We start from the raw sequence: 57,671 nt of genomic DNA, 5'->3' as shown, positions 1-57,671 counted from the left end.
GGCTGACAGCTGGACGATATCTCCCGGTACGACTTCTTCCATCGGACGCTCTCTCACTTCATCGTCGCGCTTGACAGCACAGGTATGTTTAATCATGTCCTGCAGGGCAAAAGCTTCACGCTGGGCTTTGTAGTCCTGTACAAAGCGCAGTATCGCACTTGCCAAAATCATGATAATCATGACCGTGGCTGTTTCATAGTCGGCTGTCAGTACAGATACGGCAAACAACAGCAGCAGTACGTAAATAAACGGGTCAAGAAATGAGTGAAACAGCAACTTGTACCATGGCGTCGGTTTTTGAATGTCGACTTTGTTTTCTCCATATTCCAGCAGCCGGTTCCGCGCATCTTCAGAGGTCAGGCCTTTCGGGGATGTCCGGAACGCCATCATCAAATCGCGTGTACTCATTTTTGCCAAATTTTTCAAATCGGTATTTTTTGTCACATTGGTCAATTCTTTTTTCATCTTCAACACTCTCCTTTTTTATAGGATGAGCTTCTTCTTGCTGACTAGGCGGAAAAAGCCCTCCTTCCGCAACCAACCGTCTGCATCGTCTGCATCTTCCCTCATAATCATTGCCACTTTTTCCACCGTCCTTTCAGTACTTACACACAAAAAAAGCACCCTCAAAAAAGAGAGTGCATAAACACTTGAGATAATTGCCGCACACGGCAGTTTCGTTATGACCTCTTCGTTGAGCTTTAGCACTACATGGCGTAGATACACGTATCAGCTACATTAAGAAAAGCCTTAAGTCGACCATTCCTGTTAACCCGTTGAACCATTCGTCCAAACTTTTTCAAACATCTTTGGATATTTGCAGGGCAGTAGCGTGTGTCCATATAGGAGCCTCACCTAACAGATGTTATTGTGATGTATTACATCTATAACAGTATACCTCAATTGCTCTTTTGTCAAATCATTCCCAGTAATGATTTGACAAAGCCGCTAATTTATCAGCAATTTCTAATGAATTATCCGGTGAAATCCGCGCAAAGTTCAGCCGGAGCGCCGGTTTTTTTATTCCGAACAAAAAACTGGGTGCTGCCAACAGGCCGGCATCAAATAAAGCGTGCATGTTTTTCATCGTCACATTGTGCTGTTTTAATTCCAGCCACAAATAAAAGCCGCCTTCGGGCAGACGGTAATCGAATAAACCGGGAGCACGCCTTTCCAAATCAGCGGTAAACAACTGCAAGCGGTCTGACAACTGCCTGCCAAGACGGCTCAGCTTTTGTGCGTACTGCTGATTGTTCATTGCATTTAACGCCAGGACCTGCGGAAAAATACTGACGTCTGCATCCATTTCCTGACGCGCATCCGACAATTTACCAATGACTGCCGGCGGTGCAGACAGCCAGCCGATTTTGGTACTGGAACCCAGAATTTTTGAGAGAGAACCGATGTAAAGCACATTGTCAAAATCAAGTTCCTTCAAGCTGGGAATATACGGTGTCTCCGGAAAATACAAATCAGCGAACACATCATCTTCTACTATTGGTACCTGATATTGATTGCACAAAGCTACCAGCTCTTGTCGGCGCTTCAAACTCATCTGCACGCCGGTCGGATTTTGAAACGTCGGATTGACGAAAACCATCCGGATTTTATTTTTCAAAATGCTTTTCTCAAGCGCATCAATCCGCATGCCCTCATCATCCATCGGTATCCCGAACATGCGGACACCGGCAACTTGGAAAAGAGACAGGGAATACAGAAATGACGGTGCCTCCACCGCAATCGCATCTCCTTTTTGCAGCAGCACTTGAATAATCAGAAACAAAGCCTGCTGTGCACCTGAGGTAATCAGCAGGTTATCAGGCTGATCAAATTGCGGAGTTTTTGCAGCTAAATGTGTGCTGATTTTTTGCCTGAGCGGCGGATACCCCAGCTTATCCTGATAGGCATCTTCCTTCAAAAATTCTTTCCAAGTGATATTCGGCAATTCCAATGTCGGAATGAGCTCCAGCGGCAAATCGCCGGTCACAAGGTCGATATAGCCCGACGAGTGGCGGAGTGTCATCAGCTGTTCCATGAAAGTGCCGTGCACATCAAAATTATCGGTCATCAAATAATCCCGCCAATCAATTGTCGGACCAGTATACACTCCCCATTTGCCATCATTGATAATCGTGCCGCTCCCTTGCCTGCGGATGACAATCCCCATCGCAGCAAGCTCATCCAAGGCATGGACAACCGTGGAACGATTGACTTGAAATTTTTCCGCAAGCGCTCTTTCTGACGGAATTTTTTGCCCGGGCAGCAACAGTCCGCTTTGGATGTGCTGCATAATCAACTTGACAATACTTTGGTAAATAGGCAGCCCCGGTTCGCGTGTTAATTCCCACATCATGAGTCCTCCTGTCAAAACAAAGTGGATGGGTCCACATTAACCCAATTGGCTGTTTTTGTCAAAAAGAATCTGAGGTATACTGTAATCAGTCATTTTTTAACAAACGGAGGGATTGTTTTGATTAAAAAAACATTAACAGTTGCCGGTTCAGATGCCAGCGGCGGCGCCGGTATCCAGGCAGATTTAAAAACCTTTCAAGAATACGGGACATTCGGCTTCACCGCCGTCACTTGCATCGTCACAATGGACCCGGACAATAACTGGGCGCACAACGTGACAAACATCAGTCCGGAGATTGTCAGAAACCAGCTGAAAACTATTTTCTCAGCCGGCCCGGTCGATGCCATGAAAACAGGTATGCTGGGAACCATTGAAGCTATCAACCACACACGGGAATTCATCGACATCCACCAACAGAAAAATATCGTCATCGATCCTGTCATGGCATGCAAAGGCACCGATGAACTGCTGCAGCCGGAAAATGTGGCTGAACTAAAAAAAAGACTGATCCCGCTAGCAACGGTCGTCACGCCTAATCTGCTGGAAGCAGGTATCTTGTCAGAGCTGGGGACGCTGACCTCAGTCGACGACATGATTGCGGCAGCTAAAAAAATCAAAGACTTGGGACCTGAAACTGTCGTTGTCAAAGGCGGCAAAGCATTCCACAGCGACCAGGCTGTTGATGTCTTTTTTGACGGCAAAGACGTAACCGTCCTGAAATCGAAAAAAATTCCGACCCATAATAATCATGGCGCAGGCTGCACATTTGCCGCCGCGGTGACTGCCGGTCTGGCAAAAGGCATGACGCCGCAGACAGCTGTTGAAACAGCAAAGCAGTTCGTCACGGCTGCCATCAAAAACGGGGTCGATATTTACCCGTACGTCGGGCACATCTGGCACGGTGCATACAATGAAGCTGAAAAGCGCATGACAAAAAACTGATTCACGGATAAATTTCAAAAAAAGCACAATATGATTTCCGATTTTGCGAAGTTTTCTGTATAATATAAAAAAAACGGGTGAAAATAATGGGGAAAAAACTTAAAAATGCTTTTTTCATAACGCTGATTTATATTCTTGTCGCAAATATCGGAAACTTTTTTTTCGATAGAACGGGGGCAATTGATTGGACCTCTACCCTTTGGGAAGCGGCCTTCTTCTTTATGTTTATTTACTTACTGCAAATGTTCCGGACAAAAAAATAAATGCGTGTTGAGTCGGCAGGGAAATTGGCTTACTTTTTATAGTAATTACTGGTATAATGAATTCAAAAAGAGGACAGTACATGCAATATAAAAAATTAATTATTTTTTTTGTGAATATGGCCATCGTGTTTGTTTTTATGATAGTGTTGATGCTTGTGTTGCAAAAAAATGAATCGTCCAGTAATTCTCCCATCAGCTTCGTTTTAGCTGCAATCCTGCTTATCTCATATTTTGCCTATAAGTACGGCTATAAACGCAATAACAAAAACCGAAAAAAATAAACCGCCCAAAAAATCCGGGCGGTTTTTTTCGTTGCCCGAAGCGTGTCACCTTTCTATCCGTGAGAGGTTTGCTTTACACCCGGTTCGCTCCGATGATAGAATAAAGTGAAGGAGGCGTTTTCAATGGAACAGTATCATCACATTCTTGTTGCTTATGATAAATCCGAGCAGTCAAGAAAAGCTTTGAGACAAGCATTCGACATCGCCGAATATAACAACAGTCTGGTGACCATTCTCTATGTTGCCGATTCGTTCGGCTTGAATCCCACTAATCCAGTTGTCCTTGGTGCAATCGATGATTACTACAAGTCTGAGGAATACACATTGACAAAATCCCTTGAAAAAATCGTCAGTGAACGAGATTCGAAAGACAAACCGGAAGTCAAAATCATTACGCTCAAAGGCAATGCCAAGCGTAAAATCGTCAAGTTCGCAAAGGAAAGAAAAATCGACCTCATCGTTATGGGAGCCACCGGCAAACACGGCACCGAGCAGAATATTGTGGGTACGACCACTTCTTACGTTGTGAATCATGCACATTGTCAGGTGCTGGTCGTCCGGTAGCAAACAGCTTCGTACAGCAACTGATTGCCAATCTGAAAATCCTGCCCGTTTCTTAATCGAAACAGGCAGGATTTTTTCATGTATTGGTTGAGATTAGTTTGAAGCTGCACCCGGTTCAGACGCAATAATTTGCAAATCGCCTTCTATGCGCCAGTTTTTAATATCATTTGGCAAAATAAAATGTGTGCCTTTCGTCAATTCGAAGCCCTTTGCCTGGTCATTGACATAAATGTGGCCATACCCGTCAAGTACACTGACCAGTGTATACGGCGCTTGTCGTTTAAATCTTAAAATGCCTTCCACATGCCACTCATATACATTGAAGAAATCAGTCTTGATGAAAGTCGTCACGCTAGAGGCTTTCTCAATTTCCTGAGAAATATGCAGTCTCGGCTCAACGAACGGGACAGTTGTTACATCAATCGACTGCTGGATATGTAAGTCGCGGAAGTTGCCCTGGTCGTCCTTTCGGTTATAGTCGTACACACGATACGTCGTATCACTGCTTTGCTGCGTTTCCAGTATCATCAGCCCCTTGCCGATAGCATGAATCGTTCCGCTCGGCACGAAGATAAAGTCACCTTTTTTGACTTTGACTCGTTTCAGCAGTTTTTTCCACTTGCCTTTTTTAATCATTTCTTTAAGTTCTTCCCGGGTCTGTGCGTGATGGCCGTAAACGATTTCGGCTCCCGGATCGGCTTGCAGCACGTACCAGCATTCGGTTTTCCCCAGTTCTCCTTCGTTCGCCATGGCGTACGCATCGTCTGGATGCACTTGAACCGACAAGTCATCATTGGCATCAATGATTTTAGTCAGCAGCGGGAAAACAGCTTCTTCCGGATGACCAAACAAGGCAGGATAGTCTTGCCAGACCTCGTCCAGTTTTTTTCCTTTCAGCTTGCCATTTATTATTTCACACGTGCCGTGCGGATGCGCACTGATAGCCCAGCACTCGCCTGTTTGCTGACTTGTGATGTCATAGTCGAAGATTGTTTTCAGCTTTGTGCCGCCCCATATTTTTTCTTGAAAAACCGGTTTTAAAAAAAGTGGTTGTCCCATAAAAACACCTCAATTAACAAATTTGTGTATATTATAACACACTTAACTGTGAAGTTTGCTTTTTTCCGACAAATAATTAGCAACAAGCCGGTCTCTTTGAATGAGATATGCCTCTTTGTTGTCAGTCGGATGCACACGGTTGGACAGGAAAATAAATGCCTCTGACAGCGTTTGATCGATAATCAAAAATGTCCCTGTATAGCCTGTGTGGTAAATCAGCGGCTGATTGGTCTGCTTATCATACAGCAAATCCCAGCCCAGCGACCGCCCCAGCGTGCCAGAAGGAGTCCAATCTGAGAATAAAGAGCTAATCGTCTGCTGCGCCAAATAACGCCGGCCATCAGGCAGCTCGCCGCCCTTAAGCATCATCTCTGCAAAACGGATGACATCAGCCAGAGTGGCAAACAAGCCGGCGCTGCCGCAATGTCTGCCCAGTATGTATGCTTTCGTGTCATGGACTTGCCCGTGTATCAAGCCCCGCTCAGGGTGGTTTTCAGTCGGAACTGCCCGCTTGGTGTCTGCTGTTCCCAAGCTGCTGCCGGTCATCCCCAGAGGACCCAGTACCCTTTCTTTAAATATCGTGTGCAAGTCTTGATGCAGCAGTTTCTCCAGCATAAAGCCAATCAAAATCGTGCCGGTATCCGTATAAACCACTCGGCGACCCAAGCGCTCGCCTGCGGGCAATGAATAAAAGGCGCGCGTCAACTCTTCCCGGCTCAACTGGTTGCGGTTCGGGATATAACCGTTGATGTCGGACGTGTGCGTCAGCAAGTGGCGAAGCGAGACACGCCCGTCTTGATACTCAGGCAGATAGTGCTGAAGCGGCTGGTCGATGTCAACGGCTCCGACCTCAATCAGCTGGAGAACAACAGAATTGGTACAGATGACTTTGGTCAGCGAGGCCACGTCATAGCACATGCCGCTGGTCAGCGTCCGGTCGGCAGGATAGGTCCGCGACTTGCCGACGATATGCTTTTCACACTGCCCGTCTTTGATAAAAGCATAGCTCGCACCGGGAAAAACCCCGTCGTGAAGATACTGCTCTATTAAGTCTCTTGTTTTCGGGTACATAAGTCTCCTTCCATACACTTGACATGTAATAAGCACTGGCAATCTCAACTGATTAGCCAGTGCTGTCGGTTATTGCTGTTTTTTAAAAACGATGAACCAGAGTTGAATACCATTCGGGTCATCAATACCGATTATCTTTTTGCCGTTGTTAAAGTAATGAGGTATTCCCAGTTCTGTCAGCCGCTCTTTCAACGCAAGCAAGTTGTCGAACGGACCGATGTCAAACGTGATATGGTCAACCCCTAAATCAGAATCGGCAATCGGCTTTGCCTGTATACGCATGTGATTGTTGATTGCCAGCTGATGGTGCAAACCGCCGTTTCCGGTTCCCAGATATTTAACTGACGCATCAGAATCATCTGTTACTTGAAAGCCCAGAACGTCATGATAAAAGGCCAAGCTTTTTTCTAAATTAAGGACTGATAAATGCACGTGCCCGATCTGCGTGTTTTCCGGGATATCACTGTAAGAAGCTTTTGCTTCGCTGATTAATGCATCAAGCTCGACAGTTTGATCAGCTGTCTGCTCACTGTTTTCCCACTCAGATTCCGGCTTATTATAAATAATTTCAATTACGTTCTCTTCCGGGTCCCTGACATAGACGGACTCGCTGTACACATGCTTTTTCAACTCATCAATCGGATAATTTCTTTCTTTCAAGTGAGCGCAGAACTCAGAAAAATCTTTTCTTGACGGTAATAGAATCGCTGTATGATATATACCCGCATGTGCTGTTTGTTCCTCAGAGCTGTCAGGTGAAAAAATCAAGCCGATCAGCTTGCGTCGGGTGCGTTTAATGCCCATGATTGCCATGCCGTTTTCTTCATTCAGCAAGTGCAAACCAATCACATCGCGATAAAAATCAACCATCTTCTCAAAATTTTTTACTTTCAACGCAACGGATGCCACTTGCGTGCTAGGTGACAACAAAAACTGTTTCATCTAAAACACTCCTCCTACATACACTTATCTTACATTCAAATCTATAAATGCCTCATCGAAATATATTGTACCATTTTTTGTGAAAAAACGTTACTAATACACTTATGCGGAACAGCACATTCTTGTTTTTTTACAAAAAAAGAAAGCCAGCATGAACATTCTGTCCATCTGACTCTCTTGATTAAATAGCCACGTTGGTCGTAAACTGGCTATTGTATAAATCAGCATAAAACCCGTTTTTCGCCATCAGTTCATCGTGGCTCCCTGTTTCCACAATACTGCCTTTGTTCATAACGATGATGTTGTCAGCATCGCGAATCGTAGACAATCTGTGCGCCACGACAAAGCTGGTTCTGCCTGCCAACAGCTTGCTCATCGCCCGCTGAATCAAAATCTCCGTCCGTGTGTCCACGCTGGATGTGGCTTCATCCAGAATCAGTACTTCCGGATTAGCTAAAAAGGCTCTGGCGATTGTAATCAGCTGTCGCTGTCCTTGAGAGATATTGCTGGCTTCTTCATTCAAAACGGTTTGATAGCCCTCAGGCAAGCGCCGGACAAAGTCGTCCACGTGGGCCGCCTCAGCTGCCTTGTAGACTTGTTCCTCTGTCGCATCTTCATTACCATATTTGATGTTGTCATAAATCGTGCCGGTAAAGAGCCATGTATCCTGCAGTACCATTGAGAAGTGGGAGCGGAGTTCTTCGCGCGACATGTCGCGCGTGTCCGTGCCTTCGTAGCGGATGCTTCCGCCGCTGACATCATAAAACCGTTCCAGCAAGTTGATGAGTGTGGTTTTTCCTGCACCTGTCGGACCGACAATCGCAACTTTCTGCCCTTCCGTCACGTTCAAATCAAAGCCCGTCATCAACAAGTCATCGTCATAACCGAACTGGACATTGTCAAACGCCACTTTGTAAGGACTGTCTGCAACCGGTGCAACACCCGATGGTTCATCTGTCATATCCACTTCGTCCAATACTTCGAATACCCGTTCTGCAGAGGCGATCGTCGCCTGAATGGTATTCAGCAAGTTGGCGATTTGCGTAATCGGCTGAGAAAACTGATTGGTATACTGCATGAATGCCTGGACATCCCCTAAATTCATGCCGCCGTTAGCAACCTTGATACCGCCGAGTACCGCTACAAAAATATACCCGATATTTTTAATAAAGTTCATGAGCGGCATAATCATGGCAGAAATAAACTGTGCTTTCCACCCCGCCTGATACAACGCTTCGTTTTGGACTTCAAATATGCCGATTTCAGCCTCTTCACGGTTGAAACTTTTAATGACGCTGTGCGCACCGTAAGTCTCTTCCACTTGGTCGTTCAAATGACCCAAGCTTTTCTGCTGGGCTGAAAAATAAGTTTGTGATTTCGGTGCAATAATCATCACCACAATCAAACTCAGCGGGACCGTAGCCAAAGCCACCAGTGTCAACTGAACGCTGATTGTCAGCATCATATAGAGAATCCCGAAAAAGGTGACAACGCTGGTAATCAGCTGGGTCAGACTTTGCTGGAGAGTACCCGCAATATTGTCCATGTCGTTGATGGCACGCGACATAATATCGCCGTTGGAATGCGTGTCATAATATTTGATGGGAACACGATTCATCTTGTCTTTCAGTTCTCTGCGCAATTCATAGACTGTGCGCTGTGACACCCGGGTCATGATAAACTGCTGGATAAAACTGAACAAAGCAGAGGCCAGATACATCGCAATGACAATAAACAAGATTTCCGCAATCCGGTCAAAATCAATCGGTAGCCGGTCAATCTTCATGCCCTGCTTCATCTGTTCCACACCCGCCATTACACCTTTAAAGATTTCTGTCGTTGCCTGTCCTAAAACTTTCGGTGTCCTGATTTGAAAAACAGTTGAGATAATCGCCAGGACAAAAACAAGCAGAATCAAGTAAGCGCGATTGGACATATACCTGAGCAGCCGTTTCGTTGTCGGCCAGAAATTTTTCGCTTTTTCCGGTTTGCCGCCTCTCATTGGGCCGGGACCGTGTGCTGGTCTTGCGCTCATGCAATTTCCTCCTTCCGCAGCTGAGATTCGATAATTTCAATATACGTTTCATTGGTTTCTTTCAATTCATTGTGGGTACCTCTGCCGACCATCTTGCCTTCATCCAGCACGATGATAGTATCGGCATCCACGACAGTACTGATACGCTGTGCGACAATGACCACAACAGCATCCGTGATATGTTCTTTCAATGCCGCCCGCAACAATGCGTCTGTTTTAAAGTCAAGCGCCGAGAAAGAATCATCAAAGACATACACATCCGCCGGTTTGACCAGAGCTCTGGCGATACACAACCGCTGGCGCTGTCCGCCGGAAAAGTTGCCGCCGCCTTGTTCAACGTAGCTGTCCAGTTTGTCAGGCAATTCTTCCACAAAGGATTTGGCCTGGGCAATCTCTAAAGCACGCCAGATTTCTTCATCTGTGGCATCCTTTTTGCCGTACTGCATGTTCTCGCGAATCGATCCCGTGAACAAAACTGCCCGTTGCGGCACAAAGCCGATTCGGTCCCGCAATTTTTTCTGTTCAACTTGACGGATATCCTGACCGTTCAACCGGATCGTACCGCGTTCAATATCATAAAACCGCGGAATTAAATTGACCAGTGTGGTTTTCCCTGAACCGGTACCGCCGATGACAGCAACTGTATCACCTTTCTCTGCGGTAAAATCGATGTGCTTCAAGGCCCTGTTCTCAGCACCTAAATAACGGAAGTCCACATCGTCAAAAACCAGTGAAGTATCCCCGTCCAGCCCGGCTGGCTCTGTAGGGTCCTCAATGTCATTTTTCATATCAAGCACTTCATTAATCCGTTCAGCTGAAGCCTGTGCCCGCGGAACGAAAATGAAAATCATCGACATCATCATAAAACTCATTAAAATCTGCATCGCGTAAGTCATAAATGCCATCATCGTTCCGACCTCAAGTGTGCCCTCGGCTATGCTGTGGCTTCCCAGCCAGATGATCGACACGTTCGTTCCGCTGATGACCAGTGTCAACACCGGCATCATGAACGACATGATTGTATTGACTTTAATTGCAGTATCTGTGTAATCTTTATTCGCTTTATCGAACCGCTTCGTCTCAAACTTCGACTGGTTGAACGCCCGGATGACGCGAATTCCTGTCAGCCCTTCACGAAAAACCAAGTTCAATTTGTCTGTCTTGTTCTGCAAACTCTTGAACAGCGGTGTCGCAAAGTACATAATCACACCCATAAACACAACGATTATCGGGACTATAAACAGAAAAATCTTGGTCAGTCCGGCGTTTTGCTTGTACGCCATCAGACTCGCCCCAATCAGCGTCAAAGGCGCATTGATCATCATCCGCAAAACCATCTGGGTCACCATCTGAATCTGGTTGACGTCATTAGTTGTTCGTGTGATCAGTGAAGCTGTCCCCACTTTTTCAAACTCGTTGTTTGAAGAATACTCGACTTTCCGGTAGATTTCCGAGCGGATTGTACGACCGAGTTTCTGCGATTCCCGGGTCGCAACCAGCGTATTGAATACCGAGGCAACAATCCCGACTAAAGAAACTCCCAGCATGATGAAACCAACACGCCAGATATAATCAATATCCCCGGTAGCGACACCTTTATCGATAATATCTGATGTCAATGTCGGCAAATACAAATCAGCAATGACTTGTATAAACATGAACACAAATGCCATGATGATTGACACGACAGACATTCGCTTAATCATTTTTATCAAATTGCTTCACCTTCTTTATTTTTCTCAACTCCGTGTCTCAGCCAATTCAACTTCATGTTGAATGTGACCAGCATCTCGGACACCTCAACGGGCTGCCCTTCTTTTTGACATTTCAGCGCATAATTGATAGTGGAAAGAAACATGGATAAAATCAGTCGAATCAGCACTTCCAGCTCTCGTTTCGTTGTAATATTCAGGTTGCCGGTATCCACATTTTCCAGCAGAGTCTGGTGATTTGACTGGTGTGCGTGATGGAAACGGTGCGGCCTCTCAGTTTTTTTCAGCTGCTCATCGGTAAATGGTGCAATCCGATTGGTCCGGCTGTAATTCATATGGTAAAAAAAGTTTCTGAGGAAATCACTGTTTGGACCATACAAAATATCATTGAGCAGCACTTCAGCGTATTTCTGAAAAGTCGAAAAAAGATTGCCCTTCTCCTCCCGCAGCAGCCGCTGCAAAGAGTCTTCCGTTTCTTTATGTACAGAATCAAAATAATAGAAAAAAAGGTCTTCTTTATCGGTAAAATACTGGTAAAAACTGCCGCGTGGAATTTCCGCATATTTGACGATGTTCGCTATTGATGCCTCATGAAGCGGCACATCAGAAAACTCCCTTCTGGCTGCTTCCATTATTTTACGCCTCTTTGCTTCATCCAAACGGAAAAAAGTATCTTTCGGCATATGGTTTTCTCTCCTTTATCAATCTGCTTTGAAACATGACACCATGTCATTATATATGACGGTGTGTCATATTTCAAGCATGATGCATCATTTTAAAAAAAAAATTGTTTTTTTTTGGCTGACGTAGTATGCTTTTAAAGTTGGGAGTTATTTTTTTAGGGGGAAATTTTATGACACGAAAACTATCATTAAGTTCTTATATTACAGTCGGTTCACTGCTCTTCGGACTGTTTTTTGGTGCCGGCAACCTCATCTTTCCGGTCCACATGGGACAAGCAGCCGGCAGCAACACTCTGCCTGCCACACTCGGGTTTATTTTGACGGGCGTCGGCTTACCATTTTTAGGTGTTGTTGCAATCGGTATTTCAAACAGCTCCGGGCTGTTTGATTTGGCCAGCCGGGTCAGTCCGTCGTTTGCGTTATTTTTTACCGTTGCTCTCTATTTGACGATTGGTCCTTTCTTCGCCTTGCCGCGAACTGCTACCGTTTCTTTCGAGATAGGCATCAAACCGTTCATTCCCGAGGGATACTTAACGGTTGGGCTCTTCGTCTTCACACTGATATTTTTCCTTTTAGCCTGGCTGCTCTCGCTCAACCCGGCTAAAATCATGGTGTGGGTCGGGAAAGTGCTGAATCCATTATTTCTAGTCTTTTTAGCACTGCTTATCATCACCGCTTTTTTTAATCCTATGGGAACTACAGCCAACTTGCCGGTCCAGCCGGAATATGCTCAAGGCGCGTTTTTCCAAGGATTTATAGAAGGCTACAACACGATGGATGTTCTGGCTTCGCTTGCATTTGGCATCATCATCGTCAACGCCATCCAGCAGCTTGGTGTCACCAAGCCGGGGGATATCGCCAAGGACACCATCAAATCAGGCATCGTCACAATCTTTTTGATGTCAGTCATCTACGGCAGTCTAGCCTTTCTCGGTGCCCGCAGTCTCAATCGGTTTGCGTTATCTGAAAACGGCGGAATCGCACTCACTGACATTACGACTTATTATTTTGGCGAGATCGGGAAAGTCCTGCTGGCGATTATCGTCACCGTTGCTTGTCTGAAAACAGCCATCGGGCTCATCACTGCATGTAGTGAAACATTTGCCGAACTCTTCCCCTCAATCAGTTACCGGAAATTCGTGCATGTGTTCAGCCTTTTGGGAATGGGTATCGCGAATGTCGGGCTGACATCCATTATTAAAATTTCTATACCAGTCCTGATGTTTCTGTATCCGCTGGCGATTACCCTAGTTGTTATCACCTTTTTGTCGCCTTTATACCATCATCAGAAAATCGTCTACCAGTCAGCGATCGGTTTCACGTTTATTTTCGCTGTGCTTGAAGGCATCAAGTCACTGCCTGCTGCTATCAGCGAACACCCGGTGATTCATCAAGTCACGCAATTTATCGACAGTCTGCTGCCGTTTTCAGCGGTTCAGATGGGCTGGATTTTACCGGCGCTCATCGGCTTGGCAGTCGGCTGGATTATCAGTTTGGCAACGGCCGAAAAAACAACTGGCTGACACACAAAAAAAGCTGTCGACTGTTTTCTCTTTCCGTGAGAGCAGTCGACAGCTTTTTTGTGTTTAGCCCAAAGGTACCGGGAACAGGGCGCCAAAAATCATTGCGCCTAAAATCGCACCACCTGCGATTGGTTTTTTCCAGACATAGAATATCAATGACCCGATAACAGCACCGATGCCGATTGGTGCAGATGCTGAGGCCGCACTCAAAATGATGAGCGGTCCCAAAAAACGACCTGAAGCATTTCCTGCCCCCATCATGATGTCGGCGCCAAATGTGGAAGTTGACTGGCCAATGGTGAATTTTCTAATAAGAATAATGATACCGCCAATCAACAGTCCCAATGTCAGCCCGACCAATAGTGACAGCAAGAAGTTATCTGTCGGTGCAGTGATTCCGACACTGAGCAGCATCGCCGGAATCCCGATGCCGACACCCGTTAAAATCGAACCGCCCAAATCCAAAATCCCGACCAGTGACCCTTCTAAAATTCTGGCAAACAAGAAGCTGGCACCGAATGCTGCCGCAGCACCGTAAGAACCGCCATCCAAACCGGCTTTCAACATTGCTACAATGGACACTTCATTAAATGCACCGACCCCGTGAACAATGTACATGTGCGTTCCCGAAAATACCGCTGCCGACAACAGACCGACAATAATCGGAAATGACCAGTCAGCCAGCCAGAAACTTTTTTCTCCCAGACTTTTTGCCACTGTAGTCTCCGTATTTGTATGCTCCATTTTTCTGACACCTCTCTACTTTATTTTAAATTCACGATGTTATGCATGTTTTCAAGCCATTTTGGCACTTGCAGTTTGAAGCTTTCGAGTAGTTGCAAGTCGAATCCGCGGAAAAAACCACTTAAAATGAACAGCATGATAATTGCCGCCAAGATGCTTTTGGTGACACGGTTCCAACCAGTATCATCGACACCTTTACCAATCAATATACCAAGAACGACACCCGGTACAGCATTGCCCATAATCATTTGGGACAAACCGCCAAACAAAGTAGCCCAAAATCCTGTCCTGACGCCTGCATCCAATGCTGATAACCAGAAAAGAACCGGCATGACAGTATCAATCAGAATGGTTGCAGCCGGCACAAGCACGGCCACAGCCGTTACCTGAAGCGACTCGGGAATAGCAGCGGCAGTCGAATTTAAAAAAGTGACCAGCAGCGCCCCGATGACTGTTCCTGCTATCGCCATTTTTTTAGGATTGTGCATCGTTTCTTCGACATTTTTATTTTTCATCAATAACGCCGCCGTTGCCCAGTTCGGCACGATACGGTGTGTCACATCTTGTGTAAATGCACCGGCACCGACGGTCGATGCCCACGCATTAAAGAAGAACCCGAGTCCAAATGAAAAGTGGGCAGCCGGATCTCCCTCACACGCATTCATTTCGCCAAACGTCCGGAAAGCTCCGAGCGCTTGGGATTTCGGCGTATGAAACATACGTGCGGCCCCAACGCTTGCCGCAAAGCCAAGCAAACCGCCAATCACTAGTGATTTAAGAATTATAATGATCATTTATTTTACCCTTCTTTCAAAAATCGTTGTTTCACGTTCACCCAAAAATGAGGCGAACGCTTTTCTTCTTGAACGTTAAACCGCACCTCTGCCAGGCTGATGTATTGCACTTGGACCTCAACTTGCAAATCGACAGAAAAATGCTGCTTTTCCCTTGGCAAAAAGAAAAACAGAAAATACTCCGTTTCCTTTTTCTGAACCGCAGACAAGACTGTTACGTCTATTGGCTCGATTCTAAGATATATATCTGAAGATTTCCCCAACACCGCTTGTTTGACTTTCCCCAACGCATCCGCGAAAGCTTGGGACGGAGTGTCCCCTGTTCCGGAGACGCGCACGGTTTGATTAAGCTGACGATTTACAGACATATTATCATCTCCCTTTCGTCCGTCGTTAGCTTTGATGTTTTTTGATATAAGCCTCTGTCAGCCGTTTGCCCAGTTCTTCCACGTCCATGAACCCAAAACCGAGAACCGTCTTGCCGTCTTGAATGGCTGTCACGCCCTCTTCGATTGACCGCATGCCGTGGCGTTCCGGATATCCGTACTTGGTAGCTGCTGTAATAGCGCCTGCTCCGCCGCTTCCGCAAAATGAAATCCCTAAATCGGCATTTTCCGCCTGCATGACGTCCCCCAGCCGCATATCTGCTCCCATGCCGGGCACGACGATTGCTTTTCCGCCGGCTGCTTCGACTCCTTTTGCCACATTTTGTCCTTTACCTAGTCTGTCCGCAATAACCACTGTAATCATTGTTTTGTCTCTCCTTTTTTAATTGTTTTTCGCTGTCTCGAAGTGAATGGACAGCAAATATCCTTCTTCTTCTGATAGTTTTCCTATACATTCAACCACTTGCATTGCCATGCCGAGCGATTCTTCAGAAACATCGGCAAACATCTCCAAATCAAATTCCGGCAAACGGTCTTGAGTAATTGAGCGTTTAATCATTTCGTTGACATGATTCATCATCACAACGTACTGGACCGGCGTCGGCTTGATATCTTTTTCAGAGAGCAAGCCGTCGATAAAACTCATTGTCTTTTCCAACGCTTCCCGGTCTGGACTATTCGTTAATATTTCTGCTTTCTGAGTATGAACGTCCACGATACCCCTCCTTTCGTTTGAAATAATGGAGCATAGCCATCATTTCACTTTGATTGATTGCCAAGCCCTGCTCAGTAAAAATGTTGCGAATAGATTGTACGTCTTCTTCGCGTACATCAGCATGCGTTTCGCAGCAATCTGTCTCATCCATGTACTGATGATCAAAAGCAATGCGGTGAACAGCCAACAAGACGTGAAGCATCAGCGAATCCAGCAATGCCTCGTCCAATTTATCTGCCATTGTTTTCACGATGGACTGGTAAATCACATATCCCTTAATAATAATTTCCTGACTTTCTTGTTCGTAAACTGTGCTGTCAGAATCCAACAGGCGGGCAGACGAATGTGTCATTGCTTTCGGCAGTTCATCCTCCGCTGTCCTTTGAATAACAGCATCCGCATATTCTTGAATGCTCTTTAAATTTTGTTCTGTCAAAATCGGTTCTACTTTTACCCAAGGAACATCCAGTTCTTCCAAAGGAAAAATACTGATAACAAAATCCGGCTGCAGCTGCTGAACAATCGTCCCGACATTTAAAATAGAGGCAAAGCCGACAATTTTTATCCCTTTCATCCGCTTTTGAATCGTTTGTGTGATTAAATTGGTGACGCCCAGACCTGTCGAACAGACATAAACGACTGATGCGCTCTTGCGGCTTGTATGTCGTTCATAGGAACCGAGAAAGTGCAGCGCCAAATAGCAGACGAAAGAATCATTGACGAATAACTGGCTGCTTGCGATATGGGTTTCGCACGCCTCCTTGATACTTGCAAATAAATCCGGGTATTTTTCCTTCACGTCATCCGCAAAAGGGTTGTACTCATTCAAGTACGAATGCTTTTTTGATAATCGGATGGACAAATGAACGAATAAATTATTGAACAGCAGGCTGTCCTCGGAAAAATGATAGCCGGTGTCTTCAGACACTTGGCGGATGATTTTTTTTGTTATCGTCAAAATGTCATACTGCGGCACATCATGCAGCATATCGCTGTTGATATAGTCGTATTCATCGGCAAAAATCGGCAAATCAAAATACGTGTAGGCGCTATTAATCAGCTGGTAAGGCACTTCATTTTTCAAACTGCTTTCATTTAGCTGACGGTAATCGCCAATAGTGCACTTGTTTTGCAGCCGCATAATTGAAATGCTGGTACGAATCGTCAGCGACAGCACCTCGCTATAGTTCAGCTCAGCCGGATCAATGGTTGCCAGTACCTCGGACATCGTCGCCAAAACTTGGGAATAAATCGTCTGAAACTGTTTATTGACGCCTATCTGTATGTCCTTTTCATAGTCATGGGCCTGCAGCAGTTTATTGATGATGTAATACACATCATATTCAGTCAGTTCCTCTTGGATCATCTGCTCGAGTATTTGTCGTTTCGGCAATTCCTGACCTTGAATAGCAAATCCTTTGCTCGGTTGTCTCACCAGCAACAAGCCGTATTCATTCAACAAACGTTCTGCTCTGTCTAAATCTGAAATAATCGTGTTTTTACTGACCTTGATGCGTTCGCTGAGCCGGTCGCTGGACAACATGCCGTTTTCGGTAATAAGTTCAAAAATGATTTTATGATACCTGATATGCTGATTGCTGACGTACGAATCCATTTCATCACTGAGTACACTGTTTTTCAACGTCTTTTTCTGTTCACTAGTCAACTCCAGCCAAATACCGCTGCCTCTTTTGGAAAATAACTGAATGTCTTTTTCTGCAAGCCACGAACGCACATCTGCTAAATCATACTTAATGGAACGGACACTTATCGAAAACATCTCTGCCAGTTGTTTGGTCGTCGTAACATCAGAAATCATCGTAAGATATAATATTATATCTTTTTGCCGTTGACTCAACTGACACGTCATGATTATCAGCTTCTTTCTGTGATGTGTTTATTCTATACTTATAAGTTAAACGATTATAGCGGTTTCTTCAATACAAAAAAAATGCACTTTCATTAGTGCAACACTTATAAACTGCTCAACACCATTAGTAATATACATTTCCGAGCATCTCTATATATTTTTTTTATTGTCGAACAATCCCATCTGCCGCTATCTGCTGCAAACATATTTATTTTTTTTTTGCTGAACATCCTTTATACTACGTAGTGTATCGTTAGAAAAGGCGGGTAATTTAATGACAAAACAAGTATACGATATTACGATTATCGGCGGTGGCCCAACTGGGCTGTTTGCAGCATTCTACGCAGGGATGCGCGGCGCCAAAACTAAAATTATTGAAGCATTGCCGGAGCTGGGCGGACAGTTAGCGCTGCTGTATCCGGAAAAATATATTTATGATGTGGCTGGCTTTCCAAAAGTCAAAGCGCACGAACTCATCGACAACTTGACGAGACAAATCGAAAAATTCAACCATACGATTTGTCTCAATCAGGAAGTCAGCGACATTTTGCCGCAAGCGGACCAGTCGTTGATGATTACGACGAACACGCAAGATGACCATTACACCAAAGCCGTTATCATCGCGGCAGGAAACGGGGCGTTTCAGCCAAGACGGATAAATTTGGCAGGAAACGAGGCGCTGGAAGGCACCTCCCTCCATTACGCCGTCAAAGACATGACCCAATTTTCAGATAAACGGGTCGTGGTTTGCGGCGGTGGCGATTCGGCTGTCGACTGGGCACTGATGCTGGAAAAAACAGCGGCGGAAGTCACGCTTCTGCATCGCCGCCCGAAGTTCCGGGCACATGAATACAGTCTTGAGCAGCTCGAGTCGTCCAATGTTATGGTAAAGACACCTTACGTCCTTGAAGAACTGGAACATGATGGCTGCACATTGCATGCGGTAACTATCTACAATCCAAAAGAAGACCGGCGGGAAGTGGTCGATACCGACCATTTGCTGATCAATTATGGTTTTTCATCTTCTCTTGGACCTATCAAAAAATGGCCGCTTGAACGCAAAGGCAACACTTTACTTGTGAACAGCGACATGTCCACGAACATTTCAGGTGTCTACGCCATTGGCGATATTGCGACATATGCCGGCAAAGTCAAACTGATTGCGACCGGTTTTGGCGAAGCTCCGACTGCGGTCAATAACGCCCTGCATTTTATCCATCCGGAAGAACGGCTGCAGCCGATGCACAGTACCAGTCTTTACGGATAGTTGTGTTTAGGTTATACTTAGATATCATATCAAGCGAGTGCCAAAGGGGGATAATTTTGAAGATAAACACTGAAGAATTAGGCAGAATTGCAAAAGATTTGCTGAAGCAGCGCGGCGTTTCCATCGACAGCATTGCGGAACTTGTCTACTATTTGCAAAAAGAATACGTGGAAGAACTGACACTGGAACAATGTCAGGAAAACGTGGAAGCTGTTTTAGAAAAACGCGAAGTCCAAAATGCCATTATTACGGGCATCCAATTGGATTTGTTGGCCGAAGAAAAGAAACTTCTCCCTCCCCTCCAGCACATCATTGAAAGCGATGAAGGACTGTACGGGGTGGATGAAATTCTGGCACTTGCTATCGTGAATGTTTACGGCTCCATCGGCTTTACCAATTACGGCTATATCGACAAAGTCAAGCCGGGAATATTAAAAGAACTTAACTCGCACAACGGTAACGCTGTCCACACATTTCTCGATGATATCATCGGCGCTATCGCCGCTGCCGCTGCCAGCCGTCTGGCGCATTCCATTCCTGAATAAATGCAGCAACATAAAAAAATGTCCTTCTTGTTTTTAAACAATCAAGAAGGACATTTTTTATCGTAACCGTTCGACCTGCTTCTTGGCAATCAATATGCCCAGCAGTTGAAAACCGATAAATAGAATAAAAAACAAAATAAAACAATGCATAAAGTACGCTTGCGGCAAGGCAAGAATAATCGGGTCCGTTGCCGGGTCAAAAATCCACGCATCGTTGTTGAAAAACACTTCGTGAAAAAGGACAAAAAAGCGGTCAAACGCAATCCCCATCAAAAATACCAGCGCAATCAAGAATGTCACCAAAGACTGAAACGGCCGGATGATACGCCATAAAGAAGCTGTTTTCACCAAGTAGCGAACGTAAACGATGCTTGGGATTACTGTCAGCAAAAAAACAGCATAGTTCAGTTGAAACAAGCGCTTGACCTCATAAAAGTGAAGCGCCCCGCTTTCAGACGTCGGGAAATCAGGCATCTGAAGCTCCCGCACCCACGGGAAGTTCAAGTATTCCATCAAAATATGGTAATTTTTAATTAATGCTTCTTTGGTTACTTCCACATAGTCCAATATATTTAAATAGTCGATATCGGCATAATACAGCGGAAACGCATTAATTGTGATTGAAATGGCCAGTGTCAGCAGACACAGTATCAGTGCCGTCAGTCCAAGCCAATGGGTTATTTTTTTGTTCATATCAAACCTGCCAGTCATCGAGGGAGTCGCGGACATATGTCGGTGCAACCGGCAAACCGGCGATTTCCTCTTTCTGAGTGAAACCTGTCAGCACGAGCAAAGAATCAATGCCGTCCTGAATGGCTGCCTGAATATCTGTCTCATAATTATCTCCGACCATCAGAACATCGTGTTTCGGCAGCCCGAGTTCCCTCAAAGCCGACTCCATGATGTACCGGTTAGGCTTGCCGATTATCACTGCTTCCTGCTGCGTCGCCGTTTCCATCAACGCTATCAGTGAGCCTGCCCCGGGCACCAGTCCTCTTTCTGTCGGAATATTTTTGTCTGGGTTTGTGCCGATTAACAGTGCCCCCTTTTGCACAGCCAGCGTCGCAAGTTCAAACTGTCGGTAAGTCACATGACTGTCCAAGCCAACCACGACATAGTCAGGCGTTTCCGTATCCCAGATGTATCCTGCCGCTGAAATCGATTCTATCAATCCGGCTTCGCCGATTGCGTAGAATGTTTTGCCAAGTCCGCGGCTGTCCATGTAGTCGATAGTTGCCAACGTCGCTGTGTAAATGACAGCTTCATCAACAAAAATACCGAACTCGTCTGCCAGACGCTGCTGGACGACTTGCGGTGTTTTTGTCGTATTATTGGTCACAAATAAAAATGGAATATGTTTTTGCTGCAGGCGTTCAACAAACCGTCTGCCGGCCGGTATCGGCTTTGTTCCTAAATAAATCGTGCCGTCTAAATCAATCAAATATCCTTTATACGTCATACATTTCTCCTGAATCAGCTTTCTTTTTTACGAATGGTAAAGTGGCGGTTACTGTCTGTGTTGCCGCCCGGTTTTTCAGCGGGTTGTTTGCGCTGTGTGTCCTTTTTGTTTTTAATCGTCGGATTGCGCCGCTTTTTAGTCGTATCGATTTTTTTCTCATTGATATGCGCCTGCTGGCGGTCGCCTCTGGATTTGCGGCGATTGTTTTGCGGACGGCCTTTCTTCTTTTTAGGACCTTCCAACTGCTTGATGACAAAATAGGCACAGCCGAAATTGCAGTATTCATAGAGGTAATCTTCCAGCGCACTGATGCGCACATCTGCCGGTGTATTGCGCCGGGAATCTTCAAAGAAGCCTTTCAACCGCAACTGATCATAACCCCAGTCGCCGACTATGTAATCATACCGGTCCAAAATATTGTTGTAGCGCTCTGTCAGTCTCTCGTAATCAAACCCGTCGCGGTAATTTTTGACTAACTGGTAACGCAAATCGCCCAGTTTAAAATTAGCCGGGTCAAGCGGCGCCAGTTCGCCTTCCAGCACATCTTCTATGATATCATCCAATTTATCTGATGGTTTGTTTGTAACTGTGTCGTCTTTCAACAGTTTCTCTTTATTATCAGCCATTTTTTCAGCCTCGTTCTTTCTCAATTATTTACGCGAAGCGGACAGTGCCGGCCCAAATAGGCACCCAAAATTTCCCTGAGAAATCCGGCAGACACCACTTCAACATCTCCTGCCAGCTCGATTGTCGGAAAAAAAGGAATAAACATAAAATGATCCACTGTCACCAGTTGATACTCTTTTGCTTTGTCCACCGGCTGACCGCACCAGTAGACGGTACCAGTTGTCTGGTCGTACGCCAACTGATAATAACAAATATCACCAAAAATTTTACCACGAAACCCCATGCCTGTCACCGAAAAGTGTTTTAAAAAGCCGCGGTTTTTCTCCATCTCTCTCACCAGACGGATGACATCTGTGCCTTTCAGCGTGACTCGGATTAAATGCATCGGGTGCGGCAGACAGCGGTGCAGCTGCGCCATATTGACAGAACCTTGCGGCAGCTCGGTCAAAAACAATCCGGTGCTTAAAATCCCCACCGGCGCGCCTGCCGTTTCTGTGATGGCGTACAGTGCTTGCGTGACAAGCGAACGGTCGTCGTTGCGTCCCAGCTCCAGCGGCTGACACAAAAATGCCTGTTCATCCGCTTCAAGAATATGTCGGCCCTTGTCAAGATAACCGACAATCTCAGCGGCATCTTCCTGTCTTTCCGGCAGTGATTCAACAGCAACAGTGACAGCTTTTTTTTCAATAATCTGATGTTCGGGCGTCACTGTCAAACGCACTTCTCCAATATATTCACCAAAACGTCCGGCACCGGTCAACAGCGTCTTGCCAACCACAAGCCCCTCCGGCAGCAGATGATGCGTGTGCGAGCCGAGTATCACATCAAATTCAGGATACTCGCGGGCCAGCCGCTTGTCCTCCGGCAAACCGAGATGCGACAATAAAATAAGAATATCCGTTTTGCCGGAAAGTTCCTGCAAGAGCTGGGGCAGCACGTCATCCGGCGGCACCACATCCCAGCCTAACGCATGGTGGGTCAGCGGAAACGACGCCGTCAGTCCCAACAGTCCGATGCGTGTGCCGCCGCGCGTCGTCACTATTTTATACGGTGACGCCCAGGCTGGACGCTCTCCGCTTTTCCTATCAAAAAAATTGCCCAGAAGGACATCAAATTCAGCGCCATCATACAGATGGTCAAGACGATCATGCGGCAGTCCCAGACCCTCGTTGTTGCCGATTGTCACCGCATCAAAGTTAACCGTATTCATCAAATCAATATTCCCTTGACCAAATGTGGCATCAGTAAACGGATGCACGCGGTCGATAAAGTCGCCAAGGTCGATTGTCAGTGTAGCAATTTCCTTTTGTCTCAGTTTTTCCTGATGGGCAATTAGAAAACGCCTGATTTTTGGCCAATGCTCTAAGTGGGAATGGAGGTCATTTGTATGAAAAATATGTATTCTTTCCATTCAGCAATTCCTTCTTTTCTTTACCTTGTTTTTATACTATCATATTTTGCCTGTTTTTGATATGATACGGTAAAAAGGAGACGGCAAGATGATTTACCGACACCCGTTTGCATTACTTGAACTAACAGCAGACTCGTATGGCCTGACTGGTCTGCGCTTTATTACCGAAGAAACTGCAAAACAACAGCAGGCAGAAAATGATGCGTCCTTGGAGTCGCCCAACCAGTTTATCCGGCAGGCGATAACAGAACTGGATGAATATTTTGACGGGCAGCGCACTGAATTCAGCGTAAAACTGCATATCCCCCAAGGGACAGCCTTTCAGCAGCGGGTCTGGCAGGCACTGCAAGCCATCCCGTACGGCGAAACCCGGACATATCAAGACATTGCCGAAGCAGCCGGTTCACCTGATGCGGTCAGAGCTGTCGGACAAGCCAATAAACAAAACCCGGTTGCAATCATCATTCCCTGCCACCGGGTCATCGGCAAAAACGGCAAACTGACCGGTTATATGGGGTCTGGCGAACAAGGTATTTTATTGAAACAAAAACTTCTTCAGCACGAAGCTGTCACCGCAAACAAACGTCAGTCCTGACCAGACTGACGTTTGTTTTACTCTGTATATAAGCTGACCATTGTCTCGAAGTAGGAAGCCGGCATCCCCAGCCCGTCTTTGCTGCGGATAAACTCTTTGATGCCGCCGAATTCCAAATCCATCAGTTCAAACGTTCGCGCGAGATAGTCTTTTTTGACATACAGCATTTTCATGATTTCAACAAGCTGATGGTCTTCATAGCCCTCTGCCTTAAACATTGCCAGCATCTGGTCGTTGGCTGGTTTCCGCAAGGTGTTCGTGACGAGATAGTCTTCGTAAATCTGGTCACGAGAGACATCCATGCTTGCAAGAATCAGCGCCGCGGCGATACCTGTCCGGTCTTTTCCGGCAAAACAGTGGAACAATAGCGGAATATCGTCGTCAGACACGCTTATTTCCAAAAAGGACTTTAAGCCGTTTTTCGCTGTCGCATTGTAGACGAATTGCTCATAGAGTGTCATCATGGCAGCATCTGCGGAAAAATCCTGATGAATCATACTTTGCAGACTGCCGGTCGCGCCGTCGATGTCTTTGGAGATATCGATATTAATGTACTTGACACCGTTCAATGTATCGTCCGGGCGCATTTTGACTTCCGATTCGCCGCGAAAGTCGACGATTGTCTGAAGCCGGTACTCAGTGACCAGTTTTTCGCTGGTGCCGTTCGGAAGACCGACAACTTCGCCGCTTCTAAAAAATTTTCCTGAAACAACCTCGCGTCCATCAGCTGTCTGCTTGCCGCCAAGGTCTCTAAAGTTTACCAGTGCATCCATATCATTTTCCCCTTTTATGCATTGATTAGTCTGATTTTCAATACATTTTTATTTTTTGATAAATCTTCTATAATATCTGCGTAATTTTTCCCTTTAGGCAGTTCAATGGTGTAAACATTCGTATAAATACGAAAATCCTCACTGAGGTCAACATCAAAAACGACATCCTTGATTTCAACTTGCTGTTCTTCAAAATACGTTGTAATAAACTCTTTTGTTTCCAGACGATGCACAAACCGGATTTCCAGATTTTTCATTGACGGAATCGTGATAACTTTCTTCAGTACTGACAAAACCAGAACAATCGAGACAAACCCGATAATCGAAATCGCGTAAAATCCCATGCCGACAGCTATCCCCAAACAGGCGACCGCCCATAAAGAAGCTGCTGTCGTCAAGCCGCGGACCGATTGCTTGGTGACGATGATGGTGCCGGCACCCAAAAAACCGATACCGCTGACCACTTGGGCGATCAGACGGGACGGGTCAGCCCGCAAAGCAGCTGTCAACTCCGGCCGGCTTGTGACTTGCGCAAGCGCGTTGAGAGAAATCTGTTCTTGAATCAATGCAATAATTGTTGCACCGACACATACTAAAATATGTGTGCGGATACCTGCGGGACGATTTTTATATTCCCGGTCAAACCCGATGATACCGGAAATGATGATGGCAAGAAACAACCGCGAGATAATATCTATGCTGCTGATACGGCTCACTCCCTTTCTAATTGATGAGTGCCAGCTAGTCTACCTGATTTCTGATGTCAACACGTGCTACTGCTTTCCGTGTCAGCCAAAAGCTAAGCAGCAGGCCAATCACAATGATTGCGGCGGGGACCACGATTTTCGGTACGAGCGTTTGGTTCAACCCGAGCAGAAAACGAATTGCCGTAATGACTGCTGTCCGTATGACGGCAGGCAGAAAGGCAAAGCCCAATACCAGCCCGATAACGGCAGCCGCCAAAAGACTGAGCAGCACAAATACTTTTAATCTGCTGAAGCGATAAGCGATTGCCGCAAGCGTATTGCCCAACTGCATCCCTGTGAAAAAGCACAGCCAGATAAAAAGCAGGCTGAGTGCATACAATAGGGGCTTTTCGTTTGTCCATTCTGCGAGGTACACCGTTTGCAGGGCCGTTTCGGGCACGACAAAGTACTCCAGCGAGAAGCTGGTGACCAGCAGATTATGAGCGACCGACAAAACAGCAGTCAACAGACTGATACATAACTGTGCAAGTGCTAAACTGCGGATTATCTGTTTGCGGGAAAAACCATGGTAACTGAAAAACGTCAGACTCATGGAAAAATTCAGCCAAGCGGCAACCACCATAAAAATAAAGAACAACAGACTGACGGATTCCAAATGCAGTGCGCCGTCAAAAAAAACGACCGACACACAGCTCGCCGCCATCACTATCAAATAAAGTAGGACTAAAACCAACAGTCTGCGGATATAATACTTCATCTGAAACGACCACATGGCCCTATTCGTTTTCATTGCCGGCACCTCCTGCTTGACGGACATCACGCGTCAGCTGAATAAACAACTCCTGCAGATTGAGCCGGCTCAGAGTCAGCTCCTCGGCAGCGTCTGCCACATCCTCCCCGGTTAAAATCACTGCTTCGATAAATCCGTCGTCATATTCCTGTCCTAAAATTTCTTTTCCTTGCAAATAGTCACGCACGGGGCGCTCGGCACCACACACCAAAACCGCTTGGTTCGCCAGCCGCTCGACACTGTCGTGCACGAGGATTTGACCATCTTCGAGAATGATAACTTCATCAAGAAATGCCGTGATTTCGTCAATGACGTGCGAAGCAAGCACGACCGTCTTGGGATGCCGCTTGCAGCTTGCCAGCAAGTCATCGTAAATGGCGTGTCGGTGGTAAACATCCAAGCCGTACCCCGGTTCGTCCAGCAGCAAGTAATCCACATCCACACTAAACGCCAGACTGCTTTTGACCAGCGATTTTTCTTTTTGCGACAAGGAATAATACCGTCTGTTCTCATCCAAATGATAAGTATCCAGCAGCCGCTTGCAGTTCGCCGTGTCAAACTCTTTATAAAATGAAGCCATCCAGCGGACAAGGTCCTTGACGCGCGCCCGCTTGGGATAGATATCATCTTGTGTCAAAAAATAAAGCTGCTTCAGTTTTTCAGGTCTGTCCGCGCCCGTTTCGCCCTCTATCAAGACGTGCCCCTCACTCGGCAGCAGCACGTTCATGATGACTTTCATCAACGAACTTTTCCCTGAATCATTCTGACCCAGCAACCCGTAAATCTTATGATCTTCCAACACCAAATCGATATCATTCAAAATCAATTTGCTGCCGACTGTCTTTGACAACCCGTTCAGTTCAATTGTCATGTTTTCACTCCTTTAAGCGCTCTGATTCTGGCGCTTTCCCGGCATTATCCGGTATATTCCAGCTTGATGCCGCTAACGAGGGATTCCAGCGCCAGCAATTCCTGGTCGGTCAATTTTTTTTCTGAAAAAATCGCCACCGAAATCAGCACGTCGCCTGTCCGACCTTTATACATTTTGGCTTTGCCGTCTTTTGACAATTGCACAGCTTCTTCCATCAAGCCTAGAAGATATACTTGTTCGCTCTCCTGCCACTGGACATCTGCCAGTTGATACTCTGCAATGGTGCCATACGCATCTGTCGTCATATCCGATACATCCAGCTGGACATGGACACCAGGAAAATTGTCGCTTTCGAAAGTTCCCCACAGCTCATGTTCTTTAAACTGCCCGTCCGACATACGGTTGAATTCTGTGTTATTGAAACTGATTTTTGTGCCGCCCACCATCACGTTGTTGACAATGGTCTCAGCGTCGCGCGCAGCGGTTGTTTCAACCTGCTTCTCTTCAGAACTGCCAGTTGAGGTAGACGCTGGTTTAGAAGGCTGGCTGCAGCCTGCCAGCAAAAAAACGCCCGTGAAAAAAATCAAAAAAAGTGTTTTTTTCTTCATCATATTCTCCTTCAAACTTCTCAATATATGTCATAAGTATACACTAAAACGAAAGAAGAGTCAGTGATATTTTCAAGACCAGTTGCGCGGACTCCAGATTGTCCCGTCAATCTCGCCTTCTGCCTGTTCTATCCGTTTATATTGTTCCTGCACAATCTCCCGCAGCTCCTGAAAAAACGCCCGGTCCTCATACTGCTGGCTGCTTGCTTCAAGGGAGGCAATTTGTGCGTAGAGCCAATCTTGTTGTGTCATCTTCATCCATCCTTTACTTCCGTCAAAACCAGCAGCAAGTCATCAAGCCGCGAACGGTTTTCCGTTAATTCTGCCAGTACAGCCGACATGATTCTTTTTCTGTCCTCGTTGGGTTCCTTTTCTGTCAATGCCTGCAGCCGGTCGGCAAACCAGGCTTCTGTTTCCTGGAACGACGCATTTACCGGCATGGTCAAATACTGTTGATACGCAATCAACAGCTTTTGTTTCATCACTTCTGTCATATACATGAACTGGTGAATCGCAAAGATCGGCAAAAATGTCATACCGCACCGATTGGCCAGTGCCTGAAAGGGCCGCAGCAACTCCGAAAGGGTGAACTGTTCTCTACCGCCGGCTTGAAACGACTTTGCCGAAACACCGAGAGTCACCACCAGCCCTAACTCGCGGCCTTTTAACCTGTCTGGAAAATCGTCGGTAAACACACTGTCTAGCCATTCTTTCAAGTTGGCCGGCGAACTGTACCAATACAATGGAAACTGCCAGATAATCCGTTCGTACGCAAGCAGGCGGGTTTGTTCACCGGCAATATCTGCTTGCCAGTCGTCGGACAATTCATACCATGCCACGTCTGGTAAACGGGCACTGGCTTTCAGAAATTGCTGCGTACTGGAATCGGCTGCATCGGGATGTGCAACTACAATCAATGTTTTCATGGCGTGACCTCTCTTAATAAAGATAGTTAAATCATAACAATTCTCGCTGATTTTTTCAAAAAAAGACTCATCTTTGCAGATGAGCCTTTCACGGTCAGCCTGTTATCTTTCAATTAAAAAGGTATCCGGGTTTTTATTCACACGCTCACCGGTATGCAGCGTGTCAATCGCGACCATATCTTCTTTGGACAATTCAAAATCAAAAATAGCCAGATTTGAAATAATGCGGTCCTGGTTGACAGATTTTGGAATGACAATCACATCATTTTGGACATCCCATCTCAAAATAACTTGCGGAATCGTCTTGCCGTACTTGTCGGCGATGGTTTGCAGCAGCTGATTTTCGAGAATCGTGCCGTGTCCCAGCGGGGAATATGCTGTGACGGCAATATCGTTTGCCTGACAAAACGCATGCAGCGCTTTTTGATTTAAGCGCGGGTGCAGTTCGACCTGATTCATCATCGGCTTGATTTCAGCTGAAAACATCAAGTCTTCCAAATGATGCGGATGGAAGTTTGATACGCCGATTGCTCTGACCCGGCCGTCTTTGTACAGCTTTTCCATCGCACGCCACGTCTCTTTATACTTGTCCGCCACCGGCCAATGAATCAAATACAAATCCAAATAGTCCAGTCCCAAGCGCTCCAGACTCTGGTCGAAAGCTTTCAGCGTTTCGTCATAGCCCTGCTCGTCATTGTATACCTTGCTTGTCACAAACAAGTCTTCACGGGCAATGCCTGACTCTTTGATGCCGCGGCCGACACCTTCTTCATTTTTATACACCGACGCTGTGTCAATCATCCGATAGCCGGCTTCGATTGCCCACTTGACCGCATTGACCACTTGCTCGTTATTCTCGGCTTTCCAAACGCCTAAGCCGATTCTCGGAATTTGCACGCCATTTGTTAATACTTTATATGTTTCCACAGTCATCCTCCTGAATAATTTTTTTCTGTAAACTTATTATACCATATTACGAAAACAGGGCGATTAAATTGACTGCTGGCATTTTACCGAAGCTGGATTGCAATAAGAGCGGAAACATATTACATTAGAAGCAGCAAATACCATGCGTAAGGAGAATAGTGATGTATCAGCCGTTGATTTTAACCCGCCAACAAGACAAATATTATGAACTCCCGCCCCATCCTGATTTGAGACAACTAATTCAAACTTTTTGGGTTAGCCCGACTAATGATTCTTTTAACCGGATATTGCCGGACTTCTGCGGTGACATTATCCTCGTTCTATCCGAAAACTTAATCATTGAAAAAACCTTTTTTACAACCCCGCAAACCGACTATTTTATATATGAAGGAGATGAACAATATCTGACAATCGGCGTCCGTTTTTATTTGCACGGACTACCGCTTATTTTGACACATCCTCTGAGCGGACAAAAAAATACCTCTTTGCAGGAAACAGACTATTTTTCAGATTTTTCAGCGGAATTTAAACCATTTGACACATTTTCCAATCTTTCCAGCTTGTTTGAACAGCTTAATATTTTTTTCCTAAACAGACTCTCGACCATGACACCGTTCAAGTCAGAAGCTCTTTTAACTAATTTTATGGCAAGTGCATTCAATCGTCTCTCATACCGGGAAGCCATCCGTAAAGAAGTGCTATCCGAACGCAGCATTCAGCGTAAATTTAAACATGACATCGGACTATCGCCTTATGAATTGTTTGACTCCATCCGTTTTCAACAAATCCTGCAGGAAATCAAACGAGGCAAAAAAACCTTTGTCGACTTGGCGTATGATTACCATTTTCATGACCAATCACATTTCTCGAAGACAATCAAAAAACACAGCGGCTTATCGCCAAAACAAATTGCCCTTGCGTGTCGGGATTATACAAGAAATCCGCCTCCTTTTTGACTATAATGACATCAAAAGGAAGGAGAGAAAGGCATGCAATTGGATATGGTCGGAATCATTGTAGCAGATATGGCAAAAGCGATTGCCTTTTACAATCTATTAGGATTTGCTGTAAAAGGGGATGTCTCAGCCGATTACACAGAATTAACCAGTCAATCTATCAGAATATCACTGAATTCAAAAACGATGATCACGAGTATTTACGGTTTTGAGCCTGAATTGACCGGCGAACGGTTGGAATTGGCTTTTTTATGCGATTCCCCCGCTTCATTAGAACAAAAAATTGCTGACATCAGAATGGCTGGGTTTAAGATTTTCAAAGAACCTTGGAACGCATTTTGGGGACAGTATTACGCCATCATCGAAGACCCGGATGGCAACTACCTCAGTTTATTCTGTCACGGGTTAAAAGAAGGGAGCTGAAATAGGTTGTGACTGTTGATGAACCTAAAATCACCAATGCTGCCGGCGCCATTCAGCCGCTGTTAACAGAATTGAAGGACACGATTCAACATTGGCAAGGAGCCGAAGTCTATTACCGTAAAGATTGGGCGTGCGAGTATTTCCATGTGGCTGGAAAATACTTTTGTCTGTATGTCCACCATCCGCAATATGGTTGGCTCATGACTGTCAAAGGGTTACCGGAAACCAACGACCTGCTGCGGGAACAGTACACTTTTGTGATACCCGGCTACTACGCCAATAAAACTCATTGGAATTCCATTGTGCTGGACAAAACAACCTTTAGCCGTGAGACATTGCTGTCTATGCTGAAACAGTCCTATGACTTGGTCGTGGCAAGCTTACCGAAAAAAACACAACGAAATTTGGCAAAAGAAAAGAGATGATTCACTCAAGAATCATCTCTTCTTCATTAGACATCATAAACATACTGGGAATAAAACGCTAGTTGCCGTCCTTACTCACAGATGCCTGATAAATCGCATCAATGGCAGTTCCCAGCACGCTGTTGAATGCTTCTTCCGATTGCTCATAACTCAATCCTTCCAGCAAAGCGCGGGAAAAGCTGGCAATCATGTCGCGGTTTTTCGCCAGATTGCGGGTCGCTTCTTCACGGCCGTATATACCTGAAAGGGCAACAATCCGCACAACGTGTTTATCCTGCGCCAAATCAGCATAAAAATTATCTTCTTTGGGCAGCGTCAGTTCCAGCATGACATACTGGTCATCGTCCAATAGTGCCAGCTGTTCCTTGATGGCCTGCTTCAACAGAATTTCCGCTTCGCCTTTTTCCGTACTGCGAATATCTACCTCTGCTTCGATAATCGGCAGCAAATCCGCAGCCAAAACATCCTTAGCCAAATCAAACTGCTGTTTGACCAGCTCCCTGATGCCCTCTTCGTCTGCACGACGGATGACTGAACGGGCTTTCGTGCCGAAAATATGATAATCTTTTGCCAATTGCAGTAAATCAGGCAAATCAGTGATCGGATTTAACTTCTGAACACCCTTGTCTTCCACATCCAGACCGCGGTCGATTTTTAAAAACGGGATGATGCCTTTTTTCTGCCACAAAAAATCTGCGGTAAACAAACCTGCGACTTCACGCTTGACGGTATCTTCATATAAAATAGACGCAATGATTTTTTCAGAATCAAACGCCGGACTTTCCAAAATACGAATCCGCAGCTGATGCACCCAATAAAACATTTCTTCCTCTGTTTGATAACTGCTCATCGGAATGCCATAAGCTTTCAACGCTTTCGGCGTACTGCCGCGGCTCTGATCCAGCGCTGTAATAAAGCCCTTTTTATTTTTTAATATCGCCAGTTTTTCCTGATCTAACATGGGATTCCCTCTTTCCATTTAGAAATTGACTGAATCATGCATTCTGATAGTCTTCTATCATGAGAAATTATAACACCATTTACTGGAAAAAAGCGACTCTCCGGCAAAATTTTTAATTAAAAAAGCACGGCATCAGGCATGTTGCAGTGTTAAAAAACTATTTATTCGCTGCGACCCTCTGGTTGAACAGCCACGCCAGCCCGCACATCACACTCAAGTTAATAACCGGTAATGCAACGAGAAAGAATTGGTTACCGAGCAATGAACTGACTACCGGTATGAGCTTAGCGACCATTCGGCTCGTCAACTGACCTAAAAACTCTCCTCCTGCCATCAAAAATCCTAATATCATCATTAGCGAGATACTCACCGCCAAGACCTTGATAAGTGAATAGCGGTAAACCAGCAAATACAACAGCAACCCAAACACTCCGATACAAATGCAATCCAACGTCGCTGACAGAAAAAAATACACTCGGTTTAAACTGTCACTCACAAAAAGTGCACGCATCGGCAGCTGCCAGTCGACCTTGCCGAAAACCCCTAAAATCAGCGGGTAGATATATTGATTGATGGCTGTCAATATCACTGATATGACTGCCAGTGCTGAAAGAAGTCCGTAAAATTGTGATTTTCTGGAAACATTAAACTGATTGCCAATTAGAAAGTTTTTACTTGCCAAGAAAAATGATACCCCTAACAGACCGCCTTTTAACGAACCTGCAAATGATTGACTGTAGGTGTACGTCGTTTGAAAAACAGCAGCGACCGGTTCGCCCATCATCCACTGAACTAACATTTTGAACAGTATATCGAAGGTTAAAAAGAAGGGAATCACCATTAGTAAAACCCATTTGACGTTATTCATATTAAACCAAAAAACTTGTTTGACCCGCATCTTATTTCTCCTCCAATCGATTGGTCATCATAATAAAGAGCTTTTGTAACTCAAGCTTCTGCTTCTGAATCGTATCAGGCAGCCTGCTGACATCATCATACACGTATAAGGTCGTTTGATTGCCCAAGTATTCTACGCCAATCACATTCAGTTGTCCTGCATAAGCATCAACATCCTGACTGGCACCTGTCAGTGACCAGGCTTTTTCAGTCACCGCCTCGACTGTGTCCGCAACCTGAATCATCCCCTTATCCAAAATTAGAACGGAGTCAATCAGCCGGGCGACCTCCTCGATCAAGTGCGTCGACAAAACAAAGGTCCGGGGACGTTCCATAAACGCATCAACCAGCTCTTTGTAAAATAAATCCCGGTGGTTGGCGTCAAGCCCTAAAATCGGCTCATCCAGAAAAATAAATCGCGCCGGCACACACAGCGCCAAAATGATATTAAAAATCGAACGGTAGCCGGTCGACAGCTTCGACAGTCTAAGTGAGGTGTCCATGTCAAAAGCTGCGACTAAATGGTGACACAAATTTTCGTCAAAATCAGGATAAAACAGCGCCGCGTGCTTAAAATAAGAAGCAACCTTCTCTGTCTCTTCCCGTTTGAACAAGATTGTATCATTCACCAGAAACAGCTCCTGCAGTAACCCGTCATTCTCTCTGATATTCTGCCCGTTGTACAAAACCTGCCCCTCTTCCGCCCGCATCCGATTATTTATGATGTTGAGCAAGGTACTTTTGCCTGCACCATTGCGACCCAGCAGCCCGTAAATATGTCCCTCTTCAATCACGCAGGAAACATCCCTTAGCACCTTTTTTTTGCCAAAACTTTTTTCCAACTGCTGAATTTCGATACGATCCATTTAGTATCCCTCCTCGATGATGCGCAGCAAGTCATCTTTCTCGATGCCTAACCGCTTCGCTTCGTCAATTACTTGAGCCAGCTGTTCCTTCAAAAAAGACTCTTTGCGTTTTTTATATAAAATATCCAGACCTTCAGCTGTTACAAACATCCCCAGCCCCCGTCTTTTTTCTAAAACCCCTTCAGTCACCAGTAAATTCATCCCCTTTAACACTGTTGCAGGATTGATGTTGAACCGCTTCGAAATTTCCGTAGTGGAGGGAACTTGTTCCCCCTCCTTAAAACTGCCTTGAAGAATACCTTCTTCAATCTGAACAGCAACTTGCATATAAATCGGAAGCGCGCCGTCAAAATCAAATGTCATCATCATAGACACTCCTAACTCAATTGGTTAGTTACTCATGTAACTAACTATATAACATAAATTTGCCGATGTAAAGAAAAATTTGAATTTTGATGTTTTATTTTCCCGCAAACAGATATAATAAAGAGAGGACGTTATTTATCCTATTAGCTGAAATGAGGTATCATTATGCAGACAAAAAAACTATTTCAGGCCTTAGCCGATAATCCGGTTATCGCAGCCGTTAAAGACGAATCAGATTTGGAAGAAGCACTGGCAACAGACGTGACGATTATCTTCGTGCTTCATTCAACCATTTTCAACATTTATGACATGTCAAAAAAAATCAATGCGGCCGGAAAAATCGGCTTCATTCATTTTAATTTCATCAAAGGACTCTCTGATGAAAACATGAGTCTGAAATATTTGAAGGAGAACACTTCTTTTGATGGTATCATCACCACGAAGGCTTCTCATATTCCTGCGGCAAAAGCTCTTGGATTCTATACAATCCAACGTATCTTCCTGCTGGATTCCATGTCAATGGAAAACATCCACACACAAGTTCCGACTAAACACGTCGATTTGATTGAAATCCTGCCGAATGTCAGCGGTAAGATAATTCACAGTGTCCGCAAAAAAATCTACCGTCCGCTGATTGTCAGCGGCCTGATTATCGACAAAGAAGATGTCATGAACGCTCTTTCAAACGGCGCGATTGCCATATCTTCCACTAATCATTCTGTTTGGAAACTTTAATCAGAGAACGTTTGCAAATGTATGTGAAAAATAGTATAATAAGGACAAGTTAATAAAAGTGCTGGAGAGATGAGTGCATAGAATTCAATTCCACCAATCAGTGGAATTGATTTTATGCACTCTTTTTTTGGATGCTAACTAATTGGGAGGTAAACTTGAATGTATGATGTGACAATTATCGGTGCCGGTATTATAGGATCGGCGATTGCCTATGAATTAGGCAAGTACCAGTTGGATGTCTGTGTTCTTGAAGCTGAAAACGATGTCAGTGTCGGAACAACCAAAGCCAACAGCGCCATTTTACACGCTGGATATGACCCGAAGCCCGGTTCCTTGAATGCAAAATTAAACGTGGAAGGCTCCGTACTTGCCAAAACCCTCTGTGAAAAACTGGATGTGCCGCGCAAAGAAATCGGTTCGCTGGTCATTGCATTTTCAGAAGAAGATTTGGGAACAATCAATAAGCTATATGAACGGGGAATTAAAAACAACGTAGCAGGTGTGCGTCTTATTGCACCGGAAGAGATACTCGCCATGGAACCCAACTTGAACAAAGATGTCTTCGGCGCACTCTACGCACCGACAGCAGCTATCGTCAATCCATGGGAATATGCTTTGGCTTTAGCTGAAACAGCCAGTAAAAATGGCATCACCTTTATGTTTAACCGAAAAGTCACAGGTATTGATACAGAAGACGGCTACTACACTTTGCATACAAATGCCGAGACAATCGACAGCCGGCTGGTGATCAATGCGGCCGGTGTACATGCCGAAGATATTCATAAAATGGTGGCCGAACCATCCTTTAAGACCATTCCATGCCGCGGCGAATACTATCTGCTCGACTTGGAAGAATCAGGCACTGTTAACCACGTGATTTTCCAGTGTCCGACAAAGGTCGGCAAAGGAATCTTGGTCAGCCCGACCGTTCACGGCAACATTATCGTCGGACCGAACGCTGAAGATATCGATTCTGAACTTCTGGATACAGGAGCCGACTTGGCAAATACAATAGACGGACTGGCTGATGTGGCGGCCGGCGCACGGCTCAGTGTCCCGGCTATCAATCTTGGCAACTCTATCCGGAATTTCTCGGGTGTCCGTGCCAATACCGACCAGGAAGATTTTATTATCGAACAAGTCATCGACGGTTTTTATGACGTTGCTGGCATCAAATCGCCGGGACTGACAGCCGCACCGGCAATCGCCTTGCATCTGCTGGACATCATGATAGCCGACGGATTGAAATTGACGGAAAAAGACAGTTATGTTGATGAGCGCAAACGTGTCCACTTCGATGAAGCAACCATTGAAGAAAAACAGCAGCTGATTAGCGAGAACCCTGATTACGGACGCATCATCTGCCGCTGTGAAAATATTACAGAAGGCGATATCCGCCGCTGTCTGAAAAACGAGCTGCCGGCAGTGTCTGTTGACGGTGTCAAACGCCGGACACTGGCAGGCATGGGAAGATGTCAAGGCGGTTTCTGCGGGCCGCGCGTTGTCGATATCATTGCAGATGAACTTGGCATTTCACCGACCGACGTTGATTTAGATAAATTCGGCAGCCGGATTTTAACCGGTGTCACTAAGGAGGCAAATTAAATGTATGATTTAATCGTAGTCGGCGGCGGACCGGCGGGATTGGCTGCCGCACTGAGCGCCTATGAAAACAACTGCAAACGAATTTTAATCATTGAGCGGGATGTCGTACTGGGCGGTATCTTGAATCAGTGTATCCACAATGGGTTTGGTCTCCATTATTTCAAGGAAGAACTCACGGGGCCTGAATATGCGGAACGCTTTATCGAACAGCTGAAAGATACAACGATTGACGTCATGCTTGACACCATCGTTCTGGAAATCACCGAAGACAAAGAAGTCCATATCATGAACAAACAAAACGGCTACCAGATTCTTCAGGCCAAGGCAATTATTTTGGCAATGGGGTGCCGTGAACGCACAAGGGGCGCTATCCAGATGCCCGGCTCGCGACCTGCCGGTATCCTGACCGCCGGAGCTGCCCAGCGCTATGTCAACATTGAAGGCTATATGGTTGGAAAAAAAGTGGTCATCTTGGGTTCCGGCGATATCGGATTGATTATGGCGCGCCGGATGACATTGGAAGGAGCCGAAGTGCTCGCGTGTATCGAGGTCATGCCCTACTCTGGAGGGCTGAACCGGAATATCGTGCAGTGCCTGCATGACTTTGACATTCCGCTCTACCTCTCCCACACCATCATTGATGTGACAGGCAGAGAGCGGCTGGAGTCAGTCACAATGGCTGAAGTTGATGAAAACAGACGCCCGGTGCCCGGCACAGAGCAGGTCATCGAATGTGATACGCTGCTGCTTTCCGTCGGCCTGATTCCTGAAAACGAGTTGTCGCGAAAAGTCGGTGTTGACATCGACAACCGGACACGCGGCGCAGTTGTCTATGAAAACATGGAAACCTCTATCCCCGGCATTTTTGCTTGCGGCAATGTGCTGCACGTGCATGATCTGGTAGACTATGTCAGTGCAGAAAGTGCGCTTGCCGGAAAAGCCGCGGCTGAATATATCAGCAATCAAGCACAAGAAGAAGCTGAGGATTACTTGCAGCTCACACAAGGAGACGGTATTTCCTATATCCTGCCGCAAAAAATACGGAAGAACAATGTCGAACGGAAAGTCGACCTCTTCTACCGCGTTAATCGCGTCTATGATTCGTGTGTGCTTTCCATCAGATACAAGGGTGAGGAAATCGCGAAATACAAAAAACAAAATCTGGCGCCGGGTGAAATGGAAACTCTCTCGCTGCGCAAAAAATTATTCAATGACGATGACATCAACGAACTTGAAATCGCCATAAGGGAGGCTTAAAAATGGCTGAATTGATTTGTATTGTTTGTCCGATTGGCTGCCATTTGACAGTGGACGAGGCCAACGACTATAAAGTGACCGGAAACAGATGTAAAAAAGGGGAAGCTTACGGGAAGCAGGAACTGCAAAATCCGGTGAGAACCATTACATCGACTGTCAGATTGAACGCCGCTGAGCTGACCCGTCTTCCTGTAAAAACCAGCGACACTATTCCAAAAGGAAAAATGAGCGACATCATGACCGTTATCAATCACACAGAAGTGACAGCGCCAATCGAAGCCGGCGATGTCATTATCTCAAATGTGCTGGATACAGGTGTGGATGTCATCGCCACACGCACCATCAAAAAAGCAATTTAAACATAAAAAAACCGCTGAAAAACAGCGGTTTTTTTGTTTTCTAATCTTCTTGGCCGTACCAGTCATAGTGGAACACGCCTGGACGGTCTTTTCTCAAGTAAGTATGTGCGCCGAAGTAGTCTCTTTGCGCCTGAATGATATTAGCCGGCAAGTCAGCTGTCCGGTATGAATCATAGTAGGCAATTGCCGAAGAGAAGGTTGGTGTCGGCACACCTGCCTGAACAGCCAGCGAAACCACATCTCTGACAGATTGCTGATATTTCTGCGTAATCTCTAGGAAGTAATCATCCAGAAGCAAGTTTTTGATTTCCGGGTTCCGGTCGTACGCATCTGTTATTTTCTGCAAGAAACGGGCACGGATGATGCAGCCGGCGCGGAAAATCTTCGCAATATTGCCATATTGCAAATCCCAGCCGTATTCATCACTGGCAGCCCGCATTTGTGCAAAACCTTGGGCGTAGCTCATGATTTTGCTGAAATACAATGCTTGACGAATTTTTTCAATAAATTCTTTCTTGTCGCCGTCAAATGTATACGCAGGCGGTCCGGAAATGATTTGACTGGCTGCTACACGTTCTTCCTTCAAAGCTGAAATAAATCGTGCAAACACCGACTCGGTAATCAGCGGCAGAGGAATGCCCAAGTCCAATGCGTTTTGACTCGTCCATTTTCCTGTGCCTTTATTTCCGGCAGCGTCCAGAATCACATCGACAATCGGCTTGCCTGTGTCCAAATCATCCTTGCGTGTCAGCAAATCTGCTGTGATGTCAATCAGGAAACTGTCAAGTTCGCCTTTGTTCCATTCAGCAAAGATGTCAGCCGCTTCTTCCACCGAAATGCCCAGCACCCGGGTCAGCAAATCATACGACTCGGCAATCAGCTGCATGTCACCATACTCAATACCGTTATGCACCATCTTCACGTAATGCCCCGCACCGTTTGGTCCGATATAGGTCACACATGGTTCGCCGTCTTCCGCTTTTGCTGCAATTTCCTTCAAAATCGGTTCAACCAGCTCATAAGCTTCTTTCTGTCCGCCTGGCATGATGGACGGCCCTTTCAGCGCGCCTTCTTCACCGCCCGAAACACCTGTACCGATAAAGTTGACACCCGATGTTGCCAGTTCTTCATTCCGGCGAATCGTATCTTTGAAGAATGTGTTGCCGCCGTCAATCAGCACATCGCCTTTATCCAGATGAGGCAGCAGACTTTGAATCGTTTTGTCTGTCGCATCGCCCGCCTTCACCATCATGATGATGCGCCGAGGTGTTTCCAGCGACTCAACGAAATCTTCAATAGTGTATGTGGGAATTAATTTTTTATCAGGATGTTCTTTGACCACATCTTCGGTTTTGGAAGCAGTCCGGTTAAAAATCGAGACACTGTATCCCCGACTTTCAATATTTAAAGCTAAATTTTTTCCCATCACTGCCATACCAACGACACCGATTTGCTGTTTTGACATATTGTAACCTCCTACAAGTTCATTCAGCCGCAAGCGGCCGCGTGATTTCAATTCTTACCTATTATACCTTACTTTTTTTAAAATTAAAACTAATGCAGAACGTCAACAAAAAAACAGCCGGCAGATACACTTCGGAAAAATGAAGTATCTGCCGGCCAGTTATTCCGTCACATTTAGTTAATCGATGCTTTGAGTGCTTCAAGGTTGTCCCGCATCACACTGAGATAGTCTGCCCCTTTATCCCGTTCTTCTTTGCTCAACGTTTCCAGCGGATTCAGGACCATCAGTTCGGCTCCTGTCGCATCTGAAATCGTTTCAGCTATTTTGGATGACGCAGAACTTTCAGTATAAATCACATGAACCCCTTCTTTTTTTATGAAATCCTGCATTTGATTCAGCTGCTTGGGTGTCGGCTCCTGCTCAGGTGAAATGCCGGAAATCGCCACTTGCTGCAAATCATAGCGCTTGGCCAAATAAGAGAATGCTGTATGCTGTGTCACAAATTTTCTGTTTTTAGCATCTTTAAAGGCAGTTTCATACGCCTGATTCAACTCATCCAGCTCCTGTTGAAACGCACTCCTGTTTTTCTCATAGACTGCTTTATTTTTGCTGTCTGCCTTGATCAGCCCGTCTGTAATTGTCGCCACTTGCTCTTTGACAAGGACCGGGTCCAGCCAAACATGCGGATCATACGCATGAGAATGGCCTTCGCCTTCTTCTTCTGCTTCATGCTCATGAGCATCTTCTTCACCAGAAAGCAACTCAATCCCGTCACTGGCTTCGATGACCAGCGTTTTCTGGTTATCAAGGTTTTTAATGATGGACTTGACCCACGTTTCCATCTCGGAAGACGCATAAATAAACACATCTGCATCTTGAATCATCGCCATATCTTTTGCACTCGGCTCGTAAGTGTGCACTTCCGTCCCGCCGTCAATCAACATATGAACATCAGCCGTATCACCGGCGATTTTTTTGGTGAAATCATAGACTGGATAAAACGTGGTCACAACCGTCATTTTTTTTGAGTCGTTCTGCTGCGTCTTGCCGCTGCCCGAATCATCCGGCTGCCCGCAAGCTGTCAATATAAATAAAAAAATGATAGAAAATAAAAACAGTAATTTCTTCATGGCTCTCTCCTTTTTAAATCGTAACGATTACTATTTAGATTTATATTTTATCACACTGGAATGAAAAAGCAAGAGAATTTTCACAAAATTTTTCTGTTCACAAAAAAAGATAAACTTCGGAAAGTTTATCTTTTTATCTGATTATTTTTTTCTTTTCTTGCTGCTGCCGCTGAAGGCGTCTTTCATTTTATCGAAAAAACCTTCTTCTTGTTCAATGACCGTGTCGCCGCTCGCTTGCGCAAAATCACGCAGTGCTTTTTTCTGTGCATCGTTCAAATTTTTCGGAGTGACGATTTTAACAGTTACTTGCTGGTCGCCATTACCTGAACCACGCAACCTTGGCGCACCTTTGCCGCGTAATCTGAAAGAAGTACCCGTTTCTGTGCCCGCCGGAATCTTCAATTTCACACGTCCGTGAACAGTCGGTACTTCCACTTCATCACCAAGTGCCGCCTGCACGAAGGATATCGTCTGTTCATAATAAATCTCCGAGCCGTCGCGGTCAAAAATCGGACTCGGCTCGACCACAAAGACGACATACAAGTCGCCGAACGGTCCGCCATTGTAACCTGCCTCTCCCTGACCTGCCAGACGCATCTGCTGGCCGTCTTCAACACCTGCCGGCACATTCACCTTGAGTGAGTGGGACTTCGTCATCCGGCCTCTGCCGTGACATGTGTCGCACTTCTCTTTGATGATTTTCCCGGTTCCTTGACAAACATCACACGTCTGCCGACTCATCATCCGGCCGAGAGGCGTTTGCCTTTCAACGTTAATCGTTCCCGAACCATGACACTTGCCGCATGTCTCCGGCTCTGTTCCGGGTTTGGCTCCGGAGCCGTGGCAGGTAGAACATTCATCTTCACGATTATAACGAATTGTTTTTTCAAGTCCAAAAACCGCCTCTTCAAAGGTCAGATTCAGTGAATACTGCAAATCTGCTCCTTGTCTTGGCGCATTTCTGCTGGCGCCGCGACCGGCTCCCCCGCCGCCGAAGAACGATTCAAAGATATCCTCAAAGCCGCCAAAACCGCCGCCGCTGAAGCCGTCAAAACCGCCGAAGCCACCAGCACCGCCAAAGTTCGGGTCTGTCCCGGCATGTCCGTATTGGTCATAAGCCGCACGTTTCTGCGGATCACTCAACACTTCATATGCTTCGGAGACTTCTTTAAACTTCTCATCAGCGTCTGGTTCTTTATTTATATCTGGATGGTATTTTTTTGACAGCTTGCGATAGGCTTTCTTTATTTCATCATCGGTGGCGCTTTTTGACAGTCCGAGGATTTCATAATAATCACGTTTCGCCATTTATTTTCCTCCATCTTTTCTAATCTCGCTAAACTAAGCCTTATAAATCATAACATATTTTAGAGGATTTCAAAACACTATTCTTCATAAACATGATGATTTTCGGACTCAAGTGAAAAAGCCAAAAGCGCAACGCTTTGGCTTTTCCAGTAAAAATCATTGTTATTTCTGGTCGTCGTCGACTTCTTCAAAATCGGCATCAACCACATCATCGGCACTGCCTTGAGCCGCATCAGGATTGTCTTGCGCTTGTTGCTGTGCCGCTGCCTGTTCATACAGCTTCACTGTCAAGTTCTGTACGATTTCATTCAGCGCGTCGCGTTTTGTCTTCATCTCTTCGATATTGTTGGCTTCCAGTGCCGCTTTCAGTTCGTCACGGGCAGTTTCAGCCTTCTTGACTTCGTCTTCGCTGACTTTGCCTTCCAGCTCTTTCAATGTTTTATCAACAGAGAACAGCAAGGCGTCCACATCGTTGCGCAGGTCCACTTCTTCCTTACGCGCTTTATCGGCTTCAGCATTAGCTTCTGCATCTTTCACCATGCGGTCGATTTCTTCGTCGGTTAAACCGGAAGAAGATTTGATGGTGATGGTCTGCTCTTTTTGCGTACCTAAATCTTTCGCACTAACGTTCACAATACCGTTTTTGTCGATATCAAACGTAACTTCGATTTGCGGAATGCCGCGTGGTGCCGGCGGAATGTCCGTCAATTGGAAACGTCCCAATGTTTTATTATCTGCTGCCATTGGTCGTTCACCTTGCAGTACGTGAATATCTACGGCCGGCTGATTGTCAGCTGCTGTAGAGAAGACTTGTGACTTGCTGGTCGGGATAGTTGTGTTACGGTCAATCAATTTCGTAAACACACCGCCCATTGTTTCGATACCAAGCGACAGCGGCGTAACGTCAAGCAAAACTACATCTTTGACATCACCAGTGATGACGCCGCCTTGGATAGCCGCACCCATTGCAACTACTTCATCAGGGTTGACTGATTTATTTGGTTCTTTGCCGGTTTCTTTGCGCACTGCATCCACAACAGCCGGAATACGTGTTGAACCGCCGACTAAAATCACTTCATCAATCTCAGATTGGGCAATGCCTGCATCTTTAATGGCTTGTCTGACCGGTACTTTTGTTCTTTCCACAAGATCGCTTGTCAATTCATCAAATTTGGCACGTGTCAGCGTCAACTCCAAGTGAAGCGGACCTGCATCGCCGGCAGTGATAAACGGCAAGCTGATTTGAGTGCTTGTCACGCCTGATAAATCTTTTTTCGCTTTTTCAGCTGCATCTTTCAAGCGCTGAACAGCCATTTTATCTTTTGATAAGTCTATGCCGTTGTCTTTCTTGAATTCTGCAACCAGGTAGTCGATAATTTTGTTGTCAAAATCATCCCCGCCCAAATGGTTGTCGCCGGCAGTTGACAAGACATCGAAGACGCCGTCTCCTAATTCAAGGATAGAAACGTCGAAAGTGCCGCCGCCCAAGTCAAAGACTAAAACTTTTTCATCTTTGTCTGTTTTGTCCAGCCCGTAAGCCAAAGCTGCTGCTGTCGGCTCGTTGACGATACGTTCAACTTCCAAGCCAGCAATCTTACCGGCATCTTTGGTTGCTTGACGCTGTGCATCGTTAAAGTAAGCTGGTACAGTGATGACTGCTTTTTCAACTTTATCGCCCAGATAGTCTTCTGCAAAACCTTTCAGATATTGCAAAATCATCGCTGAAATTTCTTGCGGTGTATAAGTTTTCCCTTCCATTTCTACTTTATAGCCGGCTTCACCCATGTAACGTTTGATGGATGAAACAGTGTTAGGGTTAGTGACTGCTTGACGCTTAGCCACTTCTCCAACTTGGATTTCGCCATTTTTAAAGGAAACAACGGAAGGTGTTGTCCGGTTGCCTTCCGGATTCGTGATTATTTTTGCTTCGCCGCCTTCCAATACAGATACGGCAGAATTTGTTGTTCCTAAGTCAATACCGATAATTTTGCTCATGATGTACTCTCCTCTTTTTACTTGAATTTCAAATTACTGAGATACAACGACCATTGCCGGCCGTAAAATCCGATCATGCAGGATATATCCCTTTTGCAGAACTTGTACGACTTCTTCCGGCTTTTGATCGCCTTCGACTGGTACCGTCTGCACAGCCTGATGCAGATTCGGGTCAAATGTTTCACCCATGGATGGAATTTCCTCCACACCCGACTGTTTCAATGCGTGAATCATGCTTTCGCGCACCATTTCAATGCCTTTTTTCAGGCTTTTTCCTTGTTCATCTGACACGTCAATTTCCAACGCTCTGTCCAGGTTGTCAAGAGCTGACAATAAATCTTTGGCTAAATCTTGTGCACGATATTTTGCCAGTTCCTCACGCTCTTTGCGGTTGCGGTTGCGCATATTGACAATTTCCGCCTGCGCTCTAAGATACTGGTCTTCCATTTCATCCAGCTTCGCTTGCAGTGATTCGACATCAGCAACGTCTTCCGCAGCCGTTTTTTCTGTGTCTGCTGCTTCCTCAGTCTGTTTGTCGACTTCGACCAGCTCTTCCGCCTGTTTCTTTTCTTCTTCCAAGTCCTGACCTTCCTTTCACTAGGATTCGTTTACCGGAGAATCCAAAATATGATAATAAGCCAACAGCTGATGGGTCAATTCAGTGCGGAACGCATCCACTACTCCCATCAGGCGGGAATATGACATGTTTGTCGGACCGAGCAGTGCAATGACCCCGCGGCCGTGATTGGTTACCTCGTAGGAGGCCGTAATCAAACTCATATTCTCCAACAGCTTATTTTGTAGTTCTTTACCTATTTTTATTTCAATTCCTTCATTTTTTGGAATTAAAAGCTCTGTTAGTTCCTCCCGATCACTGATGAAGGAGTAGATTGACTTAAACTGAGAAACATCTGATAAAATGTCAAAATCCAGCAAGTTCATTTTTCCGCTGATAAAGAGCTGTTCTTCAAACACAGACTCAAACACGTTTTCAAACAGCACCATGACATTGGCAGAATTATTGAAATAACGCTGCAGTATAATCGGAATCTCTGTCCTCAGCTTGTGATACACAGTCAGCAAATGTTCGCCAATCAATTTATCATTGATGATGGCCGTGATCTTTTCGATGTCGGAACTGGAAATCGATTCTGGAATGGTGAATACTTGGCTTTCCACATTGCCCCGGTCAGTTACAATGACCGCAATCAGCTGATTGGCATTCAACGGGATAATACGAAAGCCGGTCAGCTTGCGTTCCTTCATCTCAGGTCCTAAAGAAAAAGCTGTGTAGCTGGTCAAGTCCGACAAAATTTTTGCCGACTGTTCCACGATGTCACTGATGGCATTGACATTCTTCCCGAGAGATTCCCGAATCAAATGCTGCTCTGACGGCGACACGCGAACCGGCGTCATCAGATGATCCACATAATAGCGGTAGCCTTTGATAGACGGGATCCGCCCTGATGAAGAATGGGTCTTCTTAATATAGCCCTCATCCTCCAGCTTGGCCAGATCATTACGAATCGTTGCCGAACTCGCCTTGATACCTGCATTCATCAAAGTCTTAGAGCCGACAGGATAATCAGTATCCGTGTAGATGTTGATGAGGAGATGTAAAATATTCAACTGTCGTTCGCTTAACATTTAAACATCACCTTTTTTCTTCTTTAGCACTCGTTAAAACTAAGTGCTAAGTACAACTAATAATATAGCAATATAATAAAAAAATGTCAACCAAAACATTCCTATTTTTAGCACTCTATCGGATAGAGTGCTAAAACAAAAAACAGACTGATTATATCAATCAGTCTGCTCGATTAAAAATTGTTCAAAGACATCATTGCCGAGGTGCAGTCCCTGCTTGGTCAGAAAATAAGCGCCGTCTTTTTCCGCCAAAAGCTGCCGCGCCATCAGGTCGTTCAGGACATCGCCGTAAACCTCTGTCAATGCTCTGCCGAATTTCTGCTGAAAACGCAGTGAGGATACGCCGGCAGCTTTCCGCAAGCCTAAAAACATCTCTTCTTCCATTTGATTTGTTAGCGACAAACTCTCTTCGCTAACGACCGGCAAACAGTGGTGTCTAAGCGGCTCCAGATAGTGCTGAATCGGCCCGTGGTTTTTGTAGCGCTTCTGCCCGAGATAGCCGCTCGCGCCTGCCCCCAGTCCGTAATAATGTTCGTTGTCCCAGTAAACTAAATTATGACGGCTTTCTTTACCTGCATCTGCAAAATTGCTGATTTCGTAGTGATGTTTGCCGGCTTGCACCATGCGGTCGATAGCCATGTCGAACATATCGCTTTCTGTGTCTTCCCCCGGCAGACGGAGCCGTCCCTGCCGCATCCAATTGTAAAACATGGTTTTGTTTTCCAATATCAGCGAGTACAATGAGTAATGCGGCAAGTCCAACGCCAGAGCTTTCGTCAGCGTGTCCTCGAAGCTTGCCAGCGATTGGTTGGGAAGTGCGTAAATCAAATCGATACTGACATTGGTCAGACCGGAGGACTCAATCACTTTCATCGTGTCGAAAACATCTTGCGACGAATGCCGCCGCCCGATTTTTTTCAGCACCCGGTCATCAAAAGACTGCACGCCCATGGAGAGACGGTTGACCCCGTAGTGTTGCAGCACGCGGAGTTTTTCCAGCGTTAAATCTCCCGGATTGGCTTCAACGGTGAATTCGTTGCGGTCATCAAAGGGCAGTTCCCTCCGCACACCAAGCAGCAGTTTGTCCAGCTGTTCAGCAGATAGAGCAGTCGGTGTCCCGCCGCCGATGTAAATCGTTTCCATCTTGTCTGCCGGATACAGTTGTCTGGTCAACTGCATCTCACGGATCAGCATGTCGATATACTCATCCACCGGCTGTCCTTCGATAAATACTTTATTAAAATCACAGTAATAACAGATGTGCTCGCAAAACGGAATGTGAATGTAAGCTGACACACTGGTATTGACCGATTGAGTTGTTTTTTCCATTTTCCATGTCCTTCCGAAGTGCTGAATCTCATCAAAACTATACCATTAATCCGGCAAACACGACAGCATCATGTCTGACAAAATGATACGGGCATACATCAGGCAAGGCGGCATCTGCAGTTTTTCCGCTTCACGTGTCCCGCAAAAAAATAGAAGCTGTTTTCGATGCAACAGTTTCTATTTCATTTGCACCTTCCAAGAGGTGGCCTGTCTGTTAATTATTTTTTGAAAAATAGTCACGGGTATGCTGCTCATCAAGCTGAAGCTGTTCAATCAGACCAGCCGCGCCGTCAAATTTCACCTCGGGCCTCAAGAAATGATGCCAGCGGATTGTGACAAATTCGCCGTAAATATCTTCTGAGAAATCAAGTATATACACTTCCACTGTTTCCCGTCGATTAGCGCCAAAAGTGATGTTATACCCTATTTGCGCCATTCCGTGGTACCAGCGGTCGGCGATGTTGATTTCCACGACATAAACACCCTTTTTCGGCAGCAGTACGTTGGCTTCGCTGGCAATATTGGCCGTCGGGAAACCAAGCGTGCGCCCACGTGCATCACCGTGAACAACTGTGCCTGAAGTTTCGTACACATAACCTAAAAAGTGATTGGCGTTTTCCATGTCGCCCTCGCTCATCATGTGCCGGATATTCGTTGAACTGATTTTTTTGCCGAGGTCATTTTGCTTTGCCACTTCAATGATCTCAAAACGGCCGCGTGCATATGCCGGCAGATGCAGCATATCAGCGATAGCAGCCGGCCCGTATGTGTAGTCAAAACCGGCGACAACCACCTTGGCATGCAGTCCGACCATATACTCATCGACAAATCTTTGCGGCGATAAGCCGGCAAATGCGGAGGTGAATTCAATCACATAAAGGTAGTCAACACCAAGCGATTCCATGATTGCGATTTTCCGGTCAACATTGGACAAATACTTCATCGCGTCCGGGTCCACTTTCTGGAAAACGATGGACGGGTGATGATTAAACGTCATGACCGCCAGCTTCAATCCTTTTTGTGCTGCGGCTTGTTTGCCGGCCGCAATCACTTCCTGATGTCCCCTGTGAACACCGTCAAAAAAACCCAAGACAAGGACGACATCATCTGTCGGAATGTCTGCCGCCTCGTAGGGGTGATGAATAGAAATCACATTCATTTTGCCAACTCTCCTTCAAACATTTCGTAACATTTTTAAAGGCTTCAAAAAACCTTTTTTAGTCGGATGGGCATGATACAGCGCGATAATCCGACGTTGGTAATACAGTGCGTAAGGTTCTGTTAATGTGTCAATAGCAAAGAATCCTTCCGGCAGTACTGCGCCGTTTTTGACGCGGGCAAACTGTTCGTCTGTCAGCTCAACGCGGGCAAACGCTTCAAACACTCGTTCAATCGGTAAAAGTTTATCAGACAGCTTATTTTCAGCCATCAGGACTTCAACTTCTTCCAGCGACAGCGTCTCTTCCTTTGAAAATCCGCCGCTGGCAACGCGTGTCAAATCGGACATGTGCGCCGGGTACCCCAGCTTGGCGCCTGTATCGACCGCCAGCGTCCGGACATACGTCCCTTTTCCGCATTCGACAGTAAATGCCCAGCTGAACGTCCCCTCTTCTTCATTATATACCGGCTCGCCCGTACGCTGAAACGAATAGATTATTGCCTGCCGCTTAGGACGTTCAACCGTGATGCCTTGCCGTGCGTATTGATACAAACGCTTGCCGCCAACTTTGACAGCGGAATACATCGGGGGGATTTGCGTGATTTCCCCTTCAAATGAGACCATCACGTCATCAACCATTTGTGCGGTCGGCGGTTCAGTCACTCGCTTGCGTTCAACAACGTCGCCGCTGCTGTCTTCAGTCGTGGTCGAAAGCCCCAGTGTCACTTCACCATGATAGATTTTACGGCCGTCCTGCAAATATTCAACGACTTTGGTGGCCTGCCCGACACAAATCGGCAGCACACCATCAACATCGGGGTCCAACGTGCCGCTGTGACCGATTTTTTTCATCTGTAAAATTTTTCGCAATTTGAATACACAGTCATGACTTGTCATGCCGCGAGGTTTCCATAATGGTAAAATACCTTCCATTGATTATCTCCATTCTTTAAAATCACTTCAATATTATAACACAAAACAATTTAAGTATGTCTTCACATGATTTTAACCAATATCACCTGCCGGATTTACAGAAAATTTACATGCTTTCACGCATCCATTTTACAATCAGAGGCTATACTGATTTTAGAAAATTGTAAAGGAGTTTCATTTATGAAAAAGATTTTTAACACAACATTTTTACTATTAACAAGTGTTCTTGTTCTGACTGGTTGTCAAACCAATAAAGGCGAAGCAGATGAAAATAACCAGCTGGAGAAATTGACGATTGTCACCATGCCGGATGAAAACAATCCGGAAGCGGGCGGAAAAAACAAACAATTTCAAGAAGACATGAGCAAAGCTTTGGGCGTAACTGTCGAACAGATGGAAGGCGCAGATTATGCCGTCGGAATCGAAGCGATGAAAAATAAACAGCTGGACGTGCTGCTCGTTTCGCCGATGAGTTATTTTCAGGCTAAACAAAAAACCGCCATCGAACCGGTCGTTACCACGACATCCATGGGAGCCAGCGAATACCGCACACTCTTCATTACACAAAAAGATAACGATAAACTTAACAATATTGAAGATTTAAAGGGAACAAATTTCGCTTTTGTCGACCCGGCTTCATCCTCCGGCTATATGTTTCCAAAATATACGCTGGTCAAGGAATTGAAACTGTCAGCCGATCAACTGGAAGAACCCGGTTATTTCTTCAAGACGGTAGCTTATTCAGGCAAGCATGACGCCAGCGTGATGGGTGTGGCTAAAGGCGACTATGAAGCTGCTGCCGTGGCCGGCCAAGTGCTGGATCAGATGGATGCCGCTGGTCTAGTTGATAAAGATGAACTGAAAGTTATCGGCAAGACGGATGTGATTCCAAATCCAGTCTACGTCATGCGCAAAGATTTGCCTGAAGACATCAAGAAAAAAATCAAGGACTTTTACGTGACTTATGACAACACCGACTATTTTGAAACTTTTTACAAAGATCCTACAGTAAAATTTGTCGAGGCTCATGAGGAAGACTATCGGGTGGCAGAAGACATGATGAACACACTCGGGATAAAGGGGGACAACTAGCGTGACCATTTTACTTGACATCAAACAGCTCGAAAAGAAATACACAGACAAGCAGTACGCACTCAAAAACATCACTTTTCAAGTCGCCAAAGGGGAATTTCTGGTCATTATCGGTCCGTCAGGGGCCGGCAAATCGACATTGATCCGTTCCATCAACCAGCTGGTAAAACCGACCGGCGGCAATATCTATTTCAACAATGAAGATGTGACGGCGGTGACCGGGGCGGCTTTGCGGAAACTGAGATCACGCATTGGCATGATTTTCCAACACTATAACTTGATTTCCCGCACCAACGTGTTAAAAAATGTCCTGCACGGCCGGCTGGGAAAAGTTTCTGCCCTGACTAGCACGTTCGGACTTTATTCCCAGGAGGAACGTGAAAAAGCCGTGGCGTTGCTGAAAACAGTCGGCCTTGAAGAACACCTTTACAAGAAGACGAAAGAATTGTCCGGCGGGCAGATGCAGCGGGTCGGCATCTGCCGGGCGCTGATGCAGGAACCGCAGCTGATACTGGCGGACGAGCCGATTGCATCGCTTGACCCGAAATCATCGGAGACGGTGATGTCCTATTTAAAAAAAGTAACTGAAGAACAGCAGCTAACTTGTATCGTCAATCTGCATCAGGTGGAAATTGCCAAGCGTTATGCCACCCGCATCATTGGCATCCGGGCCGGGGAAATCGTGTTTGACGGTAGGCCGGAAGCTTTGACAGAAGAAGCCATCCAGCACATCTACAATCAGCCGGCTGCGACGCAGGCAGACAATAAAGATTGGCCCCTCGTACATGGAGGCGAAGCGATTTATGGGTAAGAATCAGACTCCTGAGATCCCATTGACAAATATATCCCAAATCAAGCGGCGGATGACGCTGACCTTTTTGACCGCTCTGGTCGTCTTCGCCTATTTCTTTCTGCAAATCAATCCGTTGGATATTGCGGCGGCATTTCCGGAAATTATTGCGTTCTTCAAGGAGAATTTTTTTCCGCCGAATTTCCGCCAGTTTGCCAGCTATGTCCCGCTGATACTCGAAACACTGTTTTTTGCCGTAGTGGCGACTTGTCTATCGGCAGTCATTTCAGTCATCTTCGGCTTGTTGATGGCTGAAGCCATCAACCCGGTTATGCCTGTCAGATTAGCGGTCCGGCTGATTGTCTCGCTGATTCGAAATATTCCGGTACTTGTTTGGGCATCCCTGCTCGTTTATATTTTCGGGATTGGCAGTCTCGTGGGGATTCTGGCACTGATTTTAGCGACTTTCGGTTTTTTGACCCGCTCGTATGCCGAAGAAATGAACGCTATCGCCGGTTCCAAACTGGAGGCGTTGCGGGCAGTCGGTGCGTCCAGAACACAGCTCATCGTGCACGGTCTGATTCCTGAATTCTTCCCGGCCTGGATTAACTGGACATTGTTTTCGTTTGAAATCAATATCCGTGCCTCTGCCATTCTCGGGATGGTCGGTGCCGGCGGTGTCGGGATTCTCATTCAGACGAATATCCGGCTGTTTAAATACCGTGAAGCCATGTCACTGATTATCACACTCGTCATCTTGGTTTTACTGACAGAATTATGTGTCAATAAAGTCAGAAAAATTATTCTTTAGGAGCAGCTTATGAAACAGACAATTCCTTTAACTCCTCGTGCTGAAAAAATCACCATAATAAGTGCGGTCTTGTTAATTGCAGGAGTGTTCAGCTTCAGCGCCGCACAGCTTGAGCTTGATTTTTTGACCTTTTTCGCACGCTTGCACACGATTTCCGACATCGGCCGCCATTTTTTGACCCTCGACATGACGGATTTTGGCGAAATCGCAACAGAACTTTTTCTGTCAATCAGCATCGCGCTGGCCTCGCTTGCCTTTGGGACGGCAGTCTCTTTCGTTTTAGCTTGTCTGGGAGCTGCCAACATTGCCCCCGTGCCTCTTGTCTCAATCGTCATCAAAGTATTCGTCTCGATCCTCCGGGCAATCCCTTCGTTGGTCTGGATTTTGATGATCGTGGCAAGTCTTGGTTTCGGGCCGATTGCCGGTGTCATCGGACTGATTTTTCCGACTGTCGGCTATTTGACAAAATCATTTATCAGTAGTATTGAAGACGTCTCGCCGGCAATACTCGAAACGATGCAGGCTGTGGGCAGCAACTGGTTCCAGCTGATCTTTGAAGGCGTACTGCCTTATGTTTCCAGCCTGTTTCTGACATGGATTGCTATCCGTCTGGAAAGCAATGTGGCAGAATCCATTTCATTGGGTATGGTCGGCGCTGGCGGTATCGGTACTTTACTGACAAAGGCCATCGGCAGTTATAATTACGGCCGGATTTCCATCATTATTTTAACTATCTTTACAACAATGGTGACCTTTGAACTGCTGGTCAATCAATTCAAAAAGAAACTATCTTTATAGAAAGGTGATTCCATGACCCCTTACATTCGTTTACCTTTAGAAACAACGTTCAATACAAGAGATTTGGGCGGCTTGCCAACGTCTGACGGTAAAGTCGTCCAATGGCAAAAAATTTACCGCAGCGACGACATCTCTTTTTTATCGCGCAACGACATTGCCCGCTTTCAGCAACTCGGCATCCAAACCGTAATTGATTTGCGCTCGGATGAGGAACTGGCAAAAACAGGCTACCAGCTGAACGGTCAAACCGGGATAGCTGTGCATCACCTGCCGCTGGTCACCGACTTGCCAATCGCTGATATCACGCAGGAACTGGTCAGCGATTTATCCCTTGGCGACTTTTATGTCCAGCTGCTGGAAACAAGTAAACCTGCCATTAAACAGATTTTTGAGGTCATTGCCTCCGCCGAGGAGCAGGCAGTCCTTTTTCACTGCTCTGCCGGCAAAGACCGAACCGGCGTGATTGCGGCACTCCTCCTAAGCTTGTTGCATGTGGACCAAGGCGGAATCATTGCCAACTATGAAATTACCTATGCTTTTTTAAAACAAAATAGCCGGTTGATGGACAGCAGCCCTTACCGGCATTTAATGTATTCCAAAGGCGAGTACATGGCACACATGCTGAACCACCTGACACGTCATTATAAAAATGCAGAAACCTATTTGGCAGATTGCGGAATAGAAAACAACACCTTTACAGCACTGAGACAGCGATATTTAGCTTAAAAAACCTGAGCTGTGACAACTTTTAGTCACAGCTCAGGTTTTTTCTGTTTTGTGTCACAAGTATAGGCGATAAGGCTATTCGTCTTCGCGATAGTCCTTTTATTGGTCTTGGATAAATTATTCCAGATTAGTATAAAGGGCTTTTTTGCATAATGAAAGCTTTATTTAAAAATAGTGTGAAACATGAGATGTTTCATGCAACACTAGTGTTATAAAGTAATTTTATTTTTTAACTGATTTTAAAATAAAAATAAAACACATAAAAAATAAGGATGGAAAAAGTAAACGACAGGACGACATTTTTTATAAAATGGTCTGTTTACGAAAAATAGTCTGACAATGCTGTAAATGACTTTAGTCATAAGCTGACTTCGGATAACATGTCGGAAAAGTCGCTGGCAGCCCTCGTTGATTTTTTCATTTTTCGCGTATAATAATCAATGATAGTTGTTCTAAAAAATGGGAGGATGGTTTTATGAAGGAACTGATATTGGACTGTCACACGTCAGGTGTGCGTCTGTTTAATCAAACCGGGGATACATGTTTTACTGTCACGAACGACAAAGCACTGCCAACGCGCCAGCAATGGTCGATTTACGACACCAGCCACCGCCGCATCGGAACCATTAAAAAAATCAGAAATCACTTTGGGTTGTACCATTTGCCGAAATTTTTGGTTCACGTTGAAGGCTATCAGGACGTATGGGTGCAAAAAGAAATGAGCGAGCTCAAGAGTGTTTTTTCCATGACAGGTGAAGCTGTCGCAATCGAAGGCTGGCTAAGCGATACATTTAAATTATTGAAAGGCGAGCTGCCTATTGCCGACATTACCAAATCCAAACACACATACAAAATAACAGTCGTTGAAGAAAAACATCTCAATTTAGTTGTTTGTCTCATGGTTTGTCTCAGCCTTGTGCTGAGCTGACGGAGAATAAAAAGAGCTGAGTGGTTAAGGGGAAAATGCCCTTAGCGACTCAGCTCTTTAAAAAATCCGGTGATTGCTCACAATAGGTTATTTATTTAATATGCGCAAGTAGCGCTCGACCATTTTTTGACTGATTTTTCCTCCCGTAAAGCGCTCCATCTGCCTAAACGGCATGTTGATGACAAAATACATGTTGTTTGACCAAATAGGATTTTGAAAAAGCATAAACATGTCCCGGATAAATGCGACTAATCCGTAAGTTGCTTTGCCTAGCCAATGCTTGTATCGTGCTTGGGCAATCGTATCGTTCATCCCCAAAGGTTTTTGCGGGTCCCACAAAGCTGCTGGCGGTGTATAACCTAATAATTCTGCAAATTCTCTGTCGGAAATTTTTTGGGCGGCCCCTTTAATGTATAACGGAAAACGGGTACTGCCATACTCGGAAACGTCGCCGACCCCTGTCATCACAATCTGAGTTTGCAGGTGGATATCTGCAATCGACGACCCTATTTGAACGTCATACTCGCCCGATTCAATTTGCCAGCTATTCGTCTTGATGCTGTAATACTCAAAGTCATGACGGCATAAATCAATGCGGACTGTTTTCGTTTCGCCCGGAGCCAGATAAATTTTTTCGAACCCTTTTAATTCGCGTTTAGCGCGAAAAATCTGGCTATCTTTTTTAGCAAGATACAGCTGGGCAATTTCTTCCCCGGCAACCGTACCTGTATTCGTCACATTAAAAGAAACATTCAACCCGTCTCTTTTCAACTCGCTGTAGCTGAATGTCGTGTATGACAGACCATACCCGAAAGGATACAAGACAGGCGTATCCGTCGTATCAAAGTAGCGATACCCGACAAACAGACCTTCACGATGTTCGGCTGTCGCTTCCTTGCCCGGATAGTAAGGAGCTGACGGGGTGTCTTCGTAACGCAGGGGAAAAGTCTCGCTGGTTTTCCCGCTGGGGTTAGCTTTACCTGTAAGTATCTCGGCAAGTGCCTCTGCTCCCCCCTGACCAGGAAGATACGTATGAAGAATGGCAGATACTTTCGGTTCGAACGGCATTTCTATCACACCGCCGCCGGCAATAAGCAACACGATATTGTCATTGACCGCTGACACCGCATCAATCAGCTGAAGCTGGTTGTCAGGAAGCCTCAGATGTTTGCGGTCCACGCCCTCTGCTTCGCTGCTTTCATCTAAGCCGACAAAAAGCAAAACCGTGTCAACTGTTTTAGCCAGTTCAACAGCTTGGTTCAACAGCCTCCCGCTTTTCCCGCCCATGCGTTTAAAGCCGGAAGCAAAACCGGCAACCTGTAAGTCAGAGTCCCGCAACACATCCAGCGGTGCAGGGACTTTCGTCGGATTAATCAGTGAACTGCCTGCTCCTTGATAACGCGGCTTTTCTGCAAAATCACCAATGATTCCGATTGACTGTTGTTCTGTTAACGGCAACTGCTGATGGTCATTTTTGAGAAGAACGAGTGAGCGCTTGGCAAATGACACAGCCTTCTCATGCTGAACAGCCATATCAACATCACACTTTTCCCCAGACGCCCGATGCGTTTTGTCAATCAGCCGCAACAGATGCATAACAGCATCATCTAAAATACTTTCATCAAGTGTCCCGGCTTCAACTGCTGCAATTATTTCTTGATCGGTAATTCCATTGGTAGACGGCATCTCAAGCTGGTTATGTGCCTTAAGGCCGGACACGCGGTCGTTGTTGCCGCCCCAGTCAGTAACCATCACACCTTCATATCCCCAGTCGCCGTATAAAATATCATTCATCAAATGTTGATTTTCGTTGGCAAAAATCCCGTTGACTTGATTGTAGGACGACATAATCGTCCACGGCTGCGCCTGTTCCACCACTTTGCGGAACCCTTCCAAATAAATTTCCCGTAATGACCGCTCGTCTACGATTTCATTGATGGTCATCCTCATGTGTTCTTGACTATTGACTGCGAAATGCTTCGGACAAGCTGATACACCTTGTTCCTGAATACCTGCGACCATAGCAGCAGCCAGTTCGCCGGTCAAATACGGATCTTCGGAAAAATACTCAAAATTTCGACCGCACAGCGGATTCCGCTTGATGTTCAGACCCGGTCCCAAAATCACACTGACCTCTTCTTTGACACACTCTTTAGCCAAACTGACGCCCATTTCGTGCATCAGTTGTTTGTCCCAACTGTTTGCAAGTGTAGCAGCAGTTGGAAAACATGTGGCCGGAAGGCTTTTGTTAAGTCCTAAGTGGTCCGCCTTCCCTCCTTGCTTGCGCAGACCGTGGGGCCCGTCAGTCAACATGATTGACGGGATACCCAGACGGTCGATGGCTTTTGTATTCCAAAAGTTTTCCCCTGACATCAGCGAGGCTTTTTCTGCCAATGTCATGCGGCTAATTAATTCTTTGTCACTCATTCAGTTCATCCTCGTCAAATGAATAGGCGCCAAAAGATATAACTCTCTCCCGCGGCACCTATTCAACTATTTTAATCTTCGAAAAGATACGTTTGCAACAGGGCATAAAGCGTGTTGTGAGCGCTGGTTTTCAAGCCGTTTCCGATACTTTCCGGGTCAGCCTTGTAGGCTTTTTCCAGCCGTTTGCGGTTGGCGGACTTCGACATGATGTCCAGCATCAAGTCATTCCCGGAAACAACCGCATCATCCGCGTGCATAAAGCCGAATACAGCATCACTTGACACCATTCCTTCAAAGCCCCATTCCTCACGCAGCAAGTCATTCAATAATGTCGGATTGGCACCCGCCCACTGGCCGTTCAAGTAACTGAAACTAGACATTGCGCCATATGTACCGCCTTCTTTTACCGTGATTTCAAACGGCTTCAAATGAAGTTCCCGCATCGACTGCTCATTCGCCCACACATACAACCCGGAGCGGGCATTTGTTTCCTGATCATTCATGGCAAAGTGTTTCATGAAGACAATGACACCTTGATCTTGTGAGCCGCGCGTGACGGCAGCTGCCATCTTTCCGGAAAGGAGCGGGTCTTCGGAGAAATACTCAAAGTTCCGGCCGCCTTTGGCTGTGCGATGGATGTTCATCGCCGGTGCATACCAACCGTGAACCCCTAACGCACGCGCTTCTTTACCGACAGCGGCGCCCCATTCATAAGCGATATCATCATTCCACGTTGAAGCAATCACCACTTCTGTCGGATAGGCGGCCGCTTCAACTGGTTTAAAGAAGAAATTGATGCCTGCCGGTCCGTCAAGCAGTACTGTCGCCGGCACACCAAGC

60 protein-coding genes and 1 riboswitch (2 of these 61 cut by a window edge) are annotated in these 57,671 nt (G+C 45.9%); of the genes, 19 read left to right on the top strand and 41 right to left on the bottom strand.

The window, feature by feature from the left end:
• Together mgtA and CBF27_RS02740 are read right to left on the bottom strand one after the other, a co-directional pair.
• Positions 1-465: the beginning of a magnesium-translocating P-type ATPase gene (mgtA, locus tag CBF27_RS02745; RefSeq protein WP_126812180.1), read on the bottom strand. Its footprint begins 2,139 nt before the window's first position; 465 of the gene's 2,604 nt are visible here — the first part of the coding sequence; the start codon lies at positions 463-465; the stop codon falls past the left edge of the window.
• A gap of 216 nt (positions 466-681) precedes the next feature.
• Positions 682-870: riboswitch (M-box (ykoK) riboswitch) on the bottom strand.
• 49 nt (positions 871-919) lie between these two features.
• Positions 920-2,350: an aminotransferase-like domain-containing protein gene (locus tag CBF27_RS02740; RefSeq protein ID WP_170174984.1), complete on the bottom strand. Its 1,431-nt coding sequence runs from the start codon at positions 2,348-2,350 to the stop codon at positions 920-922.
• A gap of 120 nt (positions 2,351-2,470) precedes the next feature.
• Between CBF27_RS02740 and thiD the strand changes: the two genes are divergently transcribed.
• A complete protein-coding gene (gene thiD / locus CBF27_RS02735; RefSeq protein WP_126812176.1) occupies positions 2,471-3,295 on the top strand; it encodes a bifunctional hydroxymethylpyrimidine kinase/phosphomethylpyrimidine kinase in 825 nt (274 codons plus the stop codon).
• 667 nt (positions 3,296-3,962) lie between these two features.
• Positions 3,963-4,403 (top strand): universal stress protein, encoded by a 441-nt coding sequence (locus CBF27_RS02730; protein ID WP_126812174.1) that lies wholly within the window; start codon positions 3,963-3,965, stop codon positions 4,401-4,403.
• A gap of 93 nt (positions 4,404-4,496) precedes the next feature.
• Here the strand turns inward: CBF27_RS02730 and manA are convergent, their stop codons facing one another.
• From manA to CBF27_RS02700, 6 genes are all read right to left on the bottom strand, one after another.
• A complete protein-coding gene (gene manA, locus CBF27_RS02725) occupies positions 4,497-5,462 on the bottom strand; it encodes a mannose-6-phosphate isomerase, class I (RefSeq protein WP_126812172.1) in 966 nt (321 codons plus the stop codon).
• Between the two features lie 42 nt (positions 5,463-5,504).
• Entirely contained in the window at positions 5,505-6,533 is a 1,029-nt protein-coding gene (locus CBF27_RS02720) for a serine hydrolase domain-containing protein (RefSeq protein WP_126812170.1), read from the bottom strand.
• Positions 6,534-6,602: 69 nt separating this feature from the next.
• A complete protein-coding gene (locus CBF27_RS02715) occupies positions 6,603-7,475 on the bottom strand; it encodes a VOC family protein (RefSeq protein WP_126812168.1) in 873 nt (290 codons plus the stop codon).
• Positions 7,476-7,656: 181 nt separating this feature from the next.
• Positions 7,657-9,510 carry an ABC transporter ATP-binding protein gene (locus CBF27_RS02710; RefSeq protein ID WP_126812166.1) on the bottom strand — a complete coding sequence of 618 codons (1,854 nt, stop codon included), beginning with the start codon at positions 9,508-9,510 and terminating at the stop codon, positions 7,657-7,659.
• Complete coding sequence (locus CBF27_RS02705) at positions 9,507-11,225, bottom strand: ABC transporter ATP-binding protein (protein WP_126812164.1); 1,719 nt, start codon at positions 11,223-11,225, stop codon at positions 9,507-9,509. The genes CBF27_RS02710 and CBF27_RS02705 overlap by 4 nt, the downstream gene beginning before the upstream one ends.
• Positions 11,222-11,905 carry a TetR/AcrR family transcriptional regulator gene (locus CBF27_RS02700; RefSeq protein ID WP_126812162.1) on the bottom strand — a complete coding sequence of 228 codons (684 nt, stop codon included), beginning with the start codon at positions 11,903-11,905 and terminating at the stop codon, positions 11,222-11,224. The genes CBF27_RS02705 and CBF27_RS02700 overlap by 4 nt, the downstream gene beginning before the upstream one ends.
• Before the next feature lie 170 nt (positions 11,906-12,075).
• Here CBF27_RS02700 and brnQ point away from each other — a divergent pair, with 170 nt between their 5' ends.
• Complete coding sequence (gene brnQ, locus CBF27_RS02695; RefSeq protein ID WP_126812160.1) at positions 12,076-13,428, top strand: branched-chain amino acid transport system II carrier protein; 1,353 nt, start codon at positions 12,076-12,078, stop codon at positions 13,426-13,428.
• A 63-nt stretch (positions 13,429-13,491) separates the two neighbouring features.
• Here the strand turns inward: brnQ and CBF27_RS02690 are convergent, their stop codons facing one another.
• From CBF27_RS02690 to CBF27_RS02665, 6 genes are read right to left on the bottom strand one after another with little or no spacing between them, the layout of a single operon-like run.
• Positions 13,492-14,172 carry a DUF4310 family protein gene (locus CBF27_RS02690; RefSeq protein ID WP_126812158.1) on the bottom strand — a complete coding sequence of 227 codons (681 nt, stop codon included), beginning with the start codon at positions 14,170-14,172 and terminating at the stop codon, positions 13,492-13,494.
• A 20-nt stretch (positions 14,173-14,192) separates the two neighbouring features.
• Positions 14,193-14,966 (bottom strand): DUF4311 domain-containing protein, encoded by a 774-nt coding sequence (locus CBF27_RS02685; protein WP_126812156.1) that lies wholly within the window; start codon positions 14,964-14,966, stop codon positions 14,193-14,195.
• Positions 14,967-14,971: 5 nt separating this feature from the next.
• A complete protein-coding gene (locus CBF27_RS02680) occupies positions 14,972-15,334 on the bottom strand; it encodes a DUF4312 family protein (protein WP_126812154.1) in 363 nt (120 codons plus the stop codon).
• A gap of 25 nt (positions 15,335-15,359) precedes the next feature.
• The gene (locus CBF27_RS02675) at positions 15,360-15,716 is read right to left on the bottom strand and encodes a glycine-rich SFCGS family protein (protein WP_126812152.1); all 357 of its coding nucleotides are present in this window, start codon (positions 15,714-15,716) and stop codon (positions 15,360-15,362) included.
• Between the two features lie 18 nt (positions 15,717-15,734).
• Positions 15,735-16,067, bottom strand: coding sequence for a transcriptional antiterminator (locus tag CBF27_RS02670; RefSeq protein ID WP_170174983.1), 333 nt, complete (start codon positions 16,065-16,067; stop codon positions 15,735-15,737).
• Positions 16,027-17,886, bottom strand: coding sequence for a BglG family transcription antiterminator (locus CBF27_RS02665; protein WP_170174982.1), 1,860 nt, complete (start codon positions 17,884-17,886; stop codon positions 16,027-16,029). Before CBF27_RS02665 ends, CBF27_RS02670 begins: the two co-directional genes overlap by 41 nt.
• 325 nt (positions 17,887-18,211) lie before the next feature.
• Here CBF27_RS02665 and CBF27_RS02660 point away from each other — a divergent pair, with 325 nt between their 5' ends.
• Together CBF27_RS02660 and CBF27_RS02655 are read left to right on the top strand one after the other, a co-directional pair.
• Positions 18,212-19,204 carry an NAD(P)/FAD-dependent oxidoreductase gene (locus CBF27_RS02660; RefSeq protein ID WP_126812146.1) on the top strand — a complete coding sequence of 331 codons (993 nt, stop codon included), beginning with the start codon at positions 18,212-18,214 and terminating at the stop codon, positions 19,202-19,204.
• A gap of 56 nt (positions 19,205-19,260) precedes the next feature.
• Positions 19,261-19,749 (top strand): phosphatidylglycerophosphatase A family protein, encoded by a 489-nt coding sequence (locus CBF27_RS02655; RefSeq protein WP_126812144.1) that lies wholly within the window; start codon positions 19,261-19,263, stop codon positions 19,747-19,749.
• 57 nt (positions 19,750-19,806) lie between these two features.
• Here CBF27_RS02655 and CBF27_RS02650 read toward each other — a convergent pair whose 3' ends face one another.
• The 4 genes from CBF27_RS02650 to CBF27_RS02635 are packed head-to-tail and all read right to left on the bottom strand — an operon-like array spanning position 19,807 to position 23,246.
• On the bottom strand, positions 19,807-20,442 hold the full coding sequence (locus tag CBF27_RS02650; RefSeq protein ID WP_245985925.1) for a TIGR01906 family membrane protein: 636 nt from the start codon (positions 20,440-20,442) through the stop codon (positions 19,807-19,809).
• 1 nt (position 20,443) lies between these two features.
• The gene (locus tag CBF27_RS02645; protein ID WP_126812140.1) at positions 20,444-21,208 is read right to left on the bottom strand and encodes a TIGR01457 family HAD-type hydrolase; all 765 of its coding nucleotides are present in this window, start codon (positions 21,206-21,208) and stop codon (positions 20,444-20,446) included.
• A 14-nt stretch (positions 21,209-21,222) separates the two neighbouring features.
• Positions 21,223-21,834, bottom strand: coding sequence for a YutD family protein (locus CBF27_RS02640; protein WP_126812138.1), 612 nt, complete (start codon positions 21,832-21,834; stop codon positions 21,223-21,225).
• A 20-nt stretch (positions 21,835-21,854) separates the two neighbouring features.
• A complete protein-coding gene (locus CBF27_RS02635) occupies positions 21,855-23,246 on the bottom strand; it encodes a bifunctional metallophosphatase/5'-nucleotidase (RefSeq protein WP_126812136.1) in 1,392 nt (463 codons plus the stop codon).
• Between the two features lie 88 nt (positions 23,247-23,334).
• On the opposite strand from CBF27_RS02635, the gene CBF27_RS02630 reads away from it, so the two are divergent.
• Positions 23,335-23,841 carry a methylated-DNA--[protein]-cysteine S-methyltransferase gene (locus CBF27_RS02630; protein ID WP_126812134.1) on the top strand — a complete coding sequence of 169 codons (507 nt, stop codon included), beginning with the start codon at positions 23,335-23,337 and terminating at the stop codon, positions 23,839-23,841.
• A gap of 17 nt (positions 23,842-23,858) precedes the next feature.
• Here CBF27_RS02630 and CBF27_RS02625 read toward each other — a convergent pair whose 3' ends face one another.
• The 8 genes from CBF27_RS02625 to CBF27_RS02590 form a co-directional block, all read right to left on the bottom strand.
• Positions 23,859-24,614 (bottom strand): tyrosine-protein phosphatase, encoded by a 756-nt coding sequence (locus tag CBF27_RS02625; protein WP_126812132.1) that lies wholly within the window; start codon positions 24,612-24,614, stop codon positions 23,859-23,861.
• Between the two features lie 14 nt (positions 24,615-24,628).
• Positions 24,629-25,330: an MgtC/SapB family protein gene (locus CBF27_RS02620; RefSeq protein ID WP_126812130.1), complete on the bottom strand. Its 702-nt coding sequence runs from the start codon at positions 25,328-25,330 to the stop codon at positions 24,629-24,631.
• A 25-nt stretch (positions 25,331-25,355) separates the two neighbouring features.
• Positions 25,356-26,111 (bottom strand): hypothetical protein, encoded by a 756-nt coding sequence (locus CBF27_RS02615; RefSeq protein ID WP_126812128.1) that lies wholly within the window; start codon positions 26,109-26,111, stop codon positions 25,356-25,358.
• Positions 26,098-26,982, bottom strand: a complete 885-nt coding sequence (locus tag CBF27_RS02610) for an ATP-binding cassette domain-containing protein (protein WP_126812126.1) — start codon at positions 26,980-26,982, stop codon at positions 26,098-26,100. Before CBF27_RS02610 ends, CBF27_RS02615 begins: the two co-directional genes overlap by 14 nt.
• 44 nt (positions 26,983-27,026) lie before the next feature.
• The gene (locus CBF27_RS02605; protein WP_126812124.1) at positions 27,027-27,590 is read right to left on the bottom strand and encodes a hypothetical protein; all 564 of its coding nucleotides are present in this window, start codon (positions 27,588-27,590) and stop codon (positions 27,027-27,029) included.
• A 72-nt stretch (positions 27,591-27,662) separates the two neighbouring features.
• Positions 27,663-27,842, bottom strand: coding sequence for a hypothetical protein (locus tag CBF27_RS02600; RefSeq protein WP_126812121.1), 180 nt, complete (start codon positions 27,840-27,842; stop codon positions 27,663-27,665).
• Between the two features lie 2 nt (positions 27,843-27,844).
• A complete protein-coding gene (locus CBF27_RS02595; protein WP_126812119.1) occupies positions 27,845-28,516 on the bottom strand; it encodes an NAD(P)H-dependent oxidoreductase in 672 nt (223 codons plus the stop codon).
• 102 nt (positions 28,517-28,618) lie between these two features.
• Complete coding sequence (locus tag CBF27_RS02590; protein WP_126812117.1) at positions 28,619-29,449, bottom strand: aldo/keto reductase; 831 nt, start codon at positions 29,447-29,449, stop codon at positions 28,619-28,621.
• Positions 29,450-29,604: 155 nt separating this feature from the next.
• On the opposite strand from CBF27_RS02590, the gene CBF27_RS02585 reads away from it, so the two are divergent.
• From CBF27_RS02585 to CBF27_RS02575, 3 genes are read left to right on the top strand one after another with little or no spacing between them, the layout of a single operon-like run.
• On the top strand, positions 29,605-30,399 hold the full coding sequence (locus tag CBF27_RS02585) for a helix-turn-helix transcriptional regulator (RefSeq protein WP_126812115.1): 795 nt from the start codon (positions 29,605-29,607) through the stop codon (positions 30,397-30,399).
• Between the two features lie 33 nt (positions 30,400-30,432).
• Positions 30,433-30,822 carry a VOC family protein gene (locus CBF27_RS02580; protein ID WP_126812113.1) on the top strand — a complete coding sequence of 130 codons (390 nt, stop codon included), beginning with the start codon at positions 30,433-30,435 and terminating at the stop codon, positions 30,820-30,822.
• Between the two features lie 8 nt (positions 30,823-30,830).
• On the top strand, positions 30,831-31,247 hold the full coding sequence (locus CBF27_RS02575) for an MmcQ/YjbR family DNA-binding protein (RefSeq protein WP_245985923.1): 417 nt from the start codon (positions 30,831-30,833) through the stop codon (positions 31,245-31,247).
• Positions 31,248-31,305: 58 nt separating this feature from the next.
• Here CBF27_RS02575 and CBF27_RS02570 read toward each other — a convergent pair whose 3' ends face one another.
• The 4 genes from CBF27_RS02570 to CBF27_RS02555 form a co-directional block, all read right to left on the bottom strand.
• Complete coding sequence (locus CBF27_RS02570) at positions 31,306-32,208, bottom strand: fructose bisphosphate aldolase (RefSeq protein ID WP_126812111.1); 903 nt, start codon at positions 32,206-32,208, stop codon at positions 31,306-31,308.
• A 157-nt stretch (positions 32,209-32,365) separates the two neighbouring features.
• Positions 32,366-33,106 carry a hypothetical protein gene (locus tag CBF27_RS02565; RefSeq protein WP_126812108.1) on the bottom strand — a complete coding sequence of 247 codons (741 nt, stop codon included), beginning with the start codon at positions 33,104-33,106 and terminating at the stop codon, positions 32,366-32,368.
• A 1-nt stretch (position 33,107) separates the two neighbouring features.
• Positions 33,108-33,971, bottom strand: coding sequence for an ATP-binding cassette domain-containing protein (locus CBF27_RS02560; RefSeq protein WP_126812106.1), 864 nt, complete (start codon positions 33,969-33,971; stop codon positions 33,108-33,110).
• Positions 33,972-34,334: a GntR family transcriptional regulator gene (locus CBF27_RS02555; protein ID WP_126812469.1), complete on the bottom strand. Its 363-nt coding sequence runs from the start codon at positions 34,332-34,334 to the stop codon at positions 33,972-33,974. It abuts the gene before it with no gap.
• 168 nt (positions 34,335-34,502) lie between these two features.
• On the opposite strand from CBF27_RS02555, the gene CBF27_RS02550 reads away from it, so the two are divergent.
• The 4 genes from CBF27_RS02550 (at position 34,503) to CBF27_RS02535 (ending at position 38,293) form a co-directional block, all read left to right on the top strand.
• Positions 34,503-35,072 carry a glycerol-3-phosphate responsive antiterminator gene (locus CBF27_RS02550; protein WP_126812104.1) on the top strand — a complete coding sequence of 190 codons (570 nt, stop codon included), beginning with the start codon at positions 34,503-34,505 and terminating at the stop codon, positions 35,070-35,072.
• A 159-nt stretch (positions 35,073-35,231) separates the two neighbouring features.
• Positions 35,232-36,677 carry an NAD(P)/FAD-dependent oxidoreductase gene (locus CBF27_RS02545; RefSeq protein ID WP_126812102.1) on the top strand — a complete coding sequence of 482 codons (1,446 nt, stop codon included), beginning with the start codon at positions 35,232-35,234 and terminating at the stop codon, positions 36,675-36,677.
• On the top strand, positions 36,678-37,934 hold the full coding sequence (locus tag CBF27_RS02540; RefSeq protein WP_126812100.1) for an NAD(P)/FAD-dependent oxidoreductase: 1,257 nt from the start codon (positions 36,678-36,680) through the stop codon (positions 37,932-37,934). It begins immediately after the preceding gene.
• 2 nt (positions 37,935-37,936) lie between these two features.
• A complete protein-coding gene (locus tag CBF27_RS02535; RefSeq protein ID WP_126812098.1) occupies positions 37,937-38,293 on the top strand; it encodes a DUF1667 domain-containing protein in 357 nt (118 codons plus the stop codon).
• 40 nt (positions 38,294-38,333) lie between these two features.
• Here the strand turns inward: CBF27_RS02535 and gndA are convergent, their stop codons facing one another.
• The 9 genes from gndA to truB all read right to left on the bottom strand — a co-directional run bounded on the left by gndA (position 38,334) and on the right by truB (position 49,259).
• Positions 38,334-39,758: an NADP-dependent phosphogluconate dehydrogenase gene (gndA, locus tag CBF27_RS02530; RefSeq protein ID WP_126812096.1), complete on the bottom strand. Its 1,425-nt coding sequence runs from the start codon at positions 39,756-39,758 to the stop codon at positions 38,334-38,336.
• Between the two features lie 173 nt (positions 39,759-39,931).
• Positions 39,932-40,888 carry a metal ABC transporter substrate-binding protein gene (locus tag CBF27_RS02525; RefSeq protein WP_126812093.1) on the bottom strand — a complete coding sequence of 319 codons (957 nt, stop codon included), beginning with the start codon at positions 40,886-40,888 and terminating at the stop codon, positions 39,932-39,934.
• A gap of 141 nt (positions 40,889-41,029) precedes the next feature.
• Entirely contained in the window at positions 41,030-42,196 is a 1,167-nt protein-coding gene (dnaJ, locus tag CBF27_RS02520) for a molecular chaperone DnaJ (RefSeq protein ID WP_126812091.1), read from the bottom strand.
• A gap of 162 nt (positions 42,197-42,358) precedes the next feature.
• Positions 42,359-44,191: a molecular chaperone DnaK gene (gene dnaK / locus CBF27_RS02515; RefSeq protein ID WP_126812089.1), complete on the bottom strand. Its 1,833-nt coding sequence runs from the start codon at positions 44,189-44,191 to the stop codon at positions 42,359-42,361.
• 33 nt (positions 44,192-44,224) lie between these two features.
• Positions 44,225-44,770, bottom strand: coding sequence for a nucleotide exchange factor GrpE (grpE, locus tag CBF27_RS02510; RefSeq protein WP_126812087.1), 546 nt, complete (start codon positions 44,768-44,770; stop codon positions 44,225-44,227).
• An 18-nt stretch (positions 44,771-44,788) separates the two neighbouring features.
• On the bottom strand, positions 44,789-45,838 hold the full coding sequence (gene hrcA / locus CBF27_RS02505; RefSeq protein ID WP_126812085.1) for a heat-inducible transcriptional repressor HrcA: 1,050 nt from the start codon (positions 45,836-45,838) through the stop codon (positions 44,789-44,791).
• Positions 45,839-45,994: 156 nt separating this feature from the next.
• Positions 45,995-47,167: a radical SAM family heme chaperone HemW gene (gene hemW, locus CBF27_RS02500; protein WP_126812083.1), complete on the bottom strand. Its 1,173-nt coding sequence runs from the start codon at positions 47,165-47,167 to the stop codon at positions 45,995-45,997.
• Positions 47,168-47,381: 214 nt separating this feature from the next.
• Entirely contained in the window at positions 47,382-48,326 is a 945-nt protein-coding gene (gene ribF / locus CBF27_RS02495) for a riboflavin biosynthesis protein RibF (RefSeq protein ID WP_126812080.1), read from the bottom strand.
• A gap of 15 nt (positions 48,327-48,341) precedes the next feature.
• A complete protein-coding gene (gene truB, locus CBF27_RS02490) occupies positions 48,342-49,259 on the bottom strand; it encodes a tRNA pseudouridine(55) synthase TruB (RefSeq protein ID WP_126812078.1) in 918 nt (305 codons plus the stop codon).
• 180 nt (positions 49,260-49,439) lie between these two features.
• Between truB and CBF27_RS02485 the strand changes: the two genes are divergently transcribed.
• The 6 genes from CBF27_RS02485 to CBF27_RS02460 all read left to right on the top strand — a co-directional run bounded on the left by CBF27_RS02485 (position 49,440) and on the right by CBF27_RS02460 (position 54,404).
• Positions 49,440-50,351, top strand: a complete 912-nt coding sequence (locus tag CBF27_RS02485; RefSeq protein ID WP_126812076.1) for a phosphate/phosphite/phosphonate ABC transporter substrate-binding protein — start codon at positions 49,440-49,442, stop codon at positions 50,349-50,351.
• 7 nt (positions 50,352-50,358) lie between these two features.
• Positions 50,359-51,162: a phosphonate ABC transporter ATP-binding protein gene (gene phnC / locus CBF27_RS02480; protein ID WP_126812467.1), complete on the top strand. Its 804-nt coding sequence runs from the start codon at positions 50,359-50,361 to the stop codon at positions 51,160-51,162.
• Positions 51,155-51,952, top strand: coding sequence for a phosphonate ABC transporter, permease protein PhnE (phnE, locus tag CBF27_RS02475; RefSeq protein WP_126812074.1), 798 nt, complete (start codon positions 51,155-51,157; stop codon positions 51,950-51,952). Before phnC ends, phnE begins: the two co-directional genes overlap by 8 nt.
• Before the next feature lie 9 nt (positions 51,953-51,961).
• A complete protein-coding gene (locus CBF27_RS02470) occupies positions 51,962-52,750 on the top strand; it encodes a PhnE/PtxC family ABC transporter permease (RefSeq protein WP_126812072.1) in 789 nt (262 codons plus the stop codon).
• A gap of 12 nt (positions 52,751-52,762) precedes the next feature.
• On the top strand, positions 52,763-53,476 hold the full coding sequence (locus tag CBF27_RS02465) for a tyrosine-protein phosphatase (RefSeq protein WP_126812070.1): 714 nt from the start codon (positions 52,763-52,765) through the stop codon (positions 53,474-53,476).
• Between the two features lie 475 nt (positions 53,477-53,951).
• Positions 53,952-54,404 (top strand): LURP-one-related family protein, encoded by a 453-nt coding sequence (locus CBF27_RS02460; protein WP_126812068.1) that lies wholly within the window; start codon positions 53,952-53,954, stop codon positions 54,402-54,404.
• A gap of 87 nt (positions 54,405-54,491) precedes the next feature.
• Here CBF27_RS02460 and CBF27_RS02455 read toward each other — a convergent pair whose 3' ends face one another.
• Together CBF27_RS02455 and CBF27_RS02450 are read right to left on the bottom strand one after the other, a co-directional pair.
• Complete coding sequence (locus CBF27_RS02455) at positions 54,492-56,831, bottom strand: beta-glucosidase (protein ID WP_126812066.1); 2,340 nt, start codon at positions 56,829-56,831, stop codon at positions 54,492-54,494.
• A 71-nt stretch (positions 56,832-56,902) separates the two neighbouring features.
• Positions 56,903-57,671, bottom strand: partial view of a glycoside hydrolase family 3 protein gene (locus CBF27_RS02450; RefSeq protein ID WP_170174980.1) — the end only. It continues 2,000 nt past the right edge of the window; 769 of the gene's 2,769 nt are visible here — the last part of the coding sequence; its start codon lies off the right edge, out of view; its stop codon occupies positions 56,903-56,905.

It is taken from the genome of Vagococcus acidifermentans (assembly GCF_003987655.1).
Classification (GTDB): domain Bacteria; phylum Bacillota; class Bacilli; order Lactobacillales; family Vagococcaceae; genus Vagococcus_B; species Vagococcus_B acidifermentans.
The sequence above is the reverse complement of the archived record's forward strand: the minus strand, read 5'-3'. Positions and strand labels throughout refer to the sequence as shown.

Coding starts and splice junctions, on each gene's coding strand:
- CBF27_RS02640 (WP_126812138.1), bottom strand. CDS start 21,834: ATGGCTGATAATAAAGAGAAACTGTTGAAAGACGACACAGTTACAAAC.
- CBF27_RS02615 (WP_126812128.1), bottom strand. CDS start 26,111: ATGAAAACGAATAGGGCCATGTGGTCGTTTCAGATGAAGTATTATATC.
- CBF27_RS02680 (WP_126812154.1), bottom strand. CDS start 15,334: ATGTCTGTAAATCGTCAGCTTAATCAAACCGTGCGCGTCTCCGGAACA.
- CBF27_RS02560 (WP_126812106.1), bottom strand. CDS start 33,971: ATGGATCGTATCGAAATTCAGCAGTTGGAAAAAAGTTTTGGCAAAAAA.
- CBF27_RS02665 (WP_170174982.1), bottom strand. CDS start 17,886: ATGATTTCTGATGTTACGACGACCAAACAACTGGCAGAGATGTTTTCG.
- CBF27_RS02550 (WP_126812104.1), top strand. CDS start 34,503: ATGCAGACAAAAAAACTATTTCAGGCCTTAGCCGATAATCCGGTTATC.
- CBF27_RS02610 (WP_126812126.1), bottom strand. CDS start 26,982: ATGACAATTGAACTGAACGGGTTGTCAAAGACAGTCGGCAGCAAATTG.
- CBF27_RS02690 (WP_126812158.1), bottom strand. CDS start 14,172: ATGGAGCATACAAATACGGAGACTACAGTGGCAAAAAGTCTGGGAGAA.
- CBF27_RS02685 (WP_126812156.1), bottom strand. CDS start 14,966: ATGATCATTATAATTCTTAAATCACTAGTGATTGGCGGTTTGCTTGGC.
- CBF27_RS02660 (WP_126812146.1), top strand. CDS start 18,212: ATGACAAAACAAGTATACGATATTACGATTATCGGCGGTGGCCCAACT.
- CBF27_RS02720 (WP_126812170.1), bottom strand. CDS start 6,533: ATGTACCCGAAAACAAGAGACTTAATAGAGCAGTATCTTCACGACGGG.
- dnaK (WP_126812089.1), bottom strand. CDS start 44,191: ATGAGCAAAATTATCGGTATTGACTTAGGAACAACAAATTCTGCCGTA.
- brnQ (WP_126812160.1), top strand. CDS start 12,076: ATGACACGAAAACTATCATTAAGTTCTTATATTACAGTCGGTTCACTG.
- hrcA (WP_126812085.1), bottom strand. CDS start 45,838: ATGTTAAGCGAACGACAGTTGAATATTTTACATCTCCTCATCAACATC.
- CBF27_RS02600 (WP_126812121.1), bottom strand. CDS start 27,842: ATGACACAACAAGATTGGCTCTACGCACAAATTGCCTCCCTTGAAGCA.
- CBF27_RS02605 (WP_126812124.1), bottom strand. CDS start 27,590: ATGAAGAAAAAAACACTTTTTTTGATTTTTTTCACGGGCGTTTTTTTG.
- CBF27_RS02545 (WP_126812102.1), top strand. CDS start 35,232: ATGTATGATGTGACAATTATCGGTGCCGGTATTATAGGATCGGCGATT.
- CBF27_RS02715 (WP_126812168.1), bottom strand. CDS start 7,475: ATGAAACAGTTTTTGTTGTCACCTAGCACGCAAGTGGCATCCGTTGCG.
- CBF27_RS02645 (WP_126812140.1), bottom strand. CDS start 21,208: ATGACGTATAAAGGATATTTGATTGATTTAGACGGCACGATTTATTTA.
- manA (WP_126812172.1), bottom strand. CDS start 5,462: ATGGGACAACCACTTTTTTTAAAACCGGTTTTTCAAGAAAAAATATGG.
- dnaJ (WP_126812091.1), bottom strand. CDS start 42,196: ATGGCGAAACGTGATTATTATGAAATCCTCGGACTGTCAAAAAGCGCC.
- CBF27_RS02675 (WP_126812152.1), bottom strand. CDS start 15,716: ATGATTACAGTGGTTATTGCGGACAGACTAGGTAAAGGACAAAATGTG.
- CBF27_RS02565 (WP_126812108.1), bottom strand. CDS start 33,106: ATGCGGGTCAAACAAGTTTTTTGGTTTAATATGAATAACGTCAAATGG.
- CBF27_RS02700 (WP_126812162.1), bottom strand. CDS start 11,905: ATGCCGAAAGATACTTTTTTCCGTTTGGATGAAGCAAAGAGGCGTAAA.
- CBF27_RS02455 (WP_126812066.1), bottom strand. CDS start 56,831: ATGAGTGACAAAGAATTAATTAGCCGCATGACATTGGCAGAAAAAGCC.
- CBF27_RS02485 (WP_126812076.1), top strand. CDS start 49,440: ATGAAAAAGATTTTTAACACAACATTTTTACTATTAACAAGTGTTCTT.
- CBF27_RS02710 (WP_126812166.1), bottom strand. CDS start 9,510: ATGAGCGCAAGACCAGCACACGGTCCCGGCCCAATGAGAGGCGGCAAA.
- CBF27_RS02465 (WP_126812070.1), top strand. CDS start 52,763: ATGACCCCTTACATTCGTTTACCTTTAGAAACAACGTTCAATACAAGA.
- ribF (WP_126812080.1), bottom strand. CDS start 48,326: ATGAATGTGATTTCTATTCATCACCCCTACGAGGCGGCAGACATTCCG.
- CBF27_RS02730 (WP_126812174.1), top strand. CDS start 3,963: ATGGAACAGTATCATCACATTCTTGTTGCTTATGATAAATCCGAGCAG.
- hemW (WP_126812083.1), bottom strand. CDS start 47,167: ATGGAAAAAACAACTCAATCGGTCAATACCAGTGTGTCAGCTTACATT.
- CBF27_RS02470 (WP_126812072.1), top strand. CDS start 51,962: ATGAAACAGACAATTCCTTTAACTCCTCGTGCTGAAAAAATCACCATA.
- CBF27_RS02740 (WP_170174984.1), bottom strand. CDS start 2,350: ATGTGGGAATTAACACGCGAACCGGGGCTGCCTATTTACCAAAGTATT.
- truB (WP_126812078.1), bottom strand. CDS start 49,259: ATGGAAGGTATTTTACCATTATGGAAACCTCGCGGCATGACAAGTCAT.
- CBF27_RS02570 (WP_126812111.1), bottom strand. CDS start 32,208: ATGTTAGATCAGGAAAAACTGGCGATATTAAAAAATAAAAAGGGCTTT.
- CBF27_RS02555 (WP_126812469.1), bottom strand. CDS start 34,334: ATGACATTTGATTTTGACGGCGCGCTTCCGATTTATATGCAAGTTGCT.
- CBF27_RS02540 (WP_126812100.1), top strand. CDS start 36,678: ATGTATGATTTAATCGTAGTCGGCGGCGGACCGGCGGGATTGGCTGCC.
- CBF27_RS02595 (WP_126812119.1), bottom strand. CDS start 28,516: ATGAAAACATTGATTGTAGTTGCACATCCCGATGCAGCCGATTCCAGT.
- CBF27_RS02525 (WP_126812093.1), bottom strand. CDS start 40,888: ATGAAGAAATTACTGTTTTTATTTTCTATCATTTTTTTATTTATATTG.
- CBF27_RS02580 (WP_126812113.1), top strand. CDS start 30,433: ATGCAATTGGATATGGTCGGAATCATTGTAGCAGATATGGCAAAAGCG.
- CBF27_RS02460 (WP_126812068.1), top strand. CDS start 53,952: ATGAAGGAACTGATATTGGACTGTCACACGTCAGGTGTGCGTCTGTTT.
- CBF27_RS02630 (WP_126812134.1), top strand. CDS start 23,335: ATGATTTACCGACACCCGTTTGCATTACTTGAACTAACAGCAGACTCG.
- CBF27_RS02635 (WP_126812136.1), bottom strand. CDS start 23,246: ATGGAAAGAATACATATTTTTCATACAAATGACCTCCATTCCCACTTA.
- phnE (WP_126812074.1), top strand. CDS start 51,155: ATGGGTAAGAATCAGACTCCTGAGATCCCATTGACAAATATATCCCAA.
- CBF27_RS02650 (WP_245985925.1), bottom strand. CDS start 20,442: ATGAACAAAAAAATAACCCATTGGCTTGGACTGACGGCACTGATACTG.
- CBF27_RS02590 (WP_126812117.1), bottom strand. CDS start 29,449: ATGACTGTGGAAACATATAAAGTATTAACAAATGGCGTGCAAATTCCG.
- CBF27_RS02585 (WP_126812115.1), top strand. CDS start 29,605: ATGTATCAGCCGTTGATTTTAACCCGCCAACAAGACAAATATTATGAA.
- CBF27_RS02535 (WP_126812098.1), top strand. CDS start 37,937: ATGGCTGAATTGATTTGTATTGTTTGTCCGATTGGCTGCCATTTGACA.
- gndA (WP_126812096.1), bottom strand. CDS start 39,758: ATGTCAAAACAGCAAATCGGTGTCGTTGGTATGGCAGTGATGGGAAAA.
- CBF27_RS02625 (WP_126812132.1), bottom strand. CDS start 24,614: ATGGATGCACTGGTAAACTTTAGAGACCTTGGCGGCAAGCAGACAGCT.